At 68.1% G+C, this 56,135-nt stretch carries 48 protein-coding genes, 3 tRNA genes and 1 pseudogene (2 of these 52 running past the window's edge); 24 read left to right on the top strand and 28 right to left on the bottom strand.

Annotated elements, in window-relative coordinates; translation table 11 throughout:
* On the bottom strand, positions 1–954 hold the 5' portion of the coding sequence (locus tag BLJ79_RS11335) for an Lrp/AsnC family transcriptional regulator (RefSeq protein WP_083411219.1). The gene continues 96 nt to the left of window position 1, outside the view; 954 of the gene's 1,050 nt are visible here — the first part of the coding sequence; its start codon is at positions 952–954; the stop codon falls past the left edge of the window.
* A gap of 69 nt (positions 955–1,023) precedes the next feature.
* Here BLJ79_RS11335 and BLJ79_RS11330 point away from each other — a divergent pair, with 69 nt between their 5' ends.
* Positions 1,024–2,292: a metal-dependent hydrolase family protein gene (locus BLJ79_RS11330; protein WP_217641890.1), complete on the top strand. Its 1,269-nt coding sequence runs from the start codon at positions 1,024–1,026 to the stop codon at positions 2,290–2,292.
* Positions 2,289–3,860, top strand: a complete 1,572-nt coding sequence (locus tag BLJ79_RS11325; protein ID WP_071214827.1) for an AbgT family transporter — start codon at positions 2,289–2,291, stop codon at positions 3,858–3,860. The genes BLJ79_RS11330 and BLJ79_RS11325 overlap by 4 nt, the downstream gene beginning before the upstream one ends.
* Positions 3,861–3,953: 93 nt before the next feature.
* Here BLJ79_RS11325 and BLJ79_RS22415 read toward each other — a convergent pair whose 3' ends face one another.
* The 3 genes from BLJ79_RS22415 to BLJ79_RS11310 all read right to left on the bottom strand — a co-directional run bounded on the left by BLJ79_RS22415 (position 3,954) and on the right by BLJ79_RS11310 (position 7,754).
* The gene (locus BLJ79_RS22415; protein WP_083411218.1) at positions 3,954–5,192 is read right to left on the bottom strand and encodes an alpha/beta fold hydrolase; all 1,239 of its coding nucleotides are present in this window, start codon (positions 5,190–5,192) and stop codon (positions 3,954–3,956) included.
* A complete protein-coding gene (locus BLJ79_RS11315) occupies positions 5,189–5,716 on the bottom strand; it encodes a PadR family transcriptional regulator (RefSeq protein ID WP_071214826.1) in 528 nt (175 codons plus the stop codon). Before BLJ79_RS11315 ends, BLJ79_RS22415 begins: the two co-directional genes overlap by 4 nt.
* Before the next feature lie 208 nt (positions 5,717–5,924).
* Entirely contained in the window at positions 5,925–7,754 is a 1,830-nt protein-coding gene (locus tag BLJ79_RS11310; protein ID WP_071214911.1) for a phosphoenolpyruvate carboxykinase (GTP), read from the bottom strand.
* Between the two features lie 308 nt (positions 7,755–8,062).
* On the opposite strand from BLJ79_RS11310, the gene BLJ79_RS11305 reads away from it, so the two are divergent.
* Positions 8,063–8,139: transfer RNA gene (locus BLJ79_RS11305), tRNA-Arg, on the top strand.
* 328 nt (positions 8,140–8,467) lie between these two features.
* Here BLJ79_RS11305 and BLJ79_RS22410 read toward each other — a convergent pair.
* From BLJ79_RS22410 to BLJ79_RS11280, 6 genes and pseudogenes are all read right to left on the bottom strand, one after another.
* Positions 8,468–8,725 (bottom strand): annotated as a pseudogene (locus BLJ79_RS22410) (DUF2804 family protein); the annotation flags it as partial.
* A gap of 13 nt (positions 8,726–8,738) precedes the next feature.
* A complete protein-coding gene (locus BLJ79_RS11300; RefSeq protein WP_286135355.1) occupies positions 8,739–9,764 on the bottom strand; it encodes a LacI family DNA-binding transcriptional regulator in 1,026 nt (341 codons plus the stop codon).
* An 80-nt stretch (positions 9,765–9,844) separates the two neighbouring features.
* The gene (locus tag BLJ79_RS11295; protein WP_071214824.1) at positions 9,845–11,263 is read right to left on the bottom strand and encodes a GH1 family beta-glucosidase; all 1,419 of its coding nucleotides are present in this window, start codon (positions 11,261–11,263) and stop codon (positions 9,845–9,847) included.
* Complete coding sequence (locus BLJ79_RS11290) at positions 11,263–12,159, bottom strand: carbohydrate ABC transporter permease (RefSeq protein ID WP_071214823.1); 897 nt, start codon at positions 12,157–12,159, stop codon at positions 11,263–11,265. The genes BLJ79_RS11295 and BLJ79_RS11290 overlap by 1 nt, the downstream gene beginning before the upstream one ends.
* On the bottom strand, positions 12,156–13,289 hold the full coding sequence (locus BLJ79_RS11285) for a carbohydrate ABC transporter permease (protein ID WP_071214822.1): 1,134 nt from the start codon (positions 13,287–13,289) through the stop codon (positions 12,156–12,158). Before BLJ79_RS11285 ends, BLJ79_RS11290 begins: the two co-directional genes overlap by 4 nt.
* 67 nt (positions 13,290–13,356) lie before the next feature.
* Entirely contained in the window at positions 13,357–14,682 is a 1,326-nt protein-coding gene (locus BLJ79_RS11280) for an ABC transporter substrate-binding protein (protein ID WP_071214821.1), read from the bottom strand.
* 667 nt (positions 14,683–15,349) lie between these two features.
* Between BLJ79_RS11280 and BLJ79_RS11275 the strand changes: the two genes are divergently transcribed.
* Positions 15,350–15,426: transfer RNA gene (locus BLJ79_RS11275), tRNA-Arg, on the top strand.
* Between the two features lie 48 nt (positions 15,427–15,474).
* On the opposite strand, the gene BLJ79_RS11270 is transcribed toward BLJ79_RS11275, so the two are convergent.
* The 3 genes from BLJ79_RS11270 to BLJ79_RS11260 all read right to left on the bottom strand — a co-directional run bounded on the left by BLJ79_RS11270 (position 15,475) and on the right by BLJ79_RS11260 (position 18,514).
* Positions 15,475–16,653: a low temperature requirement protein A gene (locus tag BLJ79_RS11270; RefSeq protein WP_083411216.1), complete on the bottom strand. Its 1,179-nt coding sequence runs from the start codon at positions 16,651–16,653 to the stop codon at positions 15,475–15,477.
* Between the two features lie 97 nt (positions 16,654–16,750).
* On the bottom strand, positions 16,751–17,476 hold the full coding sequence (locus BLJ79_RS11265; protein ID WP_071214819.1) for an esterase/lipase family protein: 726 nt from the start codon (positions 17,474–17,476) through the stop codon (positions 16,751–16,753).
* 12 nt (positions 17,477–17,488) lie between these two features.
* The gene (locus BLJ79_RS11260) at positions 17,489–18,514 is read right to left on the bottom strand and encodes a lactonase family protein (protein ID WP_071214818.1); all 1,026 of its coding nucleotides are present in this window, start codon (positions 18,512–18,514) and stop codon (positions 17,489–17,491) included.
* Between the two features lie 157 nt (positions 18,515–18,671).
* Between BLJ79_RS11260 and BLJ79_RS11255 the strand changes: the two genes are divergently transcribed.
* From BLJ79_RS11255 to BLJ79_RS11245, 3 genes are read left to right on the top strand one after another with little or no spacing between them, the layout of a single operon-like run.
* Positions 18,672–19,547: a hypothetical protein gene (locus tag BLJ79_RS11255; RefSeq protein ID WP_071214817.1), complete on the top strand. Its 876-nt coding sequence runs from the start codon at positions 18,672–18,674 to the stop codon at positions 19,545–19,547.
* Positions 19,544–21,862 carry a YhgE/Pip domain-containing protein gene (locus BLJ79_RS11250; RefSeq protein WP_071214816.1) on the top strand — a complete coding sequence of 773 codons (2,319 nt, stop codon included), beginning with the start codon at positions 19,544–19,546 and terminating at the stop codon, positions 21,860–21,862. Before BLJ79_RS11255 ends, BLJ79_RS11250 begins: the two co-directional genes overlap by 4 nt.
* Positions 21,859–22,467, top strand: a complete 609-nt coding sequence (locus BLJ79_RS11245; RefSeq protein ID WP_071214815.1) for a TetR/AcrR family transcriptional regulator — start codon at positions 21,859–21,861, stop codon at positions 22,465–22,467. Before BLJ79_RS11250 ends, BLJ79_RS11245 begins: the two co-directional genes overlap by 4 nt.
* On the opposite strand, the gene BLJ79_RS11240 is transcribed toward BLJ79_RS11245, so the two are convergent.
* The 4 genes from BLJ79_RS11240 to BLJ79_RS11225 form a co-directional block, all read right to left on the bottom strand.
* Complete coding sequence (locus BLJ79_RS11240) at positions 22,448–24,187, bottom strand: ABC transporter ATP-binding protein (protein ID WP_139194832.1); 1,740 nt, start codon at positions 24,185–24,187, stop codon at positions 22,448–22,450. The genes BLJ79_RS11245 and BLJ79_RS11240 overlap by 20 nt on opposite strands.
* Positions 24,188–24,204: 17 nt before the next feature.
* Positions 24,205–25,359: a DUF1611 domain-containing protein gene (locus tag BLJ79_RS11235; RefSeq protein ID WP_071214814.1), complete on the bottom strand. Its 1,155-nt coding sequence runs from the start codon at positions 25,357–25,359 to the stop codon at positions 24,205–24,207.
* A gap of 236 nt (positions 25,360–25,595) precedes the next feature.
* Positions 25,596–26,117, bottom strand: coding sequence for a SixA phosphatase family protein (locus BLJ79_RS11230; RefSeq protein WP_071214813.1), 522 nt, complete (start codon positions 26,115–26,117; stop codon positions 25,596–25,598).
* 106 nt (positions 26,118–26,223) lie between these two features.
* On the bottom strand, positions 26,224–27,021 hold the full coding sequence (locus BLJ79_RS11225; protein WP_071214812.1) for a winged helix-turn-helix domain-containing protein: 798 nt from the start codon (positions 27,019–27,021) through the stop codon (positions 26,224–26,226).
* 588 nt (positions 27,022–27,609) lie between these two features.
* Between BLJ79_RS11225 and BLJ79_RS11220 the strand changes: the two genes are divergently transcribed.
* Together BLJ79_RS11220 and BLJ79_RS11215 are read left to right on the top strand one after the other, a co-directional pair.
* Positions 27,610–28,350 carry a response regulator transcription factor gene (locus BLJ79_RS11220; protein ID WP_071214811.1) on the top strand — a complete coding sequence of 247 codons (741 nt, stop codon included), beginning with the start codon at positions 27,610–27,612 and terminating at the stop codon, positions 28,348–28,350.
* On the top strand, positions 28,347–29,984 hold the full coding sequence (locus tag BLJ79_RS11215; protein ID WP_083411214.1) for a sensor histidine kinase: 1,638 nt from the start codon (positions 28,347–28,349) through the stop codon (positions 29,982–29,984). Before BLJ79_RS11220 ends, BLJ79_RS11215 begins: the two co-directional genes overlap by 4 nt.
* Before the next feature lie 80 nt (positions 29,985–30,064).
* Here the strand turns inward: BLJ79_RS11215 and upp are convergent, their stop codons facing one another.
* Positions 30,065–30,703, bottom strand: coding sequence for a uracil phosphoribosyltransferase (gene upp / locus BLJ79_RS11210; RefSeq protein WP_071214810.1), 639 nt, complete (start codon positions 30,701–30,703; stop codon positions 30,065–30,067).
* 133 nt (positions 30,704–30,836) lie between these two features.
* On the opposite strand from upp, the gene tadA reads away from it, so the two are divergent.
* Entirely contained in the window at positions 30,837–31,319 is a 483-nt protein-coding gene (gene tadA / locus BLJ79_RS11205) for a tRNA adenosine(34) deaminase TadA (protein WP_139194831.1), read from the top strand.
* Positions 31,320–31,334: 15 nt separating this feature from the next.
* Here the strand turns inward: tadA and BLJ79_RS11200 are convergent, their stop codons facing one another.
* Positions 31,335–32,573, bottom strand: a complete 1,239-nt coding sequence (locus BLJ79_RS11200) for a DNA glycosylase AlkZ-like family protein (RefSeq protein ID WP_071214808.1) — start codon at positions 32,571–32,573, stop codon at positions 31,335–31,337.
* A 70-nt stretch (positions 32,574–32,643) separates the two neighbouring features.
* On the opposite strand from BLJ79_RS11200, the gene BLJ79_RS11195 reads away from it, so the two are divergent.
* A tRNA-Ser gene (locus BLJ79_RS11195) sits at positions 32,644–32,734 on the top strand.
* A 352-nt stretch (positions 32,735–33,086) separates the two neighbouring features.
* On the opposite strand, the gene BLJ79_RS22900 is transcribed toward BLJ79_RS11195, so the two are convergent.
* Both BLJ79_RS22900 and BLJ79_RS11185 read right to left on the bottom strand, forming a co-directional pair.
* Positions 33,087–33,302, bottom strand: a complete 216-nt coding sequence (locus BLJ79_RS22900; protein WP_139194830.1) for a hypothetical protein — start codon at positions 33,300–33,302, stop codon at positions 33,087–33,089.
* Positions 33,303–33,732: 430 nt separating this feature from the next.
* On the bottom strand, positions 33,733–34,467 hold the full coding sequence (locus BLJ79_RS11185; protein WP_286135353.1) for an NUDIX hydrolase: 735 nt from the start codon (positions 34,465–34,467) through the stop codon (positions 33,733–33,735).
* 109 nt (positions 34,468–34,576) lie between these two features.
* On the opposite strand from BLJ79_RS11185, the gene BLJ79_RS11180 reads away from it, so the two are divergent.
* Together BLJ79_RS11180 and BLJ79_RS11175 are read left to right on the top strand one after the other, a co-directional pair.
* A complete protein-coding gene (locus tag BLJ79_RS11180; RefSeq protein ID WP_071214805.1) occupies positions 34,577–35,596 on the top strand; it encodes an SPFH domain-containing protein in 1,020 nt (339 codons plus the stop codon).
* Positions 35,597–35,604: 8 nt separating this feature from the next.
* Entirely contained in the window at positions 35,605–36,504 is a 900-nt protein-coding gene (locus BLJ79_RS11175; RefSeq protein WP_071214804.1) for an NAD(+)/NADH kinase, read from the top strand.
* A gap of 136 nt (positions 36,505–36,640) precedes the next feature.
* Here the strand turns inward: BLJ79_RS11175 and BLJ79_RS11170 are convergent, their stop codons facing one another.
* Together BLJ79_RS11170 and BLJ79_RS11165 are read right to left on the bottom strand one after the other, a co-directional pair.
* Positions 36,641–37,414, bottom strand: a complete 774-nt coding sequence (locus BLJ79_RS11170) for an SDR family oxidoreductase (protein WP_071214803.1) — start codon at positions 37,412–37,414, stop codon at positions 36,641–36,643.
* 91 nt (positions 37,415–37,505) lie between these two features.
* A complete protein-coding gene (locus BLJ79_RS11165) occupies positions 37,506–38,210 on the bottom strand; it encodes a phosphatase PAP2 family protein (RefSeq protein ID WP_071214802.1) in 705 nt (234 codons plus the stop codon).
* A 99-nt stretch (positions 38,211–38,309) separates the two neighbouring features.
* On the opposite strand from BLJ79_RS11165, the gene BLJ79_RS11160 reads away from it, so the two are divergent.
* The 6 genes from BLJ79_RS11160 (at position 38,310) to BLJ79_RS11135 (ending at position 48,258) form a co-directional block, all read left to right on the top strand.
* The gene (locus BLJ79_RS11160) at positions 38,310–38,768 is read left to right on the top strand and encodes a 23S rRNA (pseudouridine(1915)-N(3))-methyltransferase RlmH (protein ID WP_175475464.1); all 459 of its coding nucleotides are present in this window, start codon (positions 38,310–38,312) and stop codon (positions 38,766–38,768) included.
* Entirely contained in the window at positions 38,761–39,237 is a 477-nt protein-coding gene (locus BLJ79_RS11155) for a hypothetical protein (RefSeq protein ID WP_139194829.1), read from the top strand. Before BLJ79_RS11160 ends, BLJ79_RS11155 begins: the two co-directional genes overlap by 8 nt.
* Positions 39,238–39,293: 56 nt before the next feature.
* The gene (locus BLJ79_RS11150) at positions 39,294–44,165 is read left to right on the top strand and encodes an ATP-dependent helicase (protein ID WP_071214800.1); all 4,872 of its coding nucleotides are present in this window, start codon (positions 39,294–39,296) and stop codon (positions 44,163–44,165) included.
* 113 nt (positions 44,166–44,278) lie between these two features.
* Positions 44,279–45,112, top strand: coding sequence for a DNA-formamidopyrimidine glycosylase family protein (locus tag BLJ79_RS11145; RefSeq protein ID WP_071214799.1), 834 nt, complete (start codon positions 44,279–44,281; stop codon positions 45,110–45,112).
* A gap of 64 nt (positions 45,113–45,176) precedes the next feature.
* Positions 45,177–46,250 (top strand): pseudouridine synthase, encoded by a 1,074-nt coding sequence (locus BLJ79_RS11140; RefSeq protein WP_286135368.1) that lies wholly within the window; start codon positions 45,177–45,179, stop codon positions 46,248–46,250.
* A gap of 178 nt (positions 46,251–46,428) precedes the next feature.
* Positions 46,429–48,258, top strand: coding sequence for a TspO-related membrane protein (locus tag BLJ79_RS11135; protein ID WP_071214797.1), 1,830 nt, complete (start codon positions 46,429–46,431; stop codon positions 48,256–48,258).
* Positions 48,259–48,274: 16 nt separating this feature from the next.
* Here the strand turns inward: BLJ79_RS11135 and BLJ79_RS11130 are convergent, their stop codons facing one another.
* Positions 48,275–48,583, bottom strand: a complete 309-nt coding sequence (locus BLJ79_RS11130; protein WP_071214796.1) for a hypothetical protein — start codon at positions 48,581–48,583, stop codon at positions 48,275–48,277.
* A gap of 87 nt (positions 48,584–48,670) precedes the next feature.
* On the opposite strand from BLJ79_RS11130, the gene BLJ79_RS11125 reads away from it, so the two are divergent.
* The gene (locus BLJ79_RS11125; RefSeq protein ID WP_071214795.1) at positions 48,671–49,447 is read left to right on the top strand and encodes a DUF1684 domain-containing protein; all 777 of its coding nucleotides are present in this window, start codon (positions 48,671–48,673) and stop codon (positions 49,445–49,447) included.
* Between the two features lie 41 nt (positions 49,448–49,488).
* Here the strand turns inward: BLJ79_RS11125 and BLJ79_RS11120 are convergent, their stop codons facing one another.
* Positions 49,489–50,268 (bottom strand): SDR family NAD(P)-dependent oxidoreductase, encoded by a 780-nt coding sequence (locus BLJ79_RS11120; protein WP_071214794.1) that lies wholly within the window; start codon positions 50,266–50,268, stop codon positions 49,489–49,491.
* Between the two features lie 145 nt (positions 50,269–50,413).
* Between BLJ79_RS11120 and BLJ79_RS11115 the strand changes: the two genes are divergently transcribed.
* A complete protein-coding gene (locus BLJ79_RS11115; protein WP_071214793.1) occupies positions 50,414–51,160 on the top strand; it encodes a glutamine amidotransferase in 747 nt (248 codons plus the stop codon).
* Here the strand turns inward: BLJ79_RS11115 and BLJ79_RS11110 are convergent.
* Positions 51,157–51,729 carry a YdeI/OmpD-associated family protein gene (locus tag BLJ79_RS11110; protein ID WP_071214792.1) on the bottom strand — a complete coding sequence of 191 codons (573 nt, stop codon included), beginning with the start codon at positions 51,727–51,729 and terminating at the stop codon, positions 51,157–51,159. The two genes, BLJ79_RS11115 and BLJ79_RS11110, sit on opposite strands and share 4 nt — an antisense overlap.
* A 98-nt stretch (positions 51,730–51,827) precedes the next feature.
* Here BLJ79_RS11110 and BLJ79_RS11105 point away from each other — a divergent pair, with 98 nt between their 5' ends.
* From BLJ79_RS11105 to BLJ79_RS11095, 3 genes are all read left to right on the top strand, one after another.
* Positions 51,828–51,986 (top strand): ribbon-helix-helix domain-containing protein, encoded by a 159-nt coding sequence (locus tag BLJ79_RS11105; RefSeq protein WP_071214791.1) that lies wholly within the window; start codon positions 51,828–51,830, stop codon positions 51,984–51,986.
* Positions 51,986–52,735 (top strand): hypothetical protein, encoded by a 750-nt coding sequence (locus tag BLJ79_RS11100; protein WP_071214790.1) that lies wholly within the window; start codon positions 51,986–51,988, stop codon positions 52,733–52,735. Before BLJ79_RS11105 ends, BLJ79_RS11100 begins: the two co-directional genes overlap by 1 nt.
* Positions 52,736–52,809: 74 nt before the next feature.
* Entirely contained in the window at positions 52,810–53,919 is a 1,110-nt protein-coding gene (locus BLJ79_RS11095) for an oxidoreductase (RefSeq protein WP_071214789.1), read from the top strand.
* Positions 53,920–54,013: 94 nt separating this feature from the next.
* Here BLJ79_RS11095 and BLJ79_RS11090 read toward each other — a convergent pair whose 3' ends face one another.
* Both BLJ79_RS11090 and BLJ79_RS11085 read right to left on the bottom strand, forming a co-directional pair.
* The gene (locus BLJ79_RS11090; protein ID WP_083411213.1) at positions 54,014–55,387 is read right to left on the bottom strand and encodes an MFS transporter; all 1,374 of its coding nucleotides are present in this window, start codon (positions 55,385–55,387) and stop codon (positions 54,014–54,016) included.
* Positions 55,388–55,430: 43 nt separating this feature from the next.
* Positions 55,431–56,135 carry the 3' portion of a M20 metallopeptidase family protein gene (locus BLJ79_RS11085; protein ID WP_071214788.1) on the bottom strand. The gene runs 528 nt beyond the window's last position, so only the last 705 of its 1,233 coding nucleotides appear in the window; its start codon lies beyond the right edge, outside the window; the stop codon is at positions 55,431–55,433.

The following is a 56,135-nucleotide window of genomic DNA, read 5'->3' as shown; positions in this document are numbered from 1 at the left end:
GATGGTCAGACCGGGAACGGCACGCAGGATCTTGCGCTCGATGGCTAACAAATCGGCTGGGCTGTTAAGCCAGACCACCATGTGGATGTTGTGCGCGCCGGTCACAGCCATCATGATCCGGAGTTCCGGTATTTCAGCCCCGAGATCTCGGTCAATAAGAAGCATGGTCTCCGGCGTCATGGTTCCCCAAAACACGGCACTGACGTTGCGTCCCAGCCCGTGACGCACCAGATCGCAGCGCACATTGATGAAGTTCCCCGCTATCAGCCGGTTGACGCGTCGGGCCGCGGCCGGCGCGGAGATTCCGGCGCGATCGCCAATTTCCCTGAAACCCATCCTCCCGTTGGTACTCAAGGAACGCGCCACCTCGCGGTCGGCTTCATCCATCACAACGCTGCGGTCTTCGCGAGCGGAACCGGCGCTAGAGGAAAGGCTTCGAAGCGTGCGCACCGTAGCCGCCGGCAATGCACGAAAATGCCATTTGCTGGCTTCCACCAACTGACCGGTCACCGTGCGCACCGAGTAGTGCAACACTCCGTCCATGGACCCAATGGTGGCGATCAGGAAGTCCGCCAGTGAGCCCCCGGGAGCGGCAACCGTCACCAAGAGGTGAGCAGACCCTGCAATGAACTGGACGGTCATGGCCCGGTGGTCCATGAAAAGCTCGTTAGCGACCTGCGTGACCTGACTGTTTCTGCATGTCAGCTCGACGAATGCCATTTCCAGTTGCGTGGCACTGCCATGGCCCGGGGAGGTGGAGATGCGAGCCAGTCCGGCCTCCGCGATGCGGTCCCAGCGGCGTGAGAGTGTGGTTGCATGCACATCCAGGACCATCGACAGCTCGCTCCAGCTGGCTCGCGGTGCCAGCTGGAGGGCGTTGACAAGCTCCAGGTCACTTTCGGAGATGCCATCAATTTTCTGCAAATTTTTTGCCATAATATCTTTTTCCTGCATTCTGGAGAAAAGTCATGTCTATCTCCTTACGTTTAGTTGAAATTATGACACAGCGCACATGGAGGAAAGTTGCAGCAGCTGCAAACGGTATTTGAACACGTCACCCTTATCGATGGCACGGGGACTGCCCCGGCCGAAATGCACACCGTCGTGGTGCGGGGCCGCGAGATCGAATGGGTTGGCCCGGACGCACATGCACCGATCTTCGATATCGATGCGATCCGCATTGACGGACGTGGACAAGTCCTTCTCCCGGGATTCATCGATTCCCACGTCCACTTGGCCATGTCCGCCGGCCAGTTCAGCGGAACCGAAATGCTGCACCTGCCTCCGCGCTTTGGTTACTACGCAGCGATTCCGCTGCTGCGCGCCACCCTTGACGCCGGGATCACCACCGTCCGGGATTTGGGCGGCATAGACATGGCAACCGAGGTGGCCGTCGAGCGCGGACTCGTCGAGGGACCGGAAATCATCTTCGCTTACCGTGCGCTGGGACCCACTGGCGGCCACGGCGATTTTCGCACCTGCTGCGGCTTCAACCAGGGCTCCGCGATTTCCCCGAACGGGGACATCGGGTTCCTGACCGACGGGACGGATGAGGCCTTGCGCAACACCCGCGAGGTCATGCGCCTGGGCGGAAAAGTCATCAAGGTGATGGCCAGCGGCGGCGTGTGGTCCCCGCGCGACACCCCATGGCACGACGGCCTCAATATCGCCGAAATGCGCACGGTGGTCGACGAGGCCGGAAGCCACGGCGTTCCAGTTGCTGCCCATGCCCAGTCGGCTCGTTCCATTTCCAATGCCCTGGTCGCCGGTGTGCGAAGCATCGAGCACGGCTATGAGATCGATGAAAAGGCGATCGAGCTGATGCTCGATAAAGGCAGCTTCCTGGTGCCAACCCTCAGCACGGCAACGGTCCCAGCCGACCCGGCGACTGCCGCTTCCTACGCTGTTGAAAAGAAGCAGCGCCTACAGAAAAGCCTCTACGGCTGCGTTTCGAATGCCATATCCGCCGGAGTCAAGGTGGCCATGGGAACCGACGCAGGGATTTCCCCGCACGGCACCAACCTCACCGAGTTGGGCCTCCTTGTGGACTTCGGCATGTCGCCGATGGACGCCCTGGTCGCCGGAACCCTCAACGCGGCACGGTTGCTGCAGGTGGAGGACCGGGTCGGCTCTGTCGAGGTCGGCAAGGAAGCGGACTTGGTCCTGACAAGTATTGATCCCTTGACGTCCATCCATGCCTTAGCCAATGCCAAGAACATCGAGCTCGTCATGGCCAAGGGTCGCATCGTCAAGGACAGCCGCGTCGGTGTGCCGGCAGAGGCCGTGGCATGAGCACCCTGATGAGCAAGAAGCCACCAACCAAGCCCCGGGCCGGAAAGAAGAAGTTCGGCGCAGGGGCACTGGACCATATAGAACGCGTTGGCAACAAGCTGCCCGAACCCTTCGCGCTCTTCCTTTACCTTTTCCTGGCCATCGGGATCATTTCCACCGTGGTTTCCTGGTTCAACGTGAGTACCACGCTGCCGGGAGCCGAGACACCAACCTTGGTCAAGGGGCTTTTCACCGGCGAAGGCATCGTGTGGCTCATGACCACTGCCGTCCAGAACTTCATCGGGTTCCCGCCCTTGGGCGTTGTGGTCACCTTGTTGTTGGCGGTCGGGGTCGCCGAGCGCACCGGGTTGTTGATGGTCCTGGTCAAATCGACATTGGGCCGCGCCCCAGGTTGGGCACTGCCATACGTCATGGCGTTGGTGGCGTTGTGCGCCCACATCATGTCCGATGCCTCGATCCTGGTAATCCCGCCCATAGCGGCCATGGTTTTCCGCGCCGCAGGGCGCAACCCAGTGGCAGGCCTGCTCGGGTCCTATGCCATCGGGCTGGCGGCATTCAGCTGCACCCCGTTCGTCACCTCCACGGATGCGTTGCTGGCAGGCATCTCCAATGCCGCAGCCGCTCCGGTCGCGGGCATGGTGCTGCCGGTGACGGCAGTGTCGAACCTGCTGCTGAACGTCGTCTTGGCCGGCGTGCTGACGATCGCTGGAGGTCTGGTCATCGACAAGGTGCTCGAGCCACGGCTGAACCGCGCAGGAGTGGGCGTGAATTCGATGGTCTCCGAGGACGCGAACACGGAAGTCACCGCCGCCGAGAAATCCGCACTGCGGTGGGCAGGAATGGCCCTTTTGGCCGTCGCCGGACTGGTCCTGGCTCTAGCTCTTCCCGAGGGGGCACCACTGCGTAACGAGGCCGGCGAATTCCTGCCCAAGTCGCCGCTGCTGAGTTCGGTCATCTTCATAGTGTTCTGCGTATTGCTGGCACCGTCGATCGTCTATGGGGCGCGTCTTCGATTGATAACCAATATCCAGTCCGTCGTGGAAATGATGGGCCAGGCCGTAAAGGACGCGGTGTCCTTCATCATCGTGGCGTTCATCCTCGCCCAGTTCCTGGCGTTGTTCACATGGTCCGGTCTTGCCTCATGGGTTGCCGTTAACGGGGCCCAGATGCTGAAGGACATGAACTTCACCGGTTACGGCGCCATCATCGCATTCATCGTCGTCGTCTCGATTCTAAACCTCCTGATCAGCTCAGGGTCTTCTCTGTGGACGCTGATTGCCGCCGTGTTCATCCCGATGTTCGCCCTAATCGGCTACGAGGCCGGTTTCATCCAGGCAGCTTTCCGTGTCGGCGATTCCGCAACCCAGGTGTTGACTCCGTTGAATCCGTATCTGGTGGTTGTCCTTGGGTTCCTGCGTAGGTACGAGCCGGAAGCAGGCATTGGGTCCATCATTGCCCGTCTTCTCCCGTTCACGCTGGTCTTCTGGGTGCTTTGGGTGCTGGTATTGACGGTGTTCTTCTTGACGGGGACCGGCACCGGCCCTGGCATGGACATCATGATCGGCTAGGGAACCCGTTTCCCCGGAGGCCTAAGGACCGGGGTCGTTGCAGGGAGCTTCCCGCAACGACTCCGGCCCTTCTGTTTCGCGCTTGCGTGCCGTCTATTGCCTTGGCTCCTGCAACCGCGGGTGGGCGGTTCCCTTTTCGACCCAGGCGCGCACGGTCGCGTTGAAGAGGATCGGGTCCTCGATGTTCCACTGGTGGTGCATGCCGGCAGCGGTGCGGAACCGGGCCTGCGGCAGCGCGCGGGCCAGCACCGGGAAGGACTTGGCCACCAGCTTGGGTTCCTTGCCGCCGGCAATCACCAGCACCGGGCCCTTGTAGTCCCCGAGCTTGGCCGGGACGCCACCGGGGTCGACCTCGTCCATGATGGCGCGCATGTTGTCGGCCCGCAGGTGCGTGCCGTGCTCGGTGAACAGGTCCTTCTCGTCGGCAACCATGCCATAGGCGCCGGCCTGGAAGCGCCAGTACCATTCGCTGCCGAAGAGGCGCAGCTGCATCCGGCTCATGGTGCGCATCGAGGCCGAGACCCCGGCAGCGGGGACCCCGGAGATCAGCAGGGACTCGACGAGCTCGGGGTGCCGGGCCAGCACGCGCAACGCCACGACGCCACCCAGGGACAGGCCCACCAGGTGGGCGCCGCCGTTGGAGACCTCGTCGGCAATGACCGCGGCCACGTCGTCGGCGGCGCTGTCCAGGCCCGCCCAGTCTTCCTGGGCGCGTGCTCCGAACCCGGGAAGGTGCGGGGTGAGCACCTCGTAGTCGCCGAAGGCCCGCACCTGCGGGTCCCAGGTCCAGTTCGCCACGTTTCCGCCGTGCAGGAACACGATGGTCTGGGCCGGCTTGCCGTCGCGGCGGGCACGCGTGGGCGCATGGAACTCCGGGTAGCCGCCCGGGTCGCGCGGACCCGCGGGCTTGGCCGAGACGCTGGCTGCTGCCGCTGCCGCAGGGTCCTGCGGCTCGGTGCGGGCATGCGGGACTGCCGGCCGGGGTTGCCTTGGCGCTTTGGCCGGGCGCGCGGGCTTTTCCTTGGCGGGAACCTGCGGCCGGTGCTCCGGGGACTTCGGGTCAGCCGGGCCGCCGGCCGGAACCCCGGCCGCTTCGGCTGCGGGCTTCGCCTCGTCCTTCGCTGTGCCCTTGTCCTGCCCGGGTTCCGGGCGGGGCCGATGGTCCTTGGGCGCGCGTTTCGGGTTGGCCTCCCGGGTCGGCTTGTCGGGCCGGGGCCCCTGGCCCGCCCCGCCCTCCGGGGCGGGGCCCGCAGCCTCGTCGGACAGCGAGCGGTCCACGAATTCCTCGTCCGTTCCCGCGTCGCCGCCGGAGGCGCCCTCGTGCTGGCTCATGGCAGGTACTCCGTCACGGCATCCAGCCATTCAAGCTCGGCGGCCGCATGCCGGATTCCGTTGTCGAGGGTTGCTGCCATCAGGAAGCTGCGGCGGTCCGCTGCTGCGCGCATGTCGATGTCCTCACGCTGGGAGAGGTAGTCGTCCAGCACTTCCTGCGTGGCCTCGCGCCGGGCGCGGATCAGTTCGAGCACCGACTCTCGGTCGAGTTCGGCGGCGAAGAACACCCGGGCCAGGAACGGCTCGCGGGGCGTGTGCGCGGTGACCTCGCCGCCCAGCCATTCCACCAGGGCCTCGCGCCCGGCGTCGGTGATGTGGTGTTCCTGGCGGTCCGGGTAATTCTTCTGGGCAACGGTGGTGACGGTGGCGTGCCCGTCCTTCACCAGTTGGGCCAGTGTGCGATATATCTGCGCCTTGTCGGCATTCCAGAAGTGATTGATGGACGAGTCGAAGTGCTTCTTCAGTTCATACCCGGTCATGGGCGCCAAACTCAAGAGCCCGAGGATCAAACGCGCAAGAATCATGCTTTCATCCTGACACATCCCCTAGGGGATTGGTCCAGCAGCCACGCATTTTGCTGTCGAAACCGTGCCCGACCACTGGCGATGAGGCCGACGCCGGGACCCTGGAAGGGGAAACGGAAGGGCCCCGCCGACCATCCCCAGCCATCCCGTAACCGGGTGGCGGGTGATGGCAGCGGGGCCCTTCACGAAGGTTGCCGTGCCGGGAACGCTAGGCTCCCAAGCGCTCCTTCAAGCCATCAAGCTCGGCGCGCAGCGAGGCGGGAAGCGCCTCGCCGAACTTGGCGTACCACTCCTCGATGCTTGCCAGCTCGGTGGCCCATTCGCCCTTGTCGACGACCACGGCGGCCTCGACGTCGGCCGGGGTCATGTCCAGACCGGTCAGGTCGATCGAGTCGCCGGTCGGTACGAAGCCGATCGGGGTCTCCACGGCGTCGGCCTTGCCCTCGATGCGCTCGATGGCCCACTTCAGCACGCGGGAGTTGTCACCGAACCCGGGCCAGGCGAAGCCGCCGTCGGCGTTGCGGCGGAACCAGTTCACCAGGAAGATCTTGGGCAGGCGCTCCGGGTTGGCCTTGGACTCGATCGAGTCCCAGTGGTTCAGGTAGTCGCCGGCGTTGTAGCCGATGAACGGAAGCATGGCCATCGGGTCGCGGCGGACCACGCCCACGGCACCGGCTGCAGCGGCAGTGGTTTCCGAGGACAGGGTCGAACCCATGAAGATGCCGTGGGCCCAGCTGCGGGCCTGGGTGACCAGCGGGATGGTGGTCTTGCGGCGGCCGCCGAAGAGGATCGCGTGGATCTCCACGCCGTCCGGGCTGTAGTACTCCTGCGAGAGCATGTCGACCTGGTCGATCGGGGTGCAGAAGCGGGAGTTCGGGTGTGCCGCGACGCGACCGGACTCAGGGGTCCAGTCGTTGCCCAACCAGTCGGTCAGGTGTGCCGGGACCTCGTCCGTCATGCCCTCCCACCACACGCCGCCTTCGTCGGTGAGTGCAACGTTGGTGAAGATCGAGTTGCCCTTGGTGATGGCGTTCATGGCGTTGGGGTTGTTGGACCAACCGGTGCCCGGAGCCACGCCGAACAGGCCGTATTCCGGGTTGACGCCGCGAAGCTCGCCGTCCTTGCCGATGCGCATCCAGTTGATGTCATCGCCCAGGGTCTCGGCTTTCCACCCCTCGATGGTCGGATCCAGCAGGGCCAGGTTGGTCTTGCCGCAGGCAGACGGGAAAGCTCCGGCAATGTTGTAGCTCTTGCCTTCCGGGCTGGTCAACTTGAGGATAAGCATGTGCTCGGCCAGCCAGCCCTCGTCGCGGGCCATGACCGAGGCGATGCGCAGCGCGTAGCACTTCTTGCCCAGCAGAGCGTTTCCGCCGTAGCCCGAACCGTAGGACCAGATGGAGCGCTCTTCCGGGAAGTGCACGATCCATTTGTCCTCGTTGCACGGCCAAGCCACATCCGCCTGCCCGGGGGCCAGCGGGGCGCCGACCGAGTGCAGTGCGGGGACGAAGAATGCGTCCTCTGCCTCGATCTGGCGCAGGACCTTGTCGCCGATGAGTGCCATGATGCGCATGGAGGCGACAACATAGGCCGAGTCGGTGATTTCCACGCCGTACTGCGGCTGCTCGGCATCCAGCGGGCCCATGACGAACGGAATGACGTACATGGTGCGGCCGCGCATGGCGCCGTCGAACAGGCCCTTGAGCATCGACTTCATCTTGACCGGGTTTTCCCAGTTGTTGGTGAAGCCGGCGTCCTTCTCGTTTTCCGAGCAGATGAAGGTGCGCTCCTCGACGCGGGCAACGTCCTTGGGGTCGGAGAAGGCAGCGAAGGAGTTGGGGAACGAAGGGTCGGTCAGCTTCTTCAGCGTTCCGCTCTCAACCAGCTCGGCGGTCAGGCGATCGTTTTCCTCCTGCGTGCCATTCACCCAATAGACACGGTCAGGCTTCGTCAGTTCCGCGACTTCCTGCACCCAAGCGGCTAGCTTTGCGTGCGTGGTCGGTGCTGCGTCGATGACCTTCTGGTCCGAGCTCTCGCTCATGTCCATTCCCTCCATTGGGCTGAATTTGCAATGATTCGATGCTATTGGGCGGAAATCCCGGGCCCATGTGACCCGGATCCCAAAAATTTCGCAAATTTGGTTTAGCTTCAACGAAAAGCCCGGCTTCACGGGCATTGCCCCTCCCCCATCAAACCACAAAAGTGACGAAGGACACGTAGACCGGTATACTTCATGCAACGCCACTCGAAGACAGCCCACCGTTCACTCCCCCGAATTTTGCGTGGCAGGCATTCGTCTGTATAGTTATTCGAGGTCGAACCGCGAGGTTGGTACCGAAAATAGAATATGCGCCCATAGCTCAGCTGGATAGAGCGTCTGTCTACGGAACAGAAGGTCAGGGGTTCGAATCCCTTTGGGCGCACCAAGAAGAAAGGCCACGAGAAATCGTGGCCTTTCGCATTTCCTCCAGGCCGGCCATTCCCCGGGCGTTGCCGACCCAAGTGGCGCTGCTGCCCTTGCTTCACAGGCCCTTCTGGATCGACTCGATTCCACCGCACCCGTGCGCGACTTGCCTCACGGTCAACTGCGGGTCGAAAGCGGTCCGTGGCGCCACTTCGAGGGCGGCCAATGGCTTCACGAAAAGGCCGCGGACACGTCCGAATCCAACTCATGGAGTCGGATTGCCGGGGCCGGGGCACCGGTTTCGACCAGCCAGTGTCTGGGCGTTGACGTTTCTTCCGGAGGCTCGTGGCCTACCACCTGTTGTGCATTTCCCCGGCCCAACCGAGCAGTCCGTCAATCCGGACCCGGCGCTCCTCGACCAGCACCGAACCGGTGAAATGCCCAAAGCATTGGTGGCCGCGGCTGGCGACGAGCAGCTGCTCGGTGCGGCTCGTCCTGTCCCGGAACGACGTGAATTCCAGTTCCACGTTCTGCCCGGAGATCCGCCAGGGCGCCAGCCAATCGGCAGTATCGTGGTGCCAGTCGAGTTCCTCGCTGGTCTTGTGCCGCCGGCCGGAAACTCTAGTGCGATCCGCGCTTGATCAGCTCGGTGGGGATGATGGTCCGTTCCGGAACCTTCCCGCCGGAGATCAATTCCACGAGCAGCTTGGCCATGGTTGCACCCTGGCGCTCGGCGGGCTGCGCGACGGTGGTCAGCGGCGGGGACGCGCTTTGCGCATAGGAGTCGTTGTCCACCGTGGTGATCGAGACGTCCCGGGGCACCAGGATCCCGCGCTCATGCAAGACCTTCAGTGCACCGAAGGCCATCTGCGCACTGGCGATGAAGATCCCGTCCAGCGGTTGCCCGCGCTCGAGCAGCGCCGTCATGGCGGCTTCTCCCCCGGACGGGGTGAAGTCCCCGAACTCCACCAGGTCGGCATCCAGCCCTGCGGAATCGAGGGCCTCCCGCCAGCCCCGCAGGCGATCCTGCCCGGCTCCCATGTTTTGCGGACCGGCAATCGTGGCCACCCGGCTGCGGCCCGATTCCAGGATGGTTCGCGTTGCGGTGGCGGCGGCGGCAACGTTGTCCACGTCCACCACGTGCACGGGGCCGGTCTCCTTGCTCATGGGCCTGCCGCCAAAGACCATCGGCAGCGATCCGGCCAGTTCCACGTAGGAGCGGTCGTCGCTGTGGTGGGAAAGGATCAGCGCGCCGTCGACGTTCCCGCCGCGCAGGTACCTCCCGGTCTTGGCGGGATCGGCCTCGGTGGCGATGAGCAGCGTGAGCGTGAATTCGGTGTCGGCCAGGTACATCGCGGCACCCTGGATGACGGTGGCGAAGTAGGGGTCGGCGAAGAACCTGGCGGCGTTCTCCGGGATCACCAAGGCGATGGAATTGGTGCGTCCGTTGGCCAGCGAGCGTGCTGCCCGGTTCGGGACGTAGTTGAGTTCGGCGATGGCCCGGTTGACCTGCTCGATCACCTCGGCCTTGACGTTGGGCGATCCGTTGACGACCCGGGAGACGGTTGCGCGTGAGACCCCCGCCCGCGCCGCCACGAGCTCGAGGGTCGGCTGCTGCTTGGCTGGATCGCCCATTGCTGCTCCCATGCCCCTTCCATGACAAGTCCGTGTCCCCGTCGCGGCGACGGAGAGGTGCCGCGGAGCGTCAAGCATCCGCGGCACCCGGTTCATGCCAGTGTACGGCTCGCCGCTATCAGCTTGGCGTAGGCGAGCCCGCTGTCCTTGATGGTTCGCTCCTGCGTGTCGTAGTCGACGCGGACTATGCCGAAACGCTTTTCATACCCCCAGGCCCATTCGAAATTGTCCAACAGCGACCAGACGAAGTAGCCCCGGACATCGGCTCCGTCCGTGATGGCTTCGGCAACGGCCCCGATGTGCTCCGTGATGTAGCCCGAACGCCGGGCATCGGCCACGCTCCCGTCCGGTTCCACCGCGTCTTCGAAGGCCGCACCGTTCTCCGTGATGTACAGCGGCGGCAGGTTCGGGTAGTCGGCCGTGAGCCGGTTCAGCAACGTGCGCAGCCCGGCGGGGTTCACCTCCCAGCCCATGGCGGTCAGCGGCAGGTCGCGGGCGGGGAAGGAGACGTGTTCGCTGCCGACAAAGGGCGAGCTCTTGGGCCGGTCGGTGGGGACCACCGCGCCGGCCGCGTCCGCGCCGGCCGGATGCCCGCTGACGTTGTCGTCGTGGTAGTGGTTCACGCCCAGGAAGTCGAGGGGCCGGGCGATGGTTTCCAGGTCGCCGGGCAGGATCAGTTCCGCCAAGCCGTGGTCCTTGAGGTCCTCGAGCAGGTCGGCGGGGTAGGTGCCGCGCAGGATCGGATCGAGGTACATGCGGTTCCACAACGCATCGATGCGCCGCGCGGCGTCAAGGTCCACCGGGTCGCTCGGGTCGTGGGGCACCGCATTGGTGAGGTTCAGCGTGATGCCGATCTTTTCGACGCCCGCCTCGCGCAGCCGCGCGGTTGCCAGTCCGTGGGCCAGGTGCTGGTGGTGCATCGCCGCCAGCGCAGCGCGCGGTTCCCTGCGGCCCGGCGCGTGCTCGCCCGCCGCATAGCCGATCAGCGAGGAGCAGAGCGGCTCGTTGAAGGTCGTCCAGTGCGTGACCCGGTCCCCCAGGGCGCCGTGGACCGCCTCGGCATACTCCACAAAGCGGTGGGCGGTGTCGCGGTTGGCCCAGCCTCCGCGCTCCTCCAGCGCCTGCGGCAGGTCCCAGTGGTAGAGGGTCAGCCATGGCAGGATTCCGGCCTCCAACAGTTCATCGACCAGGCGGCTGTAGAAGTCCAGGCCCTTGGCATTGACGCTGCGCCCACCCGGGACAACCCGGGCCCAGGAGGTGGAGAACCGGTAGGAATCCAGGCCAAGGTCTTTCATTATGCCTACGTCCTGGGCGTACCGGTGGTAGTGGTCCACCGCCACTTCCGGGTGGTCGCCGCCGGCGATGGCCCCGGGGACCCGGGCGAACGCGTCCCAGATGGAGTCTTCCTTGCCGTCCTCGTGCGCGGCTCCCTCGATCTGCGCGGCGGCCGTGGCCGATCCCCACAAAAAGTCTCGGGGCCAGGAAAAGTCGTGAAGTTTTTTGATGTCCATTAGCCTTTTACTGCTCCTGCCATGATTCCTGATACAAGTTGTTTGCCGGCCAGCACGAAGAGCAGCAGCAGCGGGATGGTCGCCATGACGGCTCCGGCCATCACGATGGTGTGGTCCACGTACTTGGCCGATTGCAGTTGGCTCAAGGCCACCTGCAAGGTGGGGTTTTGCGGGGCCACCAGCAGTGGCCAGAGGTAATCGGTCCAGGCCGTCATGAAGGTGAACAGCCCCAGGATCKCCATGGCGGGTCTCGCTGCGGGGACCCCGACGTGCCAGAAGGTCTGGATCATGGATGCCCCGTCGACGCGGGCGGCCTCGACCAATTCGTCGGGGATGACATCAACCAGGTACTGGCGCATGAAAAACACCCCGAACGCTGTGACCAGCGTGGGGACCATGACAGCCCCGATCGATCCGGTCCAGCCGAATTCCTTCATCATCATGAACAACGGGATGATGCCCAGCTGCGTGGGCACCGCCAGCGTCGCGATGACAAACACCATCAGTCCGGATTTTCCGCGGAAGGGCAGCTTGGCGAAGGAGTAGCCGGCAAGCGTGGAAAAACCGACCACCGAGATCGTGATGACGCTTGAGACGATGACGCTGTTGCCCAGGGCGGCCCAGAAGTCGATGGTCGAAAAGACCTCGGCCACGTTGGAGAGGAACGCGTCTCCCGGAAAGAGCGGCGGCAGCGGCCCGGCGAAGGCACCGGTGGAGCCGGAGCCGGTCACAAACGACCACCACAGCGGATAGGCCCCGCCCAGGAAGAAGGCGATCAGCAACCCGTAGGTGAGGAATCCCGGCCGCCTGTCGATGCCAAGGGGTCGTTTGCGCCGGGTCTTGGCGGGCGCGGTCCGGGTACCGTGCCCCGGGGACAACTCGGTTTTGGTGCTCATGACGGATCCTCCTTCGAATCATGGGCGGCCTGCCCGTGTGCGCGCCGCAACGTGCGCTTCCGTGCCGCCCGGCGGGCCGCCCGGCGGGCCGTCCGGCCGGATTTGGCGTGGTGCTTCGCATCGGCCGAGGCGATCGAGCGGGAGATGAAGAAGTTGAGCAGTCCCACGCCGATGATGATCAAGAAGAGCAACCAGGCCACGGCCGAGGCCTTGCCGAAGTCTCCCCGGTTGAAGGCCAGGTCCCAGAGGTAAAGGACGGTGGTCTGGTATTCGCGGTTGGGCCCGCCGAGGGTCGAGCTGCTGGGGTTGAAGAGCTTGGGTTCGGTGAAGATCTGCAGGCCGCCGACGGTTGCGGTGATGATCACGAAGATCATGGTCGGGCGGATGCCCGGCAGCGTGATGGAGAAGAAGCGGCGCAGGGCCCCTGCGCCGTCCAGCGACGCCGACTCGTGCAGGTCCCGAGGCACGGCCTGCATGGCCGCCAGCAGGATCAGCGCGTTGTAGCCGGTCCAGCGCCAGTTCACCATCGAGGCTATGGCCAGGTGGGAGGGCAGGACCTCGGACTTCCAGCCGACCGGGTCGATGTCGAGCATCTGCAAGAGGTTGTTGATCAGCCCGTATTTCTCGTCGAAGGCGCTGGAGAAGATCAGCGTCACTGCCACAGGGGTGACCACGTAGGGTAGCAGGACGCCCATGCGCCAAAAGGTCTTCGCGCGCAGGTTCTGGTCAAGCAGGGCGGCAATGAAGGTTGCCGCGACCAGTTGCGGGACGGCTGAAAGCAAGAAGATGCTGAAGGTGTTGAAYAGCGAATTCCAGAAGTAGGGGTCGGTGAGCTCGGCCGCGTAGTTCTCCAGGCCCACCCATTCCCCGGCACCCGAAAGCAGGTCCCAGTCGTTGATCGAGACCACGAAGGTGTAGACCAGCGGGAAGAGTCCGACCAGGGCGAACAGGATGAAGAACGGCGCAACGTAGAGGTAGGGCGACGCCTTGACATCCAGGGCCCCCAGCCTGCTGCGCAGCGCGCTGCGGGGGCGTGGGGCTTCCGCGGCATTGGGTGTTACCGGGGCTCTCCCGGAGCGTGGGCCATGCTTTTGCGCCGGCCCCGAGGGCGGGCTGAGGGTGCTGGTCATTGGTTTCTTCTCCCAGGGGTCCGGGCTCGGCATGGTGCCCATGCCGAGCCCCGAACCGTTCGGTGGCCTATTTCAGGTCGAGGTTCTTCAGCGTGGCCAGTGCGTCGTTCCACGCGGTGGTCCCGTCGGTTCCCTTGTCCAGTGCGATGGTCGCCGGGCCGAAGACCTGCTCCTGGATGACCGAGTCGTTCGGGCCCTTGTACTGGGCCTTGACTCCCTCGGCACGCGAGGCCAGGATCTCCCCGACCGGGGCGTCGTTGAAGAACTTGCTCAAGGCGTTGCTGCCGCTGACACCGGGATCGCCTTGGGCTGCCGTCACGCTCGGGAAGGTTCCGGCGGCCTGGAAGGCGGCCACCTGGGCCTTGGCGTCGGTGAGCCACGCTGCGAGTTCGGCGGCCTCGGCCGGGTGCTTGGACTGGGTGGGCACCGTCAGGAAGGTTCCGCCCCAGTTGGTGGCGCCGCCCGGGAACACGTCGGCGAAGTCCCAGCCGGAGTCCGCGTTTCCGCCGGCGGCCTCGACCTGCCCCTGGACGACCCCGAGCATCCAGCCCGGGCAGACGAAGGTGGCAAAGGAACCGTCGACAAATGCCTTGCCCTTGCCCCAGTCCCATTGGGTCTGGCCCGCAGACAATCCGGCCGCGGCCCCGCCGGCGAGTTCGCCCCAGCGTTCGGCCAAGGCCGCGTTGCCCTCGACGTCCAGCGTTCCGTCGGCCTGGTAGTAGCCCTCGGGCAGCTGGTTGACCATGGAATTCCAGACGAAGCCCGACTGGTCGTACCAGGCGTTGCCGGTGGCTTCCTTGTACTTCTTGCCGGTCTCGAAGTAGTCGGCCCAGGTGGAGTTGTCCCCGCCAAGCAGCGAGGCGACCTCGGCCCGGTCGGTCGGCAGGCCGGCCTCCTTGAACAGGTCCTTGTTGTAGCAAAGTCCCACCGGTCCGATGTCGGTGCCGTAGCCGATGACCCGGCCTTCCGGATCGGTGGCCTGGTCCATCTTCCAGGACACCCAGCGGTCCTTGATGTCGGCGGCGCCATACTGGCCCAGGTCAGTGAAGGCGTCGGAGACCGCCATGACCTGCCCCAGCCAGCCTTCCTCGACGGCCTGCACGTCAGCGAGTCCCGAGCCCGCCGCCTGCTTGGTCTTCCAATCGGTCAGGGCGTTTCCGCCGGTGTCGATGTTGGTGGCCTCGATGGTGATGCCCGGGTGGTCGGATTCGTACTGCTTGTAGAGGTCGCCAAGACCCATGGTGCCGAAGGTGGTGACGGTCAGGGTCACCGGGTTGTCCGACGAGGCGGGCTCCGCCGAGGAGGCGCCTGTTGAGCAACCTGCGGCCAAAAGCGCGAAAGCTGCTGCCCCGGCGACGGCCGCGGCGGTTCTAGTGTGGCGTGAGAACTTCACGTTCACTCCTTTGAGTGCGTTGGTGGTGCTGCGAATACATGGTGGTGGAACTTTGTTGAGAGCGCTCTCAATTTGCGCCGACGAGCACCCTTCGCAAACCTGGCCGGGGATTCGTCGAACCTGAGAGCGCTCTCAAGCCTGAATGTGAGCGCTCTCACGAACTTTCTAGATACAAGATTCCACGGCCCGGTACAAATGTCAACGCCCCGGGTGCAACGCATCCGGCTTCGGCCCGGCCATGAATTGCGGCGCCACCGGTATCGCCGCCGGCCATCACGCGGCTTTCCCTGCCGGCGATCCAGTGATGGCCGTCCGAAACGGCAACCTAGAGCCCGACCCCGGCACTGCAGATTCCCCCCATGCGGCCCATGGTCGGACACCTCGATCCGTCCACACCCGATCCACCGCTCCGGCGGGCCGGGCCCCCTCGGATACGCACCGGCCGGCTCCGAGCCGTCCGGCACCCGCCCCCGACTCGGTTGGTAGACACAGGACGGCATGTCCCGATGGGCCGGGATTGCGGGCCCCGGGACCGATCTCGTTGCCGCGCGGTCGGCGCGCAAAGCGTGAGATCGCGCACGATTCGACCTCGCGGATCGACCATCCAGCGAAAGCTATGTATAGTTGTTCGAGGTCAAGTCGCAAGACTGGTCCGACAACTGCATATGCGCCCATAGCTCAGCTGGATAGAGCGTCTGTCTACGGAACAGAAGGTCAGGGGTTCGAATCCCTTTGGGCGCACCAAGACGAAAAGCCGCGAGAAATCGCGGCTTTTCTGCATTCACGCCGGAATCAACGCCCGTACCAGCGCCGGGAAAGCAACGCGTTCGCCCCGTCGATGGCCCCCAGGGCCAGCGCAACCAGGGCCAAGGTGCACCAGGCGGGCAGGGCCCAGCTGAGCAGGCAGGCCACGAGTGGCAAGGCAATTCCCAATCCCAGCACCAGCAACACCCGCCGCCACGGGCGCCCGAGTCGCAGGGCAATCAACGCGTTGGACAGGTAGTAGCCGCCAACACCCATCGCGAGCAGGGCCCTGGATTCCAGGTCCAGCGGATCCTGCGCATGCTCCACGGCAATGCCGACGGCCGCCGAGACAAATGACAGGGCAGTGACCACGAGGAAGGGCAAATACATCACGACATCGCGCATGACCCCATAGGATTGCGCCAGGCGGGCGTCCCCCAGTCCCGCGGCCGCCGTCGGCACGCCCCAGTGGAAGAACGCCCGGGCCAGAAACGCGCAGGCCACGAATCCGGAGAATGCCGCCGCGGCTCCACCCCCGCTCGGATGCTCGATCAGCCCGGTGACACCCAGATACACCGCCTCGCCGATCACGATGACAACAAAAAGACCGATCCTCTCGAGCAAGTGGGGAATGGAGACCTGCTCATACACCTCGTAGGCGAACCCGGCACGCAGCACCAGCAGCAGCATCTCGGCGAGCACGGCGAGGGCCCACATCCAATAGCGGTAGGGAGCGGGCACGGCGATCGACCCCAACCACAGCGCGGCGGTACCCACGTTGTACCCCAGGGTCCGCCATAGCGGCACCCGGATCGCCCCGCGGACCGTGGCCGTCATCCACATCAGCAGCAGCACCAGCCGGATCCAGACGGCACCGAGGGCGTAAAGCCAGGCATTGCCGGAGATTCCTCCCGCGACCGCGACGGCCATCGCCGCCGGACCCGGCATGGCGGCCACCACCAGCATCCCGATGGGGGCATAACGCCGGCCATAGAGGTTGTTGGTGACCATCAAGTTGACCCAGGCCCACCAGAGCGGAAAGAACAACAGCACGAAACCGGCCACCGTGCCCGGCGTGGGCCCATGTTCGAGCACCTCCGCCGAAACGGCAATGACCACCACAAAGACCAAGTCGAAGAACAACTCGTACCAGTCGGCGGGGCGATGCTCCCCGGCATCCCTTCCCGGAATTACTGCTCGGTGCGGGTCGGATTCCGTGGAAGACACCGGACACCCATCTCTTTTCCCTCACCGGCAGCGGAAAGCCTGACAGCCCATTATGGGCACCCCGGGGCCCCGCGGACCAGAGTACGGCCCGGCCCGTTCAGCGGCCGGCGGCCAGTGTCGCGACCGCGTCGCTCACGGCGGCCAGCACCAGCGGATCCTTCAACGTCCGGAAATGCCCGGACACCGGCAGCCGCACATTCGTGCCGCCGGCCAAGGCGCTGCCGCCGGGGATATGCGGGTCGAATTCAGGGAAAATGGAGGTGATCCGCCCATTCGCCTCCACCTGGGCCTGCAGGGAGAGCAGGACAGCATCGCCGGGCGAGAACTGCCGCAGGGCCCGCGGGAAGAGGTACCTGGCGTAAACGGATCCGGCAAACGGGGTATTGATGGCCACCATCCCCCGGATCTCGGGTCCCTCCGGTCGGAGTGCCGATTCCGGCGGCAGCAGGGCATCGAGCATCGCGTGCTTGCCGATCAGCCCGCCCTTGCTGTGTGCCAGCAGCAGGCATTGCTCCACGCCGTGCGTTTGGCCCAGTTCCACCAGGCGCCGGCGCACCCGTGCGGCGGACTCGGGCACGGAGCGGTGGTTGAATCCCAGAGCAGGAACGGTGAAGACGCGGTACCCGGCCCGCCGAAGGCCCTCGGCCGCGGGTTCGAGGAACAGCCATGTTTCGTACACGCCGGGCAGCAGCACGACGGCCGGGAGCCCCGGATCCCCCGCGGCGAAATCCCTCGGCGCGCTCCGCCGAAACACCGAACGGGCTTGGACCTGCGCGGCATGGGAATAGTCAAGCAAACGCCACCACGGGTTTCCCGGGCGCATCAGGCAGCCACGCTACACGTCCACTTGCGCTGCAATGCAGGTGGGGCTTTCCAGCGCCAGGGAGCTGAGACGCCGGTTGGGCAGCCCGTCCGCGGAGTCCAGCCCGATGGCCTCGATGGTGTTCGAAAGCTGGTTGGCCACCAGCAAGGAGTTGCCGACGTGCACGTGGTGCCGGGGCCACTCCCCCGCGCACGGTGCACTGCCCAGGAAGACCGGACGCCCGGCGTTCAGTCCCAGCACCGCGATCACCCGGGCACCCCGGACCCCGACGTAGAGCCGGTTGGTGGGCAGGTCCAATGAGATCTCCGCCGGGAAATGCTCACCGGCCCGGATCGATTCACCCAGCGTGCTCCGGGAGACTTCCCCGTAGTGCCCGGCGGCATCGGCGCCCAGCGCGATGACCTCGGCGCTGTGTTCGGTCACCACATAGATGAGTCCCGAGGGATGCTCTACCAGGTGCCGCGGGCCGTCCCCCTTGCGCAATGCAACCTGCTGGCGCAACTGCAGCTCCCCTGCGACCAGGTCCCAGATCCGCACCGAATCATGGCCCAGGTCGGTGGTGATGACCCGGCCCGAACGCAGCACCGTGCTTTGGTGCGAGCGAGAGGCGCGCCTTTGGTGCCCCGGCACGGCAAAGGGGTCGCTCGAGGCCGGTGCGGTCGCCGGTCCCGCCAGGGACCCGTCGGGGTTGATCGGGTAGGCGAGCACCTTCCCGTCCCCGTAGCAGCTGGCAACCAGTGTGCCGGATGCGGCCGCGACGGCCAGATGGCACACCAGCTCCCCGGCCGGCACGGGCCTGCCCAGGGGTTCGAGCCGGTCGTCGCCGAGGATGCGGTAGGCGGCGACCTCTCCGCGGTGTTCGAGCGCCGCATAAAGCACCGGCAGCGTCGGGTGGGTTGCCAGCCACGACGGCGAATCGGCGGCGTGGGCCAGGCCCAGGTCGTTCAGCACGCCGTTGCGGATCCCGATGGCCCGGATGCCAAGGCTAGTTCCGCCGCCGTCGGGCGAATAGCCGCCAACCCAAAACCGCTTGTCCATACCCCCAATCCTCCCCCGCCGCCCCGCCCATGTGGTGGTCAGCGATGAAATGTTGCCCGATCGTGTCGTTGGGCCCGTTGTGCGCCACACCCCGAGGTGGGGAATCCGACATCCCCACTATTTGTACTGACCGGTCAGTTCGGTTTACGCTTTAGACGTGCTCATTGCCGATAACCTGGCCATTGCCGGACGCCACCTGCCCCTGCTGAAACCCACAAGCCTTGCCGTTGCGCGCGGCGAACTCCTGCTGGTGGCGGCCGAACCCCAGCCCACCCGCACCGCGCTGGCCCTGGGCCTCAGCGCGCGCATGCGACCCGGCGAGGGCACCGTGAGCTGGTCCGGGACCACCGCCCTGCGCTCGGTGCGGCGCATCAGCGCACTGGTCGACTCCCCGGAAATCAATGAACCCGAGGCGCACCTGAAGGTCCGTGACCTCGTGGCCGAGGACCTGGCACTGCAGCCCGGACCGATTTGGCGGCGCAGCGGCATCGACGCCTGGATGAACAAGCACGGCATGGAATCGCTGGCCAACCAATGGCTCGACGCCATCGACCCGCTCGAGCGCCTCACGCTGCTCACCCATCTGGCCCTCGAGGACCGCTCCATCGAACTGCTGGTCTTCGACTCCCCCGACCGCCACGGCATCCCCGGGGACGACTGGACCGGCTACCTTCAATCCGTGGCCACCTCCCGCCGCGCGCCGGCGGTCGTCGCGGTGGTCCAACGCATCCCCGAAAGCTGGGAAGGCTCCAGGACACACGCGGGCCAGGTCCAAGAGAAGCTGGCCGTGGGCCGGGAACGGCCACCGGCGCACCCCACCGAAGCCGGGCCGCGCTCCGAAACGGCCGCTGCGCCCGTCGAGGCCGCGGAGAACGCATGGGCCCCGGCATTCTCCCCCACCGGGGAAACCCCGGTCCCCGAGGATTCACCTTCACCGCAGGAACCCGAAATCGCGCACGCGGACGAGCCCGCAACCGGCCCCGCCCCGGACCAACCCACCGTCTCCCTGAGAGCACCGAAGGAAAATTCATGACCACGTTGCGCCTCGCCCTGTCCGAACTCAAGCGCATGACCTCCGGGGCCCTGCCGCGGATCGCGATCATCGCCATGTGCCTGGTCCCGCTGCTCTACGGCGCCTTGTACCTCTATGCCAACTGGGACCCATACGCGCACCTGAACAACGTCAAGGCGGCCATCGTGAACCTCGATGCGGGCTCCACCAAGGACGGCAAGGAACTGAAGGTCGGCGACGACGTCACCACCGAACTGCTTGAGGACGGGACCTTCGGTTGGAGCGTGGTCACCTCCGAGGCCGAGGCCAACGCCGGGGTCGCCTCCGGCGACTATGCATTCTCCATGACCATCCCGAAGGACTTCTCCGCGAACCTTGCCTCCCCGGGCGACTTCGAAAAGGCCAAGCAGGGCATCTTGAAGATCACCACCAACGACGCCAACAACTACATGGTCGGCACCTTCGCCGACAAGCTCGCCGGACAGGTGCACAACACCGTGGCCAAGGAGGTCGGCACCCAGACCGCCGACGCCCTGCTGACCGGCTTCTCCGACATCCACACTTCCATGTCCAAGGCCGCCGACGGCGCCGGCGAACTGCACACCGGAACCGTCAAGCTCTCCGACGGGGTCACCACCCTGGCCAACGGGGTGGGAAGCCTGCATGACGGGGCCACCAAGCTCGACACCGGCACCGCGGATCTTGCGGACGGAGCCGACACCTTGCACGGCGGCACCGGCTCATTGGTGGCCGGGCAAGGGAAACTGGTCTCCGGCGCCGACCAGCTCGCCGACGGAGCCGACGCCCTCGCCCAGGGCACCTCCGAGCTGGGCACGGGGATGGGCGAACTGAAATCCAAGACCTCCTCCCTTCCGGCCAAGACCGCGCAGCTCGATGGCGGGGCGCAAAAAGCCGCCAACGCCTCCCAGCAGCTTTCCTCCGGTGCCGCCCAGGTCGCCGCGGGCAACAAGGCCCTGGATGACAAGGTCACCCAGGCGGCCGACACCCTCACGGCCTTGGAGAAGGATGCCGAGACCCGCATTGACTCGGCCACCAACACGTTGGATGCCCGGCTGGACACCTTGGTCAAGGACGGGGTCCTCACCCAGGACCAGGCACAGAAGCTCCGCAGCGACGTCAAGGACGCCGCCGCTTCCAGTGGCGTGGCCAAGCAGGTCGCCGACACCAAGAAGCAGCTGACCACCGCCAAATCGCAGATCTCCGCGCTCGCCGACGGATCGGCCCAGGTCGCCGCGGGCGCCAAGGAACTCTCCGGCGGTCTGAGGACTCTCGCCAACGGAACCCACCAACTGGCCGGGGCCATGCCCGCCCTGAAGACGGGCATCTCCGATGCCGCTGCCGGCGCGTCCAAGCTCAACAGCGGCGCCCACACCCTGGCCACCGGGGCGGGCACCTTGGCCGACGGGCAGCACGACGCACTGGCCGGGGCCAGGAAGCTCGACTCCGGCGCCGGCTCGCTGGCCAAGGGCGCCGACACCCTGCACGCGGGCACTTCCTCGTTGGTTTCCGGGGTCGGCGAACTGCGCGACGGCGTGGGCGAGCTGGGCGACGGCGCCACCGAATTGCGTGACGGCTCCGGGGAGCTGTCCACCAAGCTGGCCGACGGCACTTCCGAGGTGCCCAACCCGGATGCCGCGGCCCGGGAACAGGTCTCCTCGGTCATCGGGGATCCGGTGGACATTGCCCGCACCGACCAGGCCAAGGCCGGGGTGTACGGCGAGGGCCTGGCCCCGTTCTTCATGACCCTGGCCATCTGGATCGGCGCGTTCATCCTGGTGCAGATCATGCGCCCCATCACCAAGCGCGCGCTGGCCTCCAACGCCGCGAACTGGAAGATCGCCGTCGGCGGCTGGTTGCCGTTCCTGGGCATCTCGATGCTCCAGGGCACCATCCTCTACGCCGTGGTGCTCTACGGGCTGGGCCTGGACACCGCCCATCCGTGGATGACCTGGGGGCTGTTCCTGCTGGCCTCCATGGCGTTCACCGCGATCATTCAGGGCATCTGCGCGCTGGCCGGGACCCCGGGAAAGATGGTGGTGCTGGTGCTCATGGTGCTGCAGCTGGTCTCCTCCGGCGGCACCTTCCCCTGGGAAACCACCCCCGAGGCGCTGCACGTGGCGCACCGCTGGCTGCCCATGGGGCACGTGGTCACGGGCCTGCGGCACCTGATGTACGGGGCGGACCTGTCGGTGCTCGGACCGATCGTTGCGGGCCTGGTTGGCTACACCGTGCTGGGCCTGGTGGCCAGCACCGTGGCGGTACGATTGCACAAGACCTGGTCCCTGAAAACCCTGCATCCGGAGTTGAGCGCATGAGCGACCCAAGCGCCCCGCGCACCCGCGTGCGGGCCACCGATTCAAAGCACCGCCTGTTCACCGCCTCCATGGAGCTGATCGGTGCGCGCGGGCACCACGAGGTGAGCGTCGACGAGATCGCCAGGGCCGCCGGGGTCTCCAAGGGGACGGTCTACTACAACTTCGGGTCCAAGTCCGAGCTAATCGGCGAGCTGCTGAACTACGGCGCGGCGATCCTCTTTGAGCGCTTCGAGCGGGCCGCCGAGGTTCCCGACGCGGCCGACGGCCTGCGGCTGATGATCGCCGACGCCCTGGAATTCATTGCCGAATACCCGTCGTTTGCGCAGTTGTGGATCTCCGAGCAATGGCAGTCCGACAGCGACTGGGCCAACGCCCTGGCCACGCTGCGCCACGAGGTGATCGCCCTGGTGCGCAGCGCCCTGGCCCGGATGGCCGCGGACGGTCCGCCGGCCCCGGGCAGCCCGGAGGCGGACCTGGACACCCTGGCCACCGCGATCTTCGGCGCGGCACTGATCCTGGGCCGGGACCGGCTGGTGTTCCACCCCGAGCGCGGCATCGAAAGCTGCGTGGAGGCGGTCATGGCCTTCACCGCGCCGCTGCGCTGAGCCGCTCCGTGCCGTCGGCCGGCGCCTGCGGGCCGTCCAGGTTCCATTCCCGGTAGCCGGAGCACCAGTCGGCACCGGAGCCGACGACCACCACGCCGCGGTACCCCTCAAGGATGGCCTCCAGCTCGAGCCGGGCCGCGGCGTCAAGGTGGGAGTCGATGTCGTTGAGCAGCAGCAGGGCCGGGGAGCCGAGCATGGCGCGGGCGACCATGAGCCCTGCGCGCTGCGCGGCATCCAGCGGCATCCCGCCGCGGCGCAGCTGCGTGTTTTCCCCGTGCTCCAGCCGGGCGGTGTCCAGTCCCAGCCGCGCGGCCAGCGCCAGCGCCTTGGCCGGGCTTGCCTCGGGGCGCCGGTAGCGCAGCGCCCGGAGCACGGTCCCGCGCTCGGGCAGCATCGAGCCGAAGGCCGCGCCGATGAGCCGGCGGCGCTTCTTCTCCTCCACGGCCGCGGGAATCCTCCCGGCCACCACGTATCCGGCAGTGCGGTCCGAGGCGGCGGTGCCCAGGTCCCCGAGGACCGGGCCGCGGGGAGTGCGGGCCGTGGCCAGCACGCCGAACAGCTGGGCGCGCAGCCGCGCGTCGCCGCCGGTCATCCGGATCCTGGCACCGGGTTCGGCGAGCAGCTCGGGGACGGGGCGCCCCTCGAGGGTGATGCCGCGCAGCCACACCCCGGACACCCGTTCGGCCTGGATCCGTGCCGCGGCGTGCCGGGCGTCCTCGCGCAGAGGCGGAGCGGCCGACAGCTCGCCCTCCTCCTCGAGCAGCGGGGCGATGATCCGCGCGGCGGCGCGGTGGTTCTGCCGGTACTCCACGATCCGCCCCCATTCGCCCACCGGTGCCGCGCACAGCCCCAGCAGGGTCAGCGCCGTGGCGATCTGCCCGGCATCCAGCAGTGCGTGCCGGGCGAGCAACACCACCAGGGCGGTGGCCAGCAACGGCATGCCCAGCGAGAGCGCACGCAGCACCGCGGCCAGTCGCGCCCGGTGCACCGCCGCGTCCACGACCTTTTGGCCGCTGGCCTTGACCCGGGCCAGTTCGCGGGCCACCCCGCCGGCGGCGACCACCGCGGAGGACGCCGCGACGGTGTCGGCGATGCGCGCGGCCAGGTTGCCGCGGTGCCGCCGCAGGGTGCGGGCCCGCTCGAAGGCGGGGCCCGCCAGCAGCAGCAGGGCACCGGCCAGGGCCAGCACCGGGAGCCCCAGGGCGAGGGCCAGGACGGGGTGCAGCATCCAGAGCCCGGCCATGGAAATGGCCACCAGCGGGATGCCGGCCAGCATCGGTGCGATGCCCTGGGCCACCCAGTTCCGTACCGAGGAGAGGTCGTTGCTGGCCCGGGCCACGGTGATCCCCAGCGAGGGGACCTTGCTGGCCAGCATCGAGTGTGAAATCAGGCCCACGCGCAGCTGCGCCACGTAGTGCTGCCCGAGCTTCTCGGCCAGCACCCGCTCCTGGTAGCGGCCGTAGCCCAGGAGCAGCACCAGTGCGGCGATGCCCATGGCGGCCGGGAGCACGGCGGCGCCGTTCACCAGCCGGCCGACCTGCAGGGCCACGAGCAGCCCGAGTCCGGCGCAGCCGACGGCGATGGCCAAGAGCGCGGCGAAGAGGGCCCGGCGCGATCCGGTGACGAGCTTCGGCAGCCGCGGGGCCGGCGCGCGGTCCTTCACCGGCACGGCGGGAACGATCTCCAGCGGTGCCGTGACCGGGGCCTGCTGCTCATTCATCAGCGCGTCGAGGCCGCTCACAGCGAGTCGGCGCGCACCGGGATCAGGGCGGTGGCGACCTCGGGGTTGCACAGGGAGTAGGTGTCGATGACCGGGACCTCGAGCCGGGCCGCGGCTTCCGCGGTGGCCAGCGGGGAGGCGGTGAGCAGGCCGGAGACCGCGGCAACCGGCACGGCGGCATCCTGCAGCACGTCGAGCCCGGCACGGGCACCCAGGGCGTCCTGGGCGGAGAACACCACGGTGTCCACACAGGCGGCGAAGAGCGGGTCGCGCAGCAGCCGGGAGGTCTCGCCCTGGTACAGGCCATCGGCGATCTCGATGACGACCACGTCCGCCCCGGAGGCGGCCTGCTCGTCGATCATTGCGGCCAGCAGGTCGCGGACTTCTTCGTAGGCGAGCTTGAAGGTGGTGGGGTAGCCGAAATCGGTGAAGTCGCAGACCGGGAAGGCTCCGGCGTCGATGAACAGGTTCGGGTCGTTGCCCGCTCCGGTTCCGGTGGCCTTGCCCGCCGCGACGTGCAGCCCGGCGTTGGCCAGCCCGTTGACCAGGCAGCCCAGGGTGGTGGACTTGCCCGAGTTCATCGAGGTGCCCAGCACCGCGATGACCGGCGGGCGCACGGTGCCCACGGCGCGGACCACGGCCAGCGACGGGGTGCCGACCTGCAGCGGCGCGAAGTCGCGCAGGTTCACCACGCCGTCCTTGGTGGCCAGCAGGCCGATCGGCTCGATGGCGGTGGCCGCGTCGATGGAGGCGTGCATTTCGGTCACGTAGCCGGCCAGCCCGCCGCCTGCCACCAGGTGGCAGGGCTCCAGGGTCTCGGGCACGTGGGCCAGGAACTGGTCCGGGGCGTAGCGGTTGCCGTAGGCGACCATGATCTCCTGGCCGACGAACATCAGCTGGCGTCGGGAGACCGGGGATTCGAGGCGGGTGTGCTTGCCAATTTCGGCGACGCGGGCAATGACCACGTCCCCGGGCCGCGGGGTGACGTCGGCACCGGCGATCAGGTGGAAGTCCTCGGGGCGCTTGGAGAACTCGGTGGCAACGAAGCGGGTGGTGTAGGCGGCACGGATATCCAGCGCCCGCCGGGCCCCGAGCGGCAGGTGGCGCAGCTGGCCTTCGGCGGCCGGGGCTGCATCGACGGTGCGGGTTTCAAGGCTGGGGCTGATGCTCATGGGGACAATCCTTTTCAAGGCCGGGAATCAGGTGCCGCGCTGTCGCGGCCGCAAGCCTCGGTTGCTTGCGTTGCTCCTAGTCAAAAGCCCCAAAGTTAGCAAAGGATGAACAATCCATGAGGGCGTTCTCATAATCGGTCCATCCGCTCTCATGTTCGTGGTGGCGCACCGCGGAAAGCCGGGGTTTCGGCCCTGCCCAAATTCTCATCGAACTATTTGCGGCGCCCTGCCGGACCTCAGCGCGGGACCACGAAGTCGGTCACCCGCATGTCGCGCCCGTCGATTTCCGCCCACGATTTCTCCGTCTGCAGCATGGTCATTCCCAGCGTCGGGTAGTTCATGGCCAGCTCGTAGACCGCTTCCTCGTCCGAGTCCGCCGAGGCCAGGCGCATGGCCAGTTCCTGCAGCACCGGCTGGTGCCCGATGACCAGCAGCGTGGTGACGGTGTCTGGGGTTTCGTTGATGATGGAGCACAGCCTGGTGCTCGAGGCGCCGTAGATGCGTGAATCCATGTAGGGCGTGGGGGCCTTTTCGCCGAGCTCGCTGATGACCCACGCGCAGGTGGCGCGGGTCCGCTGGGCATCGGAGAGCACGATGTAGTCGGGGACCACCTCGTGATCGCGCAGCCAGGCACCGGCGGCGGGAGCCTCACGGTTGCCGCGGGCGGCCAGCGGCCGGTCGTGGTCGGACACGCCCAGCGGGTAGTCGCTCTTGGCATGGCGCAGCAGCACGAGCCGCTTCAGATGATGTTCGCTCATGCCTCCAAGCCTAAGGCGCGCGGGGGCATCCGGCCGCCTGAGCGGCTTAAGCGACTGCGGGGCCCGCATCCGTGGATGCGGGCCCCGCAGGGCGTAAAGGCAAAAACTAGATGGTGTATTCCGGGGCGGCCCAGACGACGACCTCGGGGTGCTCGTAGAATCGGTAGCCCTGGCCGCGCACGGTGCGCACGGTGTTGGCCAGGCGGCCCAGCTTGGAGCGCAGGCGGCGGATGTGCACGTCGATGGTGCGCTCGTTCGGGACCTCTTCGGCGTTGCGCCACAGGTTGGTGAGCAGCTCGTCGCGGCCCACGGTGCGGGTGCCGTTTTCCACCAGGTAGTTCAGCAGCTCGAATTCCTTGAACGTGAGGTTCAGGGTCTCGCCGTCCAGGTGGACCTCGCGGCGGGACAGGTCGATCAGCACGCCCGAGGGGCGCGGTGCAGCGGGGCGGGCGTCGACGCGCGGGCGGCGGTTGACGGTGGGGTCTCCCAGCGCCTGGCGCACGACGTCGATGTTTTCGCCTTGCGCGCTGGCCGGGGCCAGTGCGACGGCGGCATGGGTCTGCGCATCGGGGGAAAGCGTGGCCAGGAAGGCGCGGACCTGGGTTGCCAGCTTGCCCAGCGAGGTTCCCTGCGCCTGGGCCACCGACTCGTCAAGACCTACATAGAGCACGAAACCGCGTGCGGTGGTGTCACCCGCCACCGGCTGCGGGCCGGGATTTCCGCTGGGAGCCACAATGGGGGTCGGAGCAGTCATCGGTCGAGTCTCATGGGCCGCCGGGACCGCATGGAGCTGGCGATAGCCGGCAGGGGTGTAGCCGCCTGGAGCAGTGTTGCGCTGCGCTGCCGCGGCGCGGGACTGGGCGTTGCGGATTGAGACATGGACGTATCCGGACGTTACCGACATGCTTCTTTACCTCTAACTCGTGTGAATGCCACGGAATGGCGCGAATACCTAGGTGCTCCGCTCGCCTCGCCGGTGCGAGGGGCGGGAGCGATGCGAGTGTCACTGAGCGTCGAAAGGGTTCCGACACTCAGCTGGGCATTCGACAATGACACTGGCGATGAGTCATCGCCACGCCTTCAAAAAGGCTTCGAGGTGTCATTGCTGCGCTATTCACAAATACTAGTTTCCTCGTAATATAAGGAACCCGCAAGTAACAAACTTCGATAGTGTCCACCATGTGAGACATAAAGCGCTTGAAGTGATGATCATCACATTGCGCAGATATGTGATGTGATGGCCTTGAGCAATGCGGTATGCCCTGTGATTTCCCATCGGGCAAGCAATTTGATCAATGGCCCCGATCCATAGCTTCTATGCGTCCAGACTTACACCCGAAGCGGGCTCCAAGCAACGGCTCGGCCAAGCATCGGCGCCGCAGGCACCGGACCCGCGGCGTTTGCAGGCCGTAGGCTTGGTGGAGCAGGCCTCACAGCCCGCGCACAGCCGGACCACAGGGCCGACCCACACCACGGAGGGAAAGTTAGAAACATGCCAAGCTCCCGATTTTCTCCCACGCAACTTCCCCGACTAACCCACCCGGACGGAACGGCCATCAAGGTGCTGGTCGTCGACGACGAACCGTCGCTGGCCGAGCTGGTTTCCATGGGCACCCGCATGCTGGGTTGGGAAGCCACCGTGGCGCATGACGGGCCCTCCGCGGTTGAAGCCGCCCGGAAGTCGACACCCGACGTCCTGGTGCTTGACTGGATGCTGCCGGGCTTCGAGGGCCCGGAGGTCCTGCGCAAGGTCCGCACCTTCCTTCCCGAGGTCCCGGTGCTCTTCCTGACCGCCAAGGACGCGGTGGAGGACCGCATCGAGGGCCTGGGCATCGGCGCCGACGACTACGTCGCCAAGCCGTTCAGCCTCGAAGAGGTGCTGCTGCGGCTGCACAAGCTCGTGGAACGATCCGGCGCCACCGCCGCGGACGGCGCCGAACTGGTGGTCGGGGACCTGGTGCTGAACTCCGATTCCCACGACGTCACCCGGGCGGGAGTTCCCATCAACCTCACGGCCACCGAGTTCGACCTGCTCTCCTACCTGATGGTCAACGCCCGCCGCGTGGTCTCCAAGACCCAGATCCTGGACAACGTCTGGCACTACGACTTCGGGGGCCAGGCCAACATCGTCGAGCTCTACATTTCCTACCTGCGCAAGAAGATCGAGGCCGACGGCCCGGCCATGATCCACACCGTGCGCGGGGCCGGGTACATGCTCAAGCCCGCGTCATGAGCCAGGCTGCACGCCCGTTGCTTCCATCCGACGCGCCGGAACCGCAGCCGGACGAAGAGTCCCGGCCCGATGGCGAGGATGCCCCGACCCCCGAGGCAGCCTCGTCCGAACCCGGCGGGCCCGGGCAGGTTCCGCTCAGCGCACGGCTGAGGCAACGCTTCGGCCGGCTCACCCTGCAACGCAAGCTGCTGCTGGCACTTATCGGGTCACTTGCCCTGATCTGCACCGTCATCGGGCTGCTGCTGAATGCCGGCATGCGCCAGGCCATGGCGTCGCAGCTGCACGAACAGCTGGATTTCGCTTCCGAACGCGCCGCAACCTACTCCGCCCAAAACGGACGCGACGCGTCATCCGGCCCCCTTTTCGCCCCCGGCCAGGCCTCCGGCACGCTCAATGCCCGGCTCGTCCCCGGCTACCTGATTTCCGGGGCCGTGCTCGACTCCAAGACCGGAGAACGCAAGGACATCACCGACGCGGACGTGCTGCCGTTGTCCTCCGTCACGGTCGATGCCCCGCCCGTGGTCAAGCACCTGAGCATCGGCGACTACCTGCTCTCGGCCCAGAAGGACCCCGGATCCGGAGGCGTCCTGATCACCGGACTGCCGCTGGCACCCAACGAGCGGACCCTGGCCGCACTGGGCGTCCTGACGCTGACCATTTCGCTGGCCGGGCTGATCGCCATCGGCCTGGTCGGCTCGATGATCATCCGCCGCTCGCTGGCCCCGCTGCAGCGGGTCTCCGCCGTGGCCTCCTCGGTGGCCAACGCCGAACTCGAATCCGGCACCGCCGCGCTGGAGGCACGTGTCGCCCCCCGCGATTCGATCCCCGGCACCGAATCCGGTGAGGTGGGCAGGGCGTTGAACGCCCTGCTGGACAACGTGGGCTCCGCCTTCGCGGTGCGCGAGGCCTCGGAGACGCAGATGCGCCAATTCGTTGCCGACGCCTCCCACGAGCTGCGCACCCCGCTCTCGGCCATCCGCGGCTACACCGAGCTGATCAGTGCCACCGAGCACTTCTCCGACGACGGGCAGCGCTCGCTGAACCGGGTGCTGGAACAGAGCACCCGGATGAGCTCGCTGGTGGAGAACCTGCTGCTGCTGGCCCGGCTCGACGAGAAGCACCACGTCAAGAAGGCCCCGGTGGACCTGGGGAAGCTGGCGGCCGAAATCACCGAGGACTTTGCCATCACCGCCCCGTCCCACCACTGGATCCCCCAGGTCCCGGACACCCCGTTGGTGGTCTCGGGCGACGCCTCGGCGCTGCGCCGGGTCATCACCAACCTGTTGGCCAACGCCCGCAAGCACACCTCCGAGGGCAACACCGTCACGGTCTGCGTCGCCCGCGATGCGGCCACGCACCAGGCGGTGCTGCGGGTTGCTGACACCGGGGAAGGCATCGCACCGGATTTCCTGCCGCTGGTGTTCAAGCGCTTCACCCGCGCCGATGCGGCGCGCTCCGGCGCGGACGGCACCACCGGGCTCGGACTGCCGATCGCCAAAGCCATCGTGGAGTCGCACGACGGAACCATCGATGTCACCTCGGCCCCCGGGAACACGGTCTTCGAGGTGCGCCTGCCGCTGCCGCTGCCGCTGGTGGTCCCGCCCAAGCCCTCGACCCCGCCGAAGACTGCCTGAATCCAGCCCCCAACACAAACGCCGCCGCGGATCGGAACCTTCGTTCCCATCCGCGGCGGCGCCGCAAAAAAATGTCGCTGCTAGTGGGCCACGCCGTAGAGGCGGTCCCCGGCATCGCCCAGGCCGGGAACGATGTAGGCGTTCTCGTCCAGCTTCTCGTCCAGGGCGCCCAGGACCAGATGGACCTTCTCGTTGTCCCCGTAGGCCTGCTCCAGGCGGGCCAGTCCCTCGGGCGCGGCGATCAGGCAGATGCAGGTGACATCGGCCGCGCCGCGGTCGAAGAGGAACTTGATCGATTCGATCAGCGTGCCGCCGGTGGCCAGCATCGGGTCCAGCACGAAGACCTGGCGACCGGTCAGGTCCGAAGGCAGCCGCTCGGCATAGGTGATGATGTCCAGGGTTTCCTCGTTGCGGGCCATGCCCAGGAAGCCGACCTCGGCGGTCGGTACCAGTCGGGTCATGCCCTCGAGCATGCCCAGGCCGGCGCGCAGGATCGGCACCACCAGCGGGGTCGGCTTGGCGAAGGCGATGCCGGTGGTCGTTGCAACCGGCGTCTCGACCTGGACCTCAACGGTCTTGACCTCGCGCGTTGCCTCATAGGCCAGCAGGGTCACCAACTCATCGGTCAGCTGCCGGAAAACCGGCGACGGGGTGTTCTTGTCTCGAAGGACCGATACCTTGTGGGCCACCAACGGGTGGTCAATTACCTGTACGCGCATGCACCAAAATCTACCAGCCGATCGCGCCCTTGGCCGGGTTTTCACATTCCGTCCCCGGGTGATTCCCACCATGGGCGCCGTGCTGCGGCCAGGCGGCCGGTAGGCGCGCGGACAAACTAGCATGGGAGGCACGATGATCGATTCTTCCCACCTGCCGCTCATGGACCTTGCCCTCGCCGAGGCCCGGGCCGCCCTGGCCACCGACGACGTCCCCATCGGCGCGGTGGTCCTCGGCCCCGACGGCAACGTGCTGGCCGCCGGCCGCAACGAGCGCGAGGCCCACGGGGACCCCACGGCGCACGCGGAACTGGTGGCGATCCGTGCCGCGGCCCAGGCCCTGCGCGATGCCGGGAACGGCGACGGCTGGAGGCTGGAGGACTGCACCCTGGTGGTGACCCTGGAACCCTGCGCCATGTGTGCTGGGGCGATCGTGCTCTCGCGCATCCCGAAGGTCATCTTCGGCGCCTGGGACGAGAAGGCCGGTGCCGTCGGCTCGGTGTTCGACATCCTGCGCGAACCGCGGCTGAACCACTGGGTCGAGGTCTACCCCGGGGTCCGCGAGGAGGAATGCGCCGCGCTGCTCAGCGACTTCTTCCGCGCCCGGCGCCGCGACTGATCCGCACCCGCTGCCCTACCCTGCGCGCAGCGAGTCGAGCCTGGCAATGTTCTTGGCCCGCGACTTCGGCGAGTCCAGGGAGAAGGACCTGAAGTCCCCGAGGTCCGCGGTGATCCAGTGCTCGACCTGTGCAATGCGCGACAGCACCGCCGCGCTCGCCGGATCGAACGTCCACCAGGCAATGCGGGTGTTCTCCGGGTCGTATTGCCACAGCCCGATGATGCGTCCGCGGTCAAGGATCGGGTGGTCCAAGAGGTCGGCGGCCAATGCCGAGCCGCTCATTCCCTCCACCGCCGTGGCCCCGGTTTCGTCGAACAGGTCGGCCGAGTTGCGGCGCAACAGCACCAGGGAATCGGACCCCGACAGCAGCTGGATATCCTCGGTCTCCGGCGCGTTGAATCCGGCCAGTTCGTTCATGTCGTCCGGCAGCATCCACAGCACCTCGCCGACGGCGGTGGGAACCTGAACGGCGCCGGTTGCCTCCAGGGCCTTTTTGGACTGGGCCACGGTGAAGGCCGTGAACCAGCGGACCTGCCCCAGCGTGGCGCCTCCGGTCCAGCTGAGGAACCGCTCGAGCATCCGCGCCCTGACCGCTTCGTCGTCTTCCCCGCTGCCTTCCAGCTCCCAGGCCACGTAGGAGTAGCGCTGCTGGTCCAGCCGCCCGTTCACCGGCACCCGGCGGATCCGCCCGTCCGCCTGCAGCAGCCCGAGCGCGGCGGGCAACGTGGTGGAGGCACCCTTCTTCTTGCCTTCCTCGCCCATGTTGCGGACCTTGTCCCCCAGGACCTTCTTGAGGCCCTGCGGGTCCAGTGCTTCTCCGGCGGTTCCCCGTGCCTCAAGCAAGACCTGCAGGATGTCTTGGGCCAAGGCCTCGATCTCGGCCCGTTGGACGCCCAGGCGCTCGAGCACCTTCACCGAGGCTTCGGCCGAGGCATGGCCCAGTTGCAGCCCCCAGGCATAGTCCGTGGCCGGCAGCACGTAGGTGCAGCCCCGGGCCGTCGGCAGCTCGTGGATTTCCCGGGCGGCGGCCGCCGCGTCGACCTCGGCCCGGAGCATGCCGGCCCGGGAGAACAGTGTCAGGTAGATGTTGGCCCCACCGATCGACCGGCCCCAGCCGACCCGGTCCAGGACCTCTGCCGCTCCCCTGGAAGCCAGCGACCCGTCAAGGCCCTGGCGGTGCCAGGACCACGCGCGCAACAACTGCGCGTCCAATTTCACCGGCGGGATCGGCGTCGTTTCATGCTGCGTGTTCATGGGTACATTGTGCCTCGAAAGATCCCACGTTTTTGCTGTGGACCATTCTTCCGATAGAGTATTCAGGTCTGGAGACGTGTCCGAGCGGCCGAAGGTGCAACACTCGAAATGTTGTGTACGGTAACCCCGTACCGAGGGTTCAAATCCCTCCGTCTCCGCCAATGAAAACCCCTGGTTCGCCAGGGGTTTTCTGTTTTTCGACATGCAGTCATGCTGCCTGTGAGGTGCGCATTTCGCCGGGGCGCGGCAGTGCGGGCAGTGCGGCCGTCACCACGCCGGACCCCACGCTCGTGGCCGGGGCCACCCCCGAGCCGCCTGTCCCCATCGGGCAGGGCATCGCCGACAGAGCACGCCCCCTCGCCGACTATCCGGTCACATGGGCCCCGACTGCAGCGGTGCACCCCGCAGCTCAGGCGCTCGCAACCGTCCCGCCGTCAGGGAAGAAGCAAGACCCCGTGATCGCATTAACCACGCAGGTCCCCCGTCCGGATAAACCAGGCCGGCCGGCCGGCATCAGTCCGAGGCCCCGGCCCTGACCTGGCCGCGGTAATTGCTGATCGCCAGCCCGAGGGCCGTCAGCAGCAGCGCTCCGCCGAGCAACCATCCGGCGGCTGCGTAATCAGTGAACCGTGGAATGCGGGGCGCGTTGATTGCGGCCACTGCGAGGAAGAGGAGTGCCGCGACGGCGCCCCTCCTTGCGGATGTTGCCTTGCCTCGTTCTGCTGTCATTGGCCATTCCCTTCCTGCGGCTACCGGCTCGGGCGTTGCTTGGCGCATGCTCCTGCCGCGGCGGCGGCGGCACAGGCGATGCATCCTGCTTCCACCGTAGCAGCGCAAAAGCCGCTCGGGCGGACGCGGTTGCCGGGGCCGGCGACGTCGAGATGCCCAAGTCCCCCAGGCCCTGGATCATGGCGGTGCCGGCCGCAGAGGTGCCTACCGGGTGGCTGCCGTCGGCCCCTTTCTTGAGGTCGGCAAACAGCGCCGGAGCGAACGCCGCAGTCGTGCAGCGGACGCACGGGCACAAGTCGGAGAGGGTCACGTTCGACACGTGCGCGATGCCGTTGCCCAAGGCTCCGGGCAGCGCCGTCAATGCAACGATGCGGACGCCATCCAGCGTTTAAGGCTCGGTTGCGCGAAAGCACCCTATGGTGAGACTGCATCAGGAATTCGGTCGCATGAGCGGCGGATTGAGCACCGCACGGACCGGCTCGCCCGCCGCGGAACGGGCCTGGGCCGCAAGCCGGAAAAGTGCCGCGGGGCGCCCGGCGTCGCCCGCGGTCATCCGCCCGGTGTCCTCGAGGAAACCGGGGTTTCCCGTGGCCTTGCGGTGGAAGTTCCGGGGATCCAGGCGGGTGCCCCACACCGCCTCGTACACGGCGCGGAGCTGCGCGATGGTGAATTCCTCCCCGCAGAATGCTGCCCCCAGCGGCGAGTACTCGAGCTTTGACCGGGCCCGCTCCACGGCGTCGGCCAGGATGCGGCCATGGTCGAAGGCAAGTTCCGTTGCCCCGTCCAGGACGTGGCCGACCGGGTACCAGGCGGCATGCTCGGCGTCGCTCCCGGCAGAGAGCACGGGAAAGTCGGGAGCCAGCAGCAGGTGGGCCACGGTGAGCACATCCCCGCGCGGGTCGCGCCCCTGCGGTCCGTAACTCTGCAACTGTTCCAGGTGCCCCGGCACCCGCTCGACCCCGGTTTCCTCCGCCAGTTCGCGGATCGAGGCCTCCTCCAGGCCTTCTCCGGCCAGCACGAACCCTCCCGGCAGCGCGAGCCTGCCGCGGAACGGCTCGATGAGGCGTGTAATAAGCAGGACGTTCAGGGCATTGTCGCGGACCGTGAGGGCGACGATGTCCACCGTCACCGGGAAGCGCGTGGGTGCCTGGGGCGAATCGGTCATGCACCCATCATAAATACTTATCGTCATATTGACAATAATTCAGGAAGCCTCCTAAGCTGTTGTTATCGTCAAAGCGACGATAACTTGAGTTCTTGAGGAGCACCCCACCATGGCCACCATCAAGCGCTACCCCTGGATCAGCCACTTCCTGGGCAGCCCCACCGGCTACGTCGTCCACCTGCAAAAGGGTGCCGTCAGGCACCGCGGCGTGGGCCAGGCGTTTTGGTTCCGGCCGGCGGCATCCGTACTGAGCGAAGTGCCCGTCGACGACCAGGAACTGCCCACGCTCTTCCACGCCATCACCCGAGACCACCAGGACGTCAGCATCCAGGCAAACGTCACCTACCGCTTCGTGGACCCGGTGTCCGTGGCCAGCCGACTCGACTTCGGCCTTCAGCAGGCCGGCCAGGCAACATCCGGCGGCAAGGAGCAGGTGGCCACCATCATCGGCCAGCTCTGCCAAAGCCACGCGATCGACCACGTCGCCACCACCACGCTTGCCCAGGCACTGGAACGCGGGGTCAGTGAGCTGCGCCAGCTGCTCACCGAGGCCCTGAGCGCCGACACCCGGCTGGCGTCCACCGGCATCGAGATCCTCGGCGTGCAGGTCCTCGCCGTCCGGCCGGAGTCCGAGGTCGAACGGGCCCTGCAGACACCGGTCCGCGAACAACTGCAGGCCGAGGCCGACCGGGCCGTGTACGAACGCCGGGCCGTCGCGGTCGAACGCGAACGGACGATTTCGGAGAATGAGATGGCCAGCCAGATCGAACTGGCCTCCCGGCGCGAACGCCTCGTGGCCCAGGAGGGGGCCAACGCCAGGCGCGAGGCCGAGGAACAGGCCGCTGCCGGCCTGGTCCAGGCCAATGCGGAGGCCGAACGCCGGGGCATCGGCGCCACCGCCGAGGCCAACCGGATCCGCCTGGTGGGCCAGGCGGAAGCAGCCCGGGAAGCCGCCGCCATGGAGGTCTACCGGGGCATGGACCAGGCCACCCTGCTGGCGTTGGCGGTCCGCGAGGCCGCCGGCTCGCTGCCGAACATCGGCAACCTGACCGTCACCCCGGACCTGCTCAGCGGGGCCTTGGCCGGGTTGATCCGGGAACCGGGCGCCGCGGCCGCCGGCGGAAAGTAGGCCCGGCCGTGGCAACACCTCGCCTCGTCATCGTCCATCGCCGCACCGAGCTGGCCGAATTGCTGGACCGGCACGCCACCCTCGGCCAGGCCGAATTCTTCCTCCGGGTCCGCGGCCGAACCCTTGCCGCCGTCCAGGAGCGCCATGAGCTGCTCGGCACGGCCCTGGCGACCATCCGCGCCACGGTCCCGCCCGACTGGCGCCTCGCCGAGGTGGAACGGAATGACCTGAACAGGTTCATGTTCACGCCCGAGGACATCATCGCCGTGGTGGGCCAGGACGGACTCGTGGCCAATGCGGCCAAGTACCTCGCCGGCCAGCCCGTCATCGGGATCGACCCGGAACCGGGAATGAACCCGGGCATACTCGTCCGGCACACAGCCGCGGATGCCGCACGGATGCTGCTGGGCCTCGCCCAGGCCAACCAACGACAGGCATCCTTGCCCTGCCGGGAGCTATCCATGGTGAGAGCAAGGCTCGACGACGGTCAGGAGCTGTCGGGGCTCAACGAGATTTTCATCGGGCACCGGACCCACCAGTCGGCCCGCTACCGGCTGACGACGCCCGACGGCCGGAGCGAGTCGCAGTCGTCGTCCGGCCTCATCGTTTCCACCGGGACGGGCGCCACCGGGTGGTGCGCCTCCATCGCGCAGGACCGCGGGGGACGAACCCTGCCGGCCCCGACGGACCCGGCCCTGGCATGGTTTGTCCGCGAGGCGTGGCCCTCCCCCGTGACCGGCAGGTCCCTGACCGACGGCGTGCTGGAGGCGGGCGAACCGCTGCGCCTCACCGTGGCCTCGGACCAACTGGTGGTGTTTGGCGACGGCATGGAGCAGGACCTGCTCACCGCCTCGTGGGGCCAGGAAATCAGCATTGAACTCAGCGACCGGCCCCTTCGGCTGGCATAGCGCCGTCGCCTGAGGCTACGGGAACCTCGACAAAGCCAGTGCCGGGGACGGCATATGCCTCCACGGGGCGGAACCTTTGGTGGGCCTCCGGTCGGCCGCGCGGCTGGGTCGTCTACGACCGGCGCACGTTCCGGTTTCAGGCCTTGCGGCCCCCGGCCAGCCATTGCTCGAAGGTCGTGGAATCCCGGGGAACCGCTGCCGACGGCAGCAGCCCGCCGTTCATCACCTTCACTCCCGGCACCGGGATGCCGATGACCTTGGCGTGCGGGCCGCCATTGCGGGATGCGGCATTGTTCTTGGCAACCAGGCGTGCCAGGCTCGCCATGTTCCGCGGCTCGGGCCCGGCAAGTTCGAGTCCGGCCGGGGCGTTCCTTCGCGCTTCGACCGCCGAGAGCACCAACCTGGCCACGGCATCGGCGGCCACAGGTTGGCTGTCCATGTGCGGCACCACCGCCACCGGGCCGATCGTGAGTTGCTCGATCAAGGTTTCGGCCAGCTCGAACCATTGGGTGGACCGCACGATCGTCGTGGGCACCTTCGCATTTTGGTAGCGCGCCTCCTGCGCCGCCTTGCCGCGGTAGTAGCCCATGTGCTTGTTGACCTCGGGCTTGCGGGCATTGATGATCGAGACACACACCAGGTGCTTGACGTGTTCCTCCTCGGCGGTGCGGATGATGTTCCTGGCCGTGGTTTCATAGAAATCAATGGCCGTGGCAGCCTTCGTGGTGAGCACGTTCAGGCAGTCCACCACCGCGTCGGCACCGCGCATCGCCGCCGCCAGGCCAAATCCCGTGTAGGCATCGACCCCCGTTCCCCGGCCGGCCGCCACCGCCTCATGTCCGGCTTCCTGCAACAGGTGCACGACCCGCTTGCCCAAGTTTCCGTTGCCGCCGAGAACGATCACCTTCATGCAATTCAGCGTACGCCTGAACGCGGGTTGGTTCGAGGGGATCGGTCGGCATTGCCCGCCCCAGCCCGGTTTCGTGTCCTTCAGGAAGCACCTAAACGTGCAGCCACCTGTGCCAACGCCGGTTCTTGAGAACCACGAAGTGGTGCAGCACGATCACCACCGTGGCCCAGCAGCCGCCGATGAGCAGCCCGCCGGCCACGTCGCTGAGCCAGTGGTGCCCCAGGTAGATCCGGCTCCACCCCACCCCGAGGACAAAGCATCCCAGCGCACACAGGGCCAGGATGCGGGCAAGCCGCGTCCGCAGGATCAGATACGCCAGGTAGCCAACGACCGACAGGATCGCGACGGCATTGAGCGTGTGCCCGCTGGGGAAGGAAAAGGACGCCGGAATCGGCACCAAGGYATCGGCCAACGACGGCCGGGCCCGGCCCAGTGTGCTCTTCAGGACGATCGTCAGCGCCACCGAGCCTGCGGCCGTCACCGCGATCAAGGCCCCGGGCCACGCGCTTCTGGTGCGCCAGGAGAACAGGGCGATGACGCACAGCAACATGATGGTCATGCCCAGGGTGTTCCCCGCAATGGTGAAGAACCAGGCGACAGCCGTCGCGGCCGGGCTCCGGTGGCCCGCCATCCAGTCGAGCACCGGGATGTCCCAGGCATCGGGGACCCCGCCGACCCGCACCGACACCCACAGTCGGCGTGCCACGGCGAAAAGGCCCAACACTATGGCAAGAACAAAGACCAGGATCGAACCGGCACGTTGCCCGCTCTTGCCGGAACGGCGCGGTGAATTCATGTATGCCAGCCTAGCGTTCGCACCTTGGCATGGTGCGATGGGGGCACCCGGCCTTCGCGCATGCCCGAGGGTCGTGCCGCAATGCGGGAAGATGGAGGCATGACAATCCGCGTGCTGGCCATCGGCAAGAAACACGAATCCTGGGTGGCCGAGGGCATTGACCGCTACGAAAAGCGCATGAAGAAGCCCTTCGACCTCAAATGGCAGCTGCTTCCGCATTCCTCGCGCGAGGGGGATGCGGCCCGCACCGAGGAATCCGAGCGGATCCTGGCCAAGGTCGAGGCGAGGGATTTCCTGGTGCTGCTGGATGAGCGCGGCAAGAACATCGACTCCCCCGCCCTGGCCAAGACCCTGCAGCGGCCCTTCGACACCTCGCGGAACATCACCGTGGTGATCGGCGGGGCCTACGGGGTCGACGCCTCGGTGCACGAACGGGCGGATTTCACCTGGAGCTTGTCCAAGCTGGTCTTCCCGCACCAACTGGTGCGGCTGATCCTCACCGAGCAGCTCTACCGCGCCCAGGAAATCTCCGGAGGCGGGAAGTACCACCATGTCTGACGCGCCATACGGCACCACTCGGCCCGCCAGGAAGAACCCGCAGCCGGTGGTGAATCGAATGTGGCGGTATGTGCCGGTGGTCTGTGCGGCTTCCATGCTCCTGGTGATCTGCGTGGTGGACCCGTCCATGGCCGGGTCACCATGGTGGGAACTGGATGAGGAAGGGCTGTGGTTGGCGCTGGCATTTCCGTTGGCGCCATGGTTCATCTGCGCGGCCCTGGCGGTGCTGGTTGGCTTCACGACGGGGTCGCGAACGGCCATCGCCCTGATGTCGCTGCTGTCGTTGGCCTCCGGGATCATCCCCGCCTTGATCTGGACCCTGCTGTTGCACGACGTGTTCCCGGACTCGGGACCGCTGCGGCTATCGATGGGCGTACCCGCGCTCGCGGGCGCCGCCTTGCTGATCTTCCTGGTGGGGCTGGGCCTCAGGCACACCGTGCGCGCCGCCCGCCGCCTCGGTGCCGCCTGACGGTGGTTCCCGCGGCCGAACCCGAATTGACGCTTCGAGCGTTTAGGCTGGGATCGATGGCTAAGAATGTTGATGCGGCGCACGTCCTTGAGCGGTTCACCCCCGCGACGCGGGCCTGGTTCGAGGGAGCCTTCGCCGCGCCGACCCCCGCCCAGATCGGGGCCTGGGACGCGATTTCCACCGGCCAACACGCCCTGGTCGTTGCACCCACCGGTTCCGGCAAAACGCTCTCGGCATTCCTCGGGGCACTGGACTCCTTTGCCCGCACCGCCACCGAGATCCTGGACCCGGCGCTCCCGGGCCTGGAAACCACGGGTTCTCCCGGGGCCAAGGACAAGAAGACGGCCGGCAAATCCGGTGGCACCAAGGTGCTCTACATTTCCCCGCTCAAGGCCCTGGGCGTGGACGTGGAACGGAACCTGCGCGCCCCGCTGGTGGGCATCAAGGCCACCGCCGCGCACCTGGGCCTGGCGGTCCCGCAGGTCTCGGTGGGCGTGCGCTCCGGGGACACCCCGGCGAACGAGCGCCGCAAGCTGGTGACCAACCCGCCGGACATCCTGATCACCACCCCCGAATCGCTCTACCTGATGCTCACCTCCCGGGCCCGCGAGTCCCTGGTGGGCGTGCACACCGTGATCATCGACGAGGTGCACGCGGTGGCCGGGACCAAGCGCGGCGCCCACCTGGCGCTGTCCCTGGAACGCCTCGATAACCTGCTTCCCTCCCCGGCCCAGCGCATCGGGCTCTCGGCCACCGTCGAGCCGCGCGACGAGGTGGCCCGCTTCCTGGGCGGCACCGCCCCGGTGAGCATCATCGCCCCGCCGATCACCAAGACCTGGGAACTGAGCGTCCGGGTGCCCGTCGAGGACATGACCGACCTGCCCGCCGCAGCCGCCGCCCACGACCTGGGCCCGGGTTCCGGGCTGGCCCCGCAGGCCAGCATCTGGCCGCACGTCGAGGAACAGATCGTCGACTTGATCGAGGCGAACCGCTCCACCATCGTCTTTGCCAACTCCCGCCGGCTGGCCGAGCGGCTGACCGGGCGGCTCAACGAGATCCACGAAACCCGCCTCACCGGGACCGTCGCCGGGGCAGGCTTCGCCCCCAACGGGATCGGCTCCACCGGCGCCGAGATGACGGCCGGGACGCCCGTGGCCCGGGTGCAGCCGGGAACCGGGATGCCCGCGGCGATGATGGCGCAGGCCGGGACCACCGCCACCAGCACCCCCGATCCCGGGGACGGGGCCGTGGTGCCGCTGGCCCGCGCCCACCACGGTTCGGTGTCCAAGGAGACCCGGGCCAACATCGAGGACGACCTCAAGACCGGGGTGCTGCGCGCCGTGGTGGCCACCAGCTCCCTGGAGCTGGGCATCGACATGGGCCTGGTCGACCTGGTGATCCAGGTCGAGTCCCCGCCCTCGGTGGCCTCGGGCCTGCAGCGCGTGGGCCGGGCCGGGCACCAGGTCGGGGAAACCTCCACCGGCACCTTCTTCCCCAAGCACCGGGCCGACCTGCTCTCCACCGCGCTGACCGTCTCGCGGATGCGCGAGGGGAAGATCGAGAAGCTGCACATCCCGGCCAACCCGCTGGATGTCCTCGCGCAGCAAACCCTGGCCGCCTGCGCGCTGCAGGACCTGGGCGTCGAGGCCTGGTTCGAGACCGTGCGGCGCTCGGCCCCCTACGCCACGCTGCCGCGCGCCGCGTTCACCGCGACCCTGGAGATGCTTGCCGGCAAGTACCCCTCGGACGAGTTCGCCCAGCTGCGCCCCCGCCTGGTCTGGGACCGCGATGCGGGGGTGCTCACCGGACGGCCCGGCGCCCAACGCCTGGCCGTGATCAGCGGCGGGACGATCCCGGACCGCGGGCTCTTCGGCGTGTACCTGGCCGGGGCGGAGGATTCCGGGGCCAAGGGCGGGCGCCGGGTCGGCGAGCTCGACGAGGAAATGGTCTACGAATCCCGGGTCGGGGACGTGTTTGCGCTGGGGGCCACCAGCTGGAAGATCGAGGACATCACCCATGACCGGGTGCTGGTCTCCCCCGCCTTCGGACAGCCGGGCAAGCTGCCCTTCTGGAAGGGCGACACCCAGGGCCGGCCCGTGGAACTCGGCGCCGCGCTGGGCGCCTTCACCGCCCGGCTGGCCAACGCCACCGAGGAGGCCGCCCGCGCCGAGCTGGAGGACATCGGCCTGGATGCCTTCGCCGCGGGGAACCTGCGCAACTACCTCGGCGCGCAACAGCAGGCGACCTCCGTGGTGCCCAGCGACAAGACCCTGCTCATCGAGCGCTTCGTGGACGAGCTCGGGGACTGGCGGGTCATCCTGCATTCGCCCTTCGGGCTGCCGGTCCACGCGCCCTGGGCGCTGGCCGTCGGCGCACGGCTGCACGAGCGCTACGGACTGGACGGCTCGTCCATGGCCGCGGACGACGGGATCGTGCTGCGCGTCCCGGCCATGGACGACGAACCTCCCGGGGCCGAGCTGTTCGCCTTCGAGCCCGAGGAGATCGAGGACCTGGTCACCGCGCAGGTGGGCAACTCGGCCCTCTTTGCCTCGCGCTTCCGCGAATGCGCGGCCCGGGCCCTGCTGCTGCCACGCACCGACCCGTCCAAGCGCACCCCGCTGTGGCAGCAGCGCCAACGCAGCAAGCAGCTGCTGGACGTGGCACGGAAGTACCCGGACTTCCCGATCATCCTGGAAACCGTGCGCGAATGCCTCAACGACGTCTACGACCTGCCCGCACTCAAGTCCCTGCTGGGCGGCATCACCTCCCGGGCCATCGCGGTGCGCGAGGTCGCCACCCGCACGCCCTCCCCCTTCGCCCAGTCGCTGCTCTTCGGCTATGTCGCCCAGTTCCTCTACGAGGGCGACTCGCCGCTGGCCGAACGCCGCGCCGCGGCCCTGTCCCTGGACCCGGCGCTGCTCAACGAGTTGCTGGGCCGCACCGAGCTGCGCGAACTGCTCGACGCCCAGGTCATCGCCCGCACGCAGGACCAGCTGCAGCGCCTGTCCAAGGACCGCAGACTGGCCGGCTTGGAAGGCACCGCCGATCTGCTGCGGATGCTCGGCCCGCTGGATGCCGAGGCCGTGGCGGCCAGGCTGCTCCCCGAATCCGAGGATGCCACCGAGGCCGATGCCCTTCGGTCCGCGGCCGGGCACCTGGCCGCGCTGGTGCACGCCAACCGCGCGCTCGCCGTGCGCCTGGGCGGCAGGGAGCTGTTCGCGGCGATCGAGGATGCCCCGCGGCTGCGCGACGGGCTCGGGGTGCCGCTGCCGCACGGGGTGCCGCTGGCCTTCATCGAACCGGTCGCCGACCCGGTGGGGGATTTGGTCTCCCGTTTTGCCCGCACCCACGGTCCCTTCACGGCCGGGGACGTCGCGGCCGCGCTGGGCCTGGGCGTCGCGGTCGTCGTGTCCGTGCTGGAACGCCTGGTGGCCGATTCGCGGGTCATGGCCGGGGCGTTCCGGCCCGCCGAAATGCTCACCGGGCTCCCGGCGACCGGGGTCAATGCCACCGAGTATTGCGATGCCGGTGTCCTGCGGATGATCCGCACCAGGTCGCTGGCCGCCCTGCGCGCCGAGGTCGAGCCCGTGGACCAACAGACCTTCGCCCGCTTCCTGCCCGGCTGGCAGGGCATCGGTGCGGGGCTGCGCGGCATCGACGGGGTGCTGGCCGTGGTCGAGCAGCTGGCCGGGGTGCCGGTCCCGGCCTCCGCGCTGGAGTCCTACGTGCTGCCGGCCCGCGTGCGGGACTACCAGCCATGGATGCTCGACGAGCTCATGAGCGCCGGGGAGGTCCTGGTCTCCGGGGCCGGGGCGCTGGCCGGGACCGACGGGTGGATCGCCCTGCACACGGCCGAAAACGCGCCGTTGAGCCTGCCGTTTCCGGACACCTCCGCGCTGGGCCCGCTGGCTTCCCGGCTGCATGGGCTGCTGGGCTCCTCCGGCGCCCACTTCGTGCCGCAGCTGGCCGGGCTGCTGGCCCGCGAGCCGGGCGAACCGGGTCCGGAGCCCACGGGCGGCGCGGTGCTCGAGGCCCTGTGGGAACTGTTCTGGGCCTCGGCCGTCTCCCCCGACACCCTGGCACCGATCCGCCAGCTGGTCACCGGCGGCAAGAGCGCGCACCGCCTCCCCGCGCCGGCCCCGCGGGCGCGCACCGCCCGGCTGGGGCGCATGGCCATGCTGCGCGCTTCGAGCCCCGGGGCCCCCGTCGAGCTGACGGGACGGCGACCGGCACCGGAGGCGGCCACCGGGCGCTGGGCGGCGCTGCCGGCACCGCTGAACGACCCCACCATCCGGGCGCACGCCGCCGCGGAGTTCCTGCTGGAGCGCTACGGGGTGGTGACCCGCGGCTCGGTCGCCGCCGAAGCGGTGCCCGGCGGCTTCGGGCAGCTCTACCGGGTGCTCGGGAGGCTCGAGGAGGCCGGGCACACCCGCCGCGGCTACTTCGTCGAGCGGCTGGGCGCCGCCCAGTTCTCCACCTCCGCAACCATCGACCGGCTGCGCACCCTGGTGCGGGAGCCCGGGCACGGGCAGTTGCCCACAGCCCTGGGGCTGGCGGCCACCGACCCGGCCAACCCCTACGGGGCGGCGCTGGGCTGGCCCGAGTCCGCCGGCGGGCACCGTCCCGGGCGCAAGGCCGGGGCCCTGGTGGTGCTGCTGGACGGGGCCTTGGCCCTGTATGTGGAACGCGGCGGCAAGACCGTGCTGGGCTTCGGCCCCCTGGTCCCGGACACCGAATCCGCCGGCGCCGAGGCAGCGGTGCTCGATGCGGTGGCCGTGGAACTGGTGGCGGTGCTGCGCCGGGCCGGGACGGTGAAGCTGGGTATCGAGAAGGTCAACGGCTCCCCCGTCAACGATTCGCCGCTGGGGGCGGCGCTGCGCCGCGCCGGGTTCTATTCGACCCCTAGTGGACTGCGGTTTAGGAGCTAGTAATTTGGGGCTTTTTCACCCGCCGTTGCCCGGCACCGGCTAGGCTAGGTGACTAGGGTCACCTGAATACTTGGGCAGGTGAACCCCGTCTAGCGAGTTAGGTGGTTTTGGCGATGCCCGAAGGGGACACAGTTTTTCGCACGGCCCGTCGATTGGAGGCCGCGCTGGGGGGCAAGGCGTTGAGCCTGAGCGACTTCAGGGTGCCCGCCCACGCGACCTTGTCGCTGGTGGATTGGATGGTCGAATCCGTCGTCTCGCGCGGCAAGCATCTGCTGATCCGCACCCGCCCGCCGTCGCGGGTTTCCGCCCCGCCGCTGAGCATCCACTCGCACCTGCTGATGGAGGGCCACTGGGACGTCTACGCCACCGGCGAGCGCTGGCGCTCCCCGGCGTTCAAGGCCCGTGCCGTGCTGGGCAACCCGGCCTTCACCGCGGTGGGCTTCGAGCTCGGGTTCCTGCACGTGCTGCGCACCACCGACGAGGTCGAGGTCATCGGGCACCTGGGCCCCGATCCGCTGGGGCACTCCTGGGACCCGGCCGAGGCGGTGCGCCGGCTGCTTGCGGCCCCCGAACGGCCGATCGGGCTGGCGCTGCTTGACCAGCGGCTGATCTGCGGGCTGGGCAACGTGTACCGCTCCGAGCTACTCTTCGTGGCGCGGGTGCACCCGCGCACCCCGGTGGGCGAGGTCGAGGACCTGGGCCACCTGGTGGATCTGGCCCACCGGCTGCTGAACGCCAACAAGGACCGCGCCCGGCGGGTGACCACCGGCGCGGACGGGATGAACCCCTACTGGGTCTACGGCCGTGCCGGGCAGGCCTGCCTGCGCTGCGGGGAAGCCCTGCAGAAGGAGTCGATGGCCGAATCGACGCGCAGCGCCGAACGCGACGTGTTTTTCTGCGCCTCCTGCCAGGGATCCTACGTGCCTTCCGGGGAAGGGGCCCGCTAGCCGCGGGAACGGGCCACGGCGGCCGAGGAGGCCATGCACCCGTGAAAGACTGGTGTGCATGGCCATGATCTCTCCCCTGCCCGTACGCAACGGCGTCAATGCAACCCGCCTGCGTGTGCCCTCACACGGCCAGTGGGCGACGGTGTGCGAGTACATGTTGCACCGCTTCGGGCACGTCGACGCGGCGGGCATCACCCGGCGCTTCCGCAACGGCGAGGTGGTCGGCCTCGACGGGGTCGTACTGGACGAGCACACCCCGCTGGGCGGCCACGAGTTCATTTGGTACTACCGCAACCTGCCGGCCGAGGAGCCCATACCCTTCACCGAGACGATCCTTCACCACGACGAGCACCTGCTGGTCATCGACAAACCGCACTTCCTGCCCACCACCCCGGGCGGGCGGTTCATCCAGGAATCGGCACTGGTGCGGCTGCGCAACCGGACCGGCAACCCGGAGCTGATCCCCATGCACCGTCTGGACCGTGCGACCGCGGGGATACTGCTGTTCTCCACCAACCCGGCCACGCGCGGGGCTTACCAGACGCTCTTCGAACGCCGCGAGATCTCCAAGACCTACGAGGCCGTCTCCGCGCTCGAGCCGGTGGCGGGACGCCCGGCCGGCGAGGTGCTTGGCCTCGGCGGGCTGGGCGGAAGCGCCGAGGAACGCAGCGGCAACGCGATTGACGGGACGGCGGGGCCGGGCAACCACCTACTGTCCCCGGACGAATTGGAGGCCCGCCTCGACGCCCTGGCCGCGGACCCGCTGGTGTACCGGAACCGGATGAGCAAGATCAAGGGGCAGCTGCGCTCACTGGTCGAGGAGGGCGAGCCCAACGCCGAATCCCTGGTCGAGCTGCTGGGCACCGGCACCTCGGCCGGGCACTTTTCCGGGGCGAAGGTGGCCAGGTTCAGGCTGCGCCCGCACTCCGGCAAGACCCACCAGCTGCGCGTGCACCTGGCCGCATTGGGCCTGGGGATCCTCAACGACCCGTTCTACCCGACGCTGCTGGATCTGGCCCCCGACGACTACGCGCGCCCGCTGCAACTGCTGGCCCGCAGCATTTCCTTCAACGACCCGATCACCGGGTTGCCGGTGAGCTACACCTCGAAGCTGGAACTGGCCGAATCCCCCGCCTGACACCAGGCAAACGGCCACCGCTTTCCGCCGGTGGGGCGGCATTCATGGCGCAACTCACCTGCGGACGCGGGCGTGCGGGCGTGGGAATCGGGCATCCGCTCGGGGTTGTTCGGTACGCTGGTAGCCATCCGATGGGCCGGTGCACCACGGGCAGCACAGCGCGAAGAAGGGACTGAACATGAGCAATTCCAATACCAGGACCTCCTCCTCGTCAACGAACCCGCCCAACACGGCCCCGGAACAACCTGCCAAGGCCCCGGCACCGGCACCGGCACCGGCACCGGCACCGGGCAAGGATTCGGGCAAGGATCCCGCCGCCTCCGGCATCACGCCGGCGAAGAGCCCCTCAGCACCCCAAGCCGAAGCCCCCAAGACTGCCCCGCACGGCCCGACCGACCTGGTCCGCGCCGCCGGGGAATCCGCACCGGCTGCCCGCACCGACCGGGTCTCCGAGCGCATCGCCCACCCGGTTCCCCATCGCACCGTTCCCGAGCCCGGCTCCGTCGACGAGGTGCTCAACTCCCCCGCGGCATCGGCCGCTGCCCAGTCCCCGCTGCGCCACCTGACCGACAAGCATGCACCGGCAGCCAAGGCCGCCGACGAGCAGCCCGAACGAACGGTCTCCGGGGGATTCTCCGGAATCAACAACTGGCTCGATTCGATGCCCGAACCCGATTGGGAAGCCCTGGGCGACAAGATCTACGCGGCCCCCAGGACCTTCAAGGCCCGCTGGCAGCAACGGCGCATTGAACGGGCCAAGGCCGCCGAACTCAAGGAACAAGACCGGTTGCTCGAGGTCGCCCGCGCCGAGGCAAAGGCCGAGGCGGCCAAGCGCGAGGCCGTGCGCCTGGCCCACCAGGCCAAGCTGGAAGCCGCAGCACACCAGGCCGCCGAGGCAAGGATCGCGGCGCAGGAGCAGGCCGAGGCCCGCGCCCGGGCCGCCGAAGCGGCCCGGAACAAGCCAATGGCTCCGCCCCCCGAAGTGCTTCCGGCCTTCGAAATGCCCGAGGCCGACCAGGCGCCGGACGCCGAGGTGACAATTGCCGGCACGGGGACCCCGGTGGCCTGGGTTCCGGCCCCGCAGGTGGATCCGGAGCAGCTGGCCGCGCTGGTTGCCAGCGCCAAGGCCGCGATCGACCACCAGCAGGCCACCGCCGAACCGGTGTACGTGGCCCCCTACGCCCTGCCCGAATTCGAACCCAACCCGGCCGAGGAACCGACCGACCTGCGCCGCAGGATCGCCGGCAGCTCCGCGGCACTGGCGGCAGCAGTCCTGTCGCTCACCGCCTTGGATACGCTGTCCTCCGGCAGAGTCGAGTCCCTGGGCTCCAATTACTCGATGCTGTCCCTGGCCCCCACCGCGCACCTGGTGTGGCCCGTCATCTTCGTCTGGGCCCTTTTGGGTGCCGCCTACTCGTGGGCTCCCTCGCAACGTTCGGCGGTGCGGCAGCGCGTGGTCGGCTATCCGTTTGCGCTGGCCTGCGTGGCCTCCGGGCTGTGGATGCTCAGCGCCCTGAACGATTGGCAGTTCCCGGCGCTCGTGTGCGCCGCGGCCAGCTGCTGGTTCCTGTTCACCGCGGTGCGCGGACTGAACGCCAAGACCGCCCGCACCCGGCGCGAACGCATGCTCACCGACGCCCCCGTCAGCCTGATGACCGGTTTCAGCTTGGTCGTGCTGGCATCCACCGTTACCAACCTGCTGGCGTCCTGGGGCGCCGGCGGCGGGGTGGGCATCTGGGTCGCCACGCTGCTGGTACCCGCGGCGGGCTACGCGGCCATGTCGCTGTCGATGACCGAACGCGGGCGCATCATCCTGGCCATCGGCTTTGGCTGGGGCATGTTCTGGATCCTGGTGCCCCGGGTGCTGGGGACCAGCAACTCCATCTGGGTGGCCATCCTGGCCGGCATGGCCGGGTTCGTGGTCCTGCTGGCCACCGAGAACCGGCGCTACCAGATCCACCATGCCGAGCACCGGGCCGCCCGCGGCAAGTCCACGGACTTTTCCTGACCTTCCTGGCCCGGGGTCAGGGGCGCCGCAGGGCGATCCAGCGTCCCTTGGTGCGGCGCAGCACCACCAGCTTCTCGGTCACCGCCACGGTTTCCACCGCGGCGCGCATGGCCGCCGCCGAGGAAACGGCTCGCGCATCCGGGTTCCCGTCCTCTTCCACGGTGTAGCGCACCGTGATGCGCGGGACCCCAGCCACGACGTCGAGCTGGTTCGCATCCACGTGGTGGCCGATTGCCAGCGAGGCCACCGCGGTGTCCATGACCGATTCGGGCAGGTGCCCGGGCCGCAGCCCCATGATGTTCAATTGCGCGCGATAGGAAGGCATGCAAACAAGCCTAGCGGCGCGATCCGGGTGCCGTCGCCGCACCCCGGGGCCCGAAGCCACCGGTCGCAAAGGTGGGACACTGAAACCATGAATGCAGCAGAAGAATTCACGCAGTGGCGCCGGATGCGCAATGAAGGCCTGGCCGCTCCCTTCGGGTGGCTCTCGCTGAGCAGCTACCAATGGATCCCCGCGGATCCCGGCCACCTGGACCTGGTCCCCGGCACCTGGAGCGCCGACGCATCCGGAGCGAGCGCCGGCTTCGCGGCAGCCGAATCGGTCACCACCCCGGACGGCGACCCGGTGTCCGGAACCCTGGAAAAGTCCCTGCACGAGGACGAGTCGATGCACTTCGTCCGCCACGGCGACACCCTGGTGGAGCTGGGAGTGCGCGGCGGACGCTACATGATCCGCACCCGCGAGCGCACCCACCCGCGGCTGAAGGCCTTCTCCGGGGTTCCGGCCTTCGACCACGATGCGCGCTTCGTCGTGGCCGGGCACTTCACGCCCTTCCACTCCCCGAAGGTAGTCCCGGTCGACAGCTTCCGGGCCGACACCACGCTGAAGGCAGAGCTGGTCGGCGAGGTCGCCTTCACGCTCGCCGGACACACCGCGTCCTTGGCCGCGACGCAGAACGCCGACGGCGCGCTGACCCTGGCCTTCAGGGACACGACCAACGGGGAGCAGACCGCGCCCTGGCGCTTTGTCACGGTCCCGGCCCCCGGTGCCGACGGTTCGGCCACGATCGACTTCAACCGCACCTTGAACTATCCCATGGCTTTCTCGCCCTTCGCGGTGTGCCCCGCCCCGGTGCCGGGCAACCGGCTCGGGATCGCGGTGCGCGCCGGGGAAAAGCTGCCGCACTAGAGCTGCCGGGCCGATGGCCCCGGCAGCGGTCGCGGTGTTTCCTACTTCGGGCCCATGCGGATGGCGCCGTCAAGGCGGATGGTTTCGCCGTTGAGCATCTGGTTGGCCACAATGTGTTCCACCAGGGCCGCGTATTCGGCCGGTTTGCCCAGGCGTGCCGGGTGCGGCACCTGGGCGCCCAGCGAGGCCTGCGCCTCGGCGGAGAGCGAGGCCATCATCGGGGTCTCAAAGATGCCCGGGGCGATGGTCATGACCCGGATGAAGTGGCGGGCCAGCTCGCGGGCCAGCGGCAGCGTCATCGCGGCCACCGCGCCCTTCGACGCCGCGTAGGCGGGCTGGCCGATCTGCCCGTCGAAGGCGGCGACCGAGGCGGTGTTGATGATGACCCCGCGTTCTTGCGTGCCGGTGGCCGGGTCCACGAGCGGCTCGGTCGCCGCCATGGCCTCGGCCGCCAGCCGCACCACGTTGAAGGTGCCGGTGAGGTTGATGGCGATGACCTTTTCGAAGGTGGACAGCGGTAGCACGCCTTCCCGTCCCAGCACCTTTCCCGGGGTGGCGACCCCGGCGCAGTTGACCACGATGCGCAGGTTCCCCATTTCCCCGGCCGCGGCAATGGCCGCCGTGACCTGGGATTCGTCGGTGACATCGGCGGCCACGAAGCTGGCCCGCTCCCCCAGTGCGGCCGCGGCTGCATCGCCGTTGGAGGAGGGCAGGTCCACCAGCAGCACGTGGGCCCCGGCGTCGTAAAGCACCCGGGCGGTGGCGGCCCCGAGGCCCGAGGCGCCTCCGGTGACCAGTGCGACTGAGTCGGTGATGAGCATGCTGAAATTCCCTCCATAGTGTTGCCGGCGGCCGCCAATTGGGTTAGGGGCCATTAACTCACTCCAGCGTAGGCGAGCCGGCTCCCGGACAAAAGGGGTGGTGCGACAGTCCTTGCGGCCGCCACAGTGGCCGTAGACTGCACAAATGGGGCGCTTCATCTTGATATCCACGCGGGAACACGACCTGGCCACTTCCGACGAGGTGCGCGGGGTGCTGGCCGCCAGCGGGCTGGCCGCCGATGCCCTGCGGGTCATCCGGCTCGACCGCGAGCCGCTGGGCCCGGTCGACGAACTGGGGCTGGGGGACTGCCCGGGCATCATCCTGGGCGGCAGCCCGTTCAATGCCTCGGACCATCCGTCGGTGAAATCCGCGACGCAGAAGCGCTGCGAGGCGGATCTGTCCAGGCTGCTCGATGTGCTGGTGGCCGAGGACTTCCCGTTCCTGGGTGCCTGCTACGGGGTCGGCACGCTGGGAATCCACCAGGGCGGAACGATCGACACCCACTACGGCGAGCCAGTGGGCACCTCGCGGATCCGGCTCACCCACGAGGGGCGGATCGATCCGTTGCTGGCCGGGCTTCCCCAGGAGTTCGACGCCTTCGTGGGCCACAAGGAAGCTGTCTCCGTGCTCCCCGCCTCGGCTGTCCTGCTGGCGGACTCGGCGGCCTGTCCCGTGCAGATGTTCCGCGTCAAGACCAACCTCTACGCCACCCAGTTCCATCCCGAGCTCGACCCGATGGGGTTGGCCCAGCGCATCCTGATCTACCGGGATGCCGGCTACTTCCCGCCGCACGAGGCCCAGCGCCTGCACGATGCGGCCCTGGGCTCGCGCGTGGAGTGGCCCGCACTGATCCTGCACAACTTCGTGCAGCGCTACGGGGCCGAACGCTAGACGATCCCCTGCCCGGCCTCGAGCCGGGCCACGTAGTCGGCGATCTTCCTGCGCCGGGTCTCGACGCCCTTGACGGTGTGCAACCTGTAGTAGATGGCGAAGCGCTCACTGGCACCGAGGGTTGCCAGCATGTCCCGTGCCCGGGGAGATCCGGACACCGCCTCGAGGAAATCGGCCGGAAGCTGCGCCGAGGCCTGCCCCGCATAGGCGTCCTCCCACCTCCCGTCGGCCTTGGCCGCCTGGACCGCGGCGGTCCCCGCAGGTTCCATCAAGCCGGCGGCCTCCAGCCGCTGGATGTGTTCCACGTTCCTGGCGGACCACTTGCTGCGCGCGGTGCGCGGGGTGAACCTGTTGGTGAAGCTGTGCTCGTCGCGCCCGTTGCGCTGGCCGTCGATCCAGCCGAAGCACAGTGCCTCGTCCAGCGCCTGGGCGTAGGTGAGGCTCGTGGTGGTTCCGCCCTTCTTGTGCAGCACCACGCGGACCCCGGGGTGGTCCGCGTGGTGCTCGGCGAGCCATTGGCGCCAAGCCGCGGCGTCGGGGAGCAGGAGTTCTTCCAGAAGGATTGCCATGGCACCAATCCCACCACGCCAGGCCGCGTTGGCGCCACCGCAGGCGCCACCGTCGGCGCCCCTTCACAAATCATTGCTAACTTGCTAGCATCCCTTGCATGGCAACGAACGAGGACGCATCCAGTCCCAAAATCCAGTTCAACGTCTATTTGCCCGCCGCCCTGGTGCGGCGGGTGAAGCACGCGGCCATCGACGATGAAGCAAGTCTGTCGGCCTTTGTCGAAAAGGCGCTGGAACACTACCTGGAGGATCACTGATGCTGCGCGTCCGCCCCACCCTGCACACCCCGCACGTAGCGCAGTGGGCACGGCTGCTCACCGCGCTGGGCCTTCGGGAAATGCCGGTGCTGCCGGCCAACCTTGCCGCGCCCGGCACCGTGCAGCGCTGCTATGCCGCCGATGCGGGCCGCATCCTGCTGCAGGACTCCGCCACGTTTCACACCGAGCTGGTCTTCGAGGTCCGCGACCTGGAGAAATTCGCGCAGTGGACCATCGGCGACGGAACCCCCGTGACGATGCTGCCGGCACCCCACGGCGACGGCCCCCGGGCACAGGCGCGGATCACGGCCCCGGACGGGCTGTCCTTCACCGCACTCGCGGTGGATCCGCTGGCCACCGAGGGAACACCGCCGGACACGGCAGGCGCCGACGGGCAGCTGGCGGTCCTGGCACTGTGGAACACCCCCGATGTGCCCGGTGCCCAGGCAACCCTGGCCAACATCGGGGCAAAACCCGACACCTTCTCCCACGAAGGCGCTTGGGCGCAGTACCGGGCCAAGCACGGCGGCCTCGTCGCGGCACACGCCGGCCAGGATCCCCGGGTCGAGCTGTCCCTCGAATATTCCGGGAAGCTGGAAGCCTTGGCCGGCCAGCTGCCTTCCGCCGGCTTCGAGTCGCAGCTGGTGGACGAGACCTACGGGCGCACCCTGCTGGTGGAGCACCCCGACGGCGGATCGTTGTGGATCAACGAACGCCGGCGGGACCTGTACGGATACACGCGGCACTGATGCCGCCGAAGCCGGGGACCGGTTCCGGGGCACCGAGGGGAATAGCCCGGGCGGCACGCCGGTTGGCACCCGACATGAGCAAACTCTTTACGCCGGTCACCCTGGCCGCCCCGACGGGCCCCGGCCTTCGCCTGCGCAACCGCACGGTGCTGGCCCCGATGTGCCAGTACTCCGTCACCCAGCACGACGGGGTGCCGCACGCCTGGCACCTGGCGCACCTCGGCGCCCGGGCCGCCGGCGGCTTCGGGCTGGTGTTCACCGAGGCCACCGCCGTGGCCGCCGCGGGCCGGATCAGCGACGCGGACACCGGCATCTGGAACGACGCCCAGGGAAGCGCCTGGGCACCGATCGTCGACTTCATCCATTCCCAGGGCGCGGCCGCAGGCATCCAGCTGGCGCACGCCGGAGCCAAGGCCTCCACCCACCCTTGGCTGCCGGGCCCCATCGCCGCCGGGGAAACCGGGAACCTGCCGGTGCCCGGCCGCGGCTGGGAAACCGCCGGCCCCTCGGCCACGGACGCCTTCGGGCTGGTCCCGGCCACCGCGATGTCCACCGGGCAGATCGCCGCCTCGGTCCGGGACTGGGCCGAGGCGGCAACCCGCGCCGACGCGGCAGGATTCGATGTTGCCCAGATCCACGCCGCCCACGGGTACCTGGTCCACGAGTTCCTTTCCCCGCTGGCCAACACCCGCACCGACGAGTACGGCGGAAGCTACCAGAACCGCACCCGCTACGCCCGCGAGGTCATCACCGCGGTGCGGGCCGCCTGGCCGGCGCACAAGCCGCTGGCAATCCGCTTCTCCGGGGACGACTGGGTCGAGGGCGGGTGGCGGATCGCCGACACCGTGCGCCTTGCCGCCGAGGCCTTCGAGCTGGGCGTCACGGCCTTCGACCTCTCCAGCGCCGGGATCGGCAAGTACCACGGGCCCTCCGGCCCGGGTTTCCAGGTGCCGCTGGCCGCGGCCGTGAAGCAGGCGGTCCCCGGGGCCTTCGTGACCGCGGTGGGCATGATCAACGATCCCTCGCAGGCCGAGCAGGTGCTGGTGGCGGGTTCCGCCGACGGGATCTCGATCGGCCGGGCGGCGCTGAAGAACCCGAACTGGCCGGCGGTTGCCGCCGCCGCACTGGGCTCGGCCCGCGACGCGGTGCCCTTCGCCCCGCAATACTGGCGCGCCCACTGGTAGGAGCGCCGGGAACGCGCCAGGGCGCGGGCCCTCCGGTTTGTCCCGGATGGCCCGCGCCCTGGCGCGTTGGTGCCGAAAATCGGTTGCGCCGGCCCTAGCCGCGCAGGTCCTTGCCCACCGATTCGGGCAGCTTGTAGACGGTTACCGCCGTGATCAGCAGCAGGACGATGGCGTAGATCGCGAAGACCGTTCCGCCGACGGAGTGCCCGAACCAGGCGTTGAACCCGGCCTGCAGGAAAGCCGCGGTGCCGCCGAAGGCCGCCACGCAGATGGCGTACGGGATGGCCACGCCGATGGTGCGGATTGCGGTGGGGAAAAGCTCGGCATACACGGCCGGGACGATCGAGGCGGAGGCCGCGATGAAGACGAGCATCACCGACATCGCGATGAACAGCTGCCAGGCCTCGCCGCGTACCAGGGAGGACATCGGGAACTGCATGACGGCGGCTCCCAGGGCCGAGATCAGCAGGACCGGGCGGCGGCCGATGCGGTCCGAAAGCTTTCCCCAGAACGGCAGCACGGCCATGAACACCAGGTTCGCGGCGACTCCGGTCCACAGCGCGGTGGCCGGGTCCATCTTCATGTTGGCGATCGCGTAGGCGGGGGTCGAGACGGACCAGATGTAGTAGACCACGGTCAGCCCGACGGTCAGGCCGATGACCTGCAGCGCCTGGCGCCAGTTGGCCAGGATCTGGGAGACCACCGAGGGGCCCTGGGTGCCGTGCGCGGCCTTGGCCGACTTCTCCTCCTCGAACTGCTTGGTCTCCTTCAGGCGCGAACGCATGATCAGGGTGTACAGGCCCATGAGCGCGCCGACGGCGAAGGGAATGCGCCAGCCGAAGGCGCCCATCTGTTCCTTGCTCAGCGTCACGGTCAGGATCGCGCCGAGCAGGGTGCCGGCCACGATGCCCGCGGTGCCGGAGAAGTACATCAGCGTGGAGTAGAACCCTCGCTTCGGGGCCGGGGCCACCTCGGCGAGGTAGGTCTGCGCGCTGGGCATCTCGCCGCCGTGCGCCAGGCCCTGCAGCAGGCGGGCCACCAGCAGGATCAGCGAGGCGCCGGCTCCGATGCTCCCATAGGTCGGGGTGACCGCGATGATCAGCGAGCCGACCGAGGCCAGGCCCACGGCCATGGTCATGGCCGCCTTGCGGCCGACCTTGTCGCCGATCAGGCCGAAGAAGGCCCCGCCGAAGGGGCGGGCCACGAAGCCGACGGCGAAGATCGCCATGGTCGCCAGGAACGCGGAGGTCGGGTCGGCCTTGGAGAAGAGCTGGCCGGAGATGAAGGAGGCGAACGTGGCGTAGATGGCCCAGTCGAACCATTCCACGGCGTTGCCCGCGCCGATGCCCAGCAGGGTCTTGAAGGTGGACTGGCCCGGTGTCCCGTGCGGGGACGGTGCCGCGGCGTGCTGGGGCCGGACGGTGGTCTGGGGGCTGCCGGCCGGGGCCAGCTCTTCCTTGATGCTCATGGGAGTGTTTCCTGGGTTCTGTGTGGGAGGGGAACGGGGGGGGTTAGCGTGTTGCCAGGGAAGCGAGCTTGGCGGTGGCCAGCTGCGTGTAGAGCGCGGTACCGCGGCCCAACACCGAATCATCGAAACGTGCATACGGGGAGTGGTTGTACTCCGCCGCGTCCGCATCCACGCCGGGGGCCAGCGCGGACAGGAAAACAAAGGCACCGGGAACCTCGTTGAGCACCCGGGAGAAATCCTCGGACCCGGCCAGCGGGCTGGCCATGGTGGTGAAGGACCCGGTGCCGAAAAGCTCGTGCACCGCATCGGCGGCGAAACGGGTCTCGGCCTCGGTGTTGATCGTGGTGGGGTACTCGGTGCGGTATTCGACATCGATCTCCAGCCCGTGGGCCCGGGCGATCCCCTCAAGCAGCGCGGGGACCGCGGCCTGCAACTTCTCGTGCGCGGCATTGCTGAAGGAACGGATGGTTGCCTCGAAGTAGGCGGTTTCGGGGATGATGTTGCGCACCGTCCCGGCGCGCAGCACGCCCACGGAAACGACCACCGGATCGAAGATGTCGAATTGGCGGGTGACCATGACCTGCAGGGCCGTGACCATTTCCGCGGCCGCGGTGACCGGGTCCTTGGCGGCAAAGGGCGCGGAGCCGTGCCCGCCGGCGCCGCGCACCGTCACGAAGAGCCCGTCGGAAGCACTCATCATGGTTCCGGGCTTGGCGGTGAAGACACCGGTGGATCCCATTGAGCTCAT

This window comes from Arthrobacter sp. UCD-GKA (genome assembly GCF_001863355.1).
Taxonomy (GTDB): Bacteria; Actinomycetota; Actinomycetes; order Actinomycetales; family Micrococcaceae; genus Paeniglutamicibacter.
This window is presented reverse-complemented; position numbering and strand designations above follow the sequence as displayed.

Excerpts from the sequence above, each read along its gene's own strand:
- BLJ79_RS11110 (WP_071214792.1), bottom strand. The coding sequence starts at position 51,729 with ATGGCAATCCTTCTGGAAGAACTCCTGCTCCCCGACGCCGCGGCTTGG.
- BLJ79_RS11265 (WP_071214819.1), bottom strand. The coding sequence starts at position 17,476 with ATGCGCCCGGGAAACCCGTGGTGGCGTTTGCTTGACTATTCCCATGCC.
- BLJ79_RS11100 (WP_071214790.1), top strand. The coding sequence starts at position 51,986 with ATGCTGCGCGTCCGCCCCACCCTGCACACCCCGCACGTAGCGCAGTGG.
- BLJ79_RS11160 (WP_175475464.1), top strand. The coding sequence starts at position 38,310 with ATGACAATCCGCGTGCTGGCCATCGGCAAGAAACACGAATCCTGGGTG.
- BLJ79_RS11200 (WP_071214808.1), bottom strand. The coding sequence starts at position 32,573 with ATGAACACGCAGCATGAAACGACGCCGATCCCGCCGGTGAAATTGGAC.
- BLJ79_RS11120 (WP_071214794.1), bottom strand. The coding sequence starts at position 50,268 with ATGCTCATCACCGACTCAGTCGCACTGGTCACCGGAGGCGCCTCGGGC.
- BLJ79_RS11235 (WP_071214814.1), bottom strand. The coding sequence starts at position 25,359 with ATGAGCATCAGCCCCAGCCTTGAAACCCGCACCGTCGATGCAGCCCCG.
- BLJ79_RS11170 (WP_071214803.1), bottom strand. The coding sequence starts at position 37,414 with ATGAAGGTGATCGTTCTCGGCGGCAACGGAAACTTGGGCAAGCGGGTC.
- BLJ79_RS11150 (WP_071214800.1), top strand. The coding sequence starts at position 39,294 with ATGGCTAAGAATGTTGATGCGGCGCACGTCCTTGAGCGGTTCACCCCC.
- BLJ79_RS11105 (WP_071214791.1), top strand. The coding sequence starts at position 51,828 with ATGGCAACGAACGAGGACGCATCCAGTCCCAAAATCCAGTTCAACGTC.
- BLJ79_RS11245 (WP_071214815.1), top strand. The coding sequence starts at position 21,859 with ATGAGCGACCCAAGCGCCCCGCGCACCCGCGTGCGGGCCACCGATTCA.
- BLJ79_RS11300 (WP_286135355.1), bottom strand. The coding sequence starts at position 9,764 with ATGGGAGCAGCAATGGGCGATCCAGCCAAGCAGCAGCCGACCCTCGAG.
- BLJ79_RS11295 (WP_071214824.1), bottom strand. The coding sequence starts at position 11,263 with ATGGACATCAAAAAACTTCACGACTTTTCCTGGCCCCGAGACTTTTTG.
- BLJ79_RS11250 (WP_071214816.1), top strand. The coding sequence starts at position 19,544 with ATGACCACGTTGCGCCTCGCCCTGTCCGAACTCAAGCGCATGACCTCC.
- BLJ79_RS11125 (WP_071214795.1), top strand. The coding sequence starts at position 48,671 with ATGAATGCAGCAGAAGAATTCACGCAGTGGCGCCGGATGCGCAATGAA.
- BLJ79_RS11315 (WP_071214826.1), bottom strand. The coding sequence starts at position 5,716 with ATGATTCTTGCGCGTTTGATCCTCGGGCTCTTGAGTTTGGCGCCCATG.
- BLJ79_RS22415 (WP_083411218.1), bottom strand. The coding sequence starts at position 5,192 with ATGAGCCAGCACGAGGGCGCCTCCGGCGGCGACGCGGGAACGGACGAG.
- upp (WP_071214810.1), bottom strand. The coding sequence starts at position 30,703 with ATGCGCGTACAGGTAATTGACCACCCGTTGGTGGCCCACAAGGTATCG.
- BLJ79_RS11260 (WP_071214818.1), bottom strand. The coding sequence starts at position 18,514 with ATGGACAAGCGGTTTTGGGTTGGCGGCTATTCGCCCGACGGCGGCGGA.
- BLJ79_RS11135 (WP_071214797.1), top strand. The coding sequence starts at position 46,429 with ATGAGCAATTCCAATACCAGGACCTCCTCCTCGTCAACGAACCCGCCC.
- BLJ79_RS11185 (WP_286135353.1), bottom strand. The coding sequence starts at position 34,467 with ATGACCGATTCGCCCCAGGCACCCACGCGCTTCCCGGTGACGGTGGAC.
- BLJ79_RS11220 (WP_071214811.1), top strand. The coding sequence starts at position 27,610 with ATGCCAAGCTCCCGATTTTCTCCCACGCAACTTCCCCGACTAACCCAC.
- BLJ79_RS11090 (WP_083411213.1), bottom strand. The coding sequence starts at position 55,387 with ATGAGCATCAAGGAAGAGCTGGCCCCGGCCGGCAGCCCCCAGACCACC.
- BLJ79_RS11240 (WP_139194832.1), bottom strand. The coding sequence starts at position 24,187 with ATGAATGAGCAGCAGGCCCCGGTCACGGCACCGCTGGAGATCGTTCCC.
- BLJ79_RS11325 (WP_071214827.1), top strand. The coding sequence starts at position 2,289 with ATGAGCACCCTGATGAGCAAGAAGCCACCAACCAAGCCCCGGGCCGGA.
- BLJ79_RS11140 (WP_286135368.1), top strand. The coding sequence starts at position 45,177 with ATGATCTCTCCCCTGCCCGTACGCAACGGCGTCAATGCAACCCGCCTG.
- tadA (WP_139194831.1), top strand. The coding sequence starts at position 30,837 with ATGATCGATTCTTCCCACCTGCCGCTCATGGACCTTGCCCTCGCCGAG.
- BLJ79_RS11215 (WP_083411214.1), top strand. The coding sequence starts at position 28,347 with ATGAGCCAGGCTGCACGCCCGTTGCTTCCATCCGACGCGCCGGAACCG.
- BLJ79_RS11225 (WP_071214812.1), bottom strand. The coding sequence starts at position 27,021 with ATGTCGGTAACGTCCGGATACGTCCATGTCTCAATCCGCAACGCCCAG.
- BLJ79_RS11095 (WP_071214789.1), top strand. The coding sequence starts at position 52,810 with ATGAGCAAACTCTTTACGCCGGTCACCCTGGCCGCCCCGACGGGCCCC.
- BLJ79_RS11180 (WP_071214805.1), top strand. The coding sequence starts at position 34,577 with ATGGCCACCATCAAGCGCTACCCCTGGATCAGCCACTTCCTGGGCAGC.
- BLJ79_RS22900 (WP_139194830.1), bottom strand. The coding sequence starts at position 33,302 with ATGACAGCAGAACGAGGCAAGGCAACATCCGCAAGGAGGGGCGCCGTC.
- BLJ79_RS11145 (WP_071214799.1), top strand. The coding sequence starts at position 44,279 with ATGCCCGAAGGGGACACAGTTTTTCGCACGGCCCGTCGATTGGAGGCC.
- BLJ79_RS11230 (WP_071214813.1), bottom strand. The coding sequence starts at position 26,117 with ATGAGCGAACATCATCTGAAGCGGCTCGTGCTGCTGCGCCATGCCAAG.
- BLJ79_RS11310 (WP_071214911.1), bottom strand. The coding sequence starts at position 7,754 with ATGAGCGAGAGCTCGGACCAGAAGGTCATCGACGCAGCACCGACCACG.
- BLJ79_RS11130 (WP_071214796.1), bottom strand. The coding sequence starts at position 48,583 with ATGCCTTCCTATCGCGCGCAATTGAACATCATGGGGCTGCGGCCCGGG.
- BLJ79_RS11155 (WP_139194829.1), top strand. The coding sequence starts at position 38,761 with ATGTCTGACGCGCCATACGGCACCACTCGGCCCGCCAGGAAGAACCCG.
- BLJ79_RS11115 (WP_071214793.1), top strand. The coding sequence starts at position 50,414 with ATGGGGCGCTTCATCTTGATATCCACGCGGGAACACGACCTGGCCACT.